Genomic DNA, 54956 nt, shown 5'->3' with positions numbered 1-54956 from the left:
GCGCGCGCATCCGGCGTTGTCGGTGCACCTGTTCGACAGCCGCGCCAACGGCGCGCCGACCGACGCGTCGCCGGGCCGCGTGAGCGTCGACGCGCTGACGCGCGTGTTGCCGTTCGGCAGCTACGACTTCTATCTGTGCGGGCCGGCGGCGTTCATGAAATCGCTGTACGACGGTTTGCGCGCGCTCGACGTGCCCGACGAGCGCATCCGCTTCGAGACATTCGGGCCGTCGAGCATTCGGCGCACGGCGTCGCGTGGCGGCGAGAAGAACGACGACAGAGACGACGCGAAAGCCGACAGGCAGGCTGGCGAACACGCGGCGACCGTCGTGTTCAGCCGGTCGGAGCGCACGGTCGAATGGACGCCGCGCGACGGCACGCTGCTCGAACTCGCGGAGGCGCACGGCGTGCCGGCGGATTCGAATTGCCGATCGGGCGCATGCGGCACGTGCGCGGTGCGCGTGCTCGGCGGACGGGTTCGCTACGGCGGTGCGGTCGACGCGGAGGTCGCGCCGGGCATGGCGCTCGTCTGCATGGCGACGCCGGATTGCATCGGCGATGCGCAAAGCGGGCCACCCCGCGTGACGCTGGATCTGTAGCGCGACGGACCGGGGCGGCGAAGCTGCCGCCTCGTTGCTTCATCGCTTCGCTGTATCGTCACTCGTCACTCGCGCGAGCCGCAGGCTGCGTGCCCCGCACCGCACACGCCTACCTCACCAAAATCCCGCCGACAACCGAAATCGCGCGCCGCACGCGCGAGCGCACATCTTTCGTTCCCCGATCGATTCGACCCCTGGCGTTCGCCGCCCGCGCACGTTATGTTCTCGTCCGATGAATAAACGGGCTCGCGCGTCCGGTCGAGACGGCCGGCGAGCCGGACCGGTCGCGCCGGCGACGGCGGCGTTCCATCCCATCTCCGAGGTACGTTCGTGGACATCTTGCGCAGCTTGTGTGGCATCGTGGTATTGCTCGGCGTCGGTTATGCGCTGTCGATCAACCGGCGGGCGATCAGCGCCCGCACCGTCGTCGCGGCGCTCGCGACGCAACTCGCGATCGGCTCGCTCGTGCTGTTCGTGCCCGTCGGCCGCGACGCGCTCGCGGCGACCGCGCACGCGGTCAACAGCGTGCTGGAGATGGGGCAGCACGGCGTCGCGTTCCTGTTCGGCGGCCTCGTCGGCGACAAGATGTTCGCGCTCTTCGGCGACGGCGGCTTCGCGTTCGCGCTGCGCGTGCTGCCGATGATCGTGTTCGTCACGTCGCTGATCGCGGTGCTGTACTACGTCGGCGTGATGAAGTGGCTGATCAGGATCGTCGGCACCGCGATGGCGAAGCTGCTCGGCGTGAGCCGCATCGAGGCGTGCTCGGCCGTCGCGACGATCTTCCTCGGCCAGAGCGAGATGCCCGCGTTCGTGAAGCCGTTCATCCGGCGGATGAGCGCAACCGAGGTGTTCGCGGTGATGTCGAGCGGCATGGCGTCGGTCGCGGGCTCGGTGCTCGCCGGCTACGCGGGGCTCGGCGTGAAGATGGAGTATCTGCTCGCCGCGTCGTTCATGGCGATTCCGGGCGGCCTGCTGTTCGGCAAGATGCTGTGCCCGACGACGGAGCCTTCGCGCGTCGTCGTCGATTCGCTCGAGTTCGACGAGAAGCGCGCGGCGAACGTGATCGAGGCGGCCGCGTCCGGCGCGGGCGTCGGGATGCGCATCGCGGTGAACGTCGGTACCATGCTGATCGCGTTCATCGGCCTGATCGCGCTGTTGAACGCGATGGTCGGGCTCGTCGCCGGCTGGCTCGGCTTTGCCGGCGTCACGCTGCAATCGCTGCTCGGCACGCTGTTTGCGCCGCTCGCGTGGCTGATCGGCGTGCCGTGGCAGGATGCGTCGGTGGCCGGCAGCTTCATCGGCCAGAAGCTGATCCTGAACGAGTTCGTCGCGTACGGCGCGCTGTCGCCCTATCTGAAGGACGCCGCGCAGGTCGTCGCGGCCGGGTTGCCGGTGCTCGCGCCGAAGACGATCGCGATCGTGTCGTTCGCGCTCTGCGGCTTCGCGAATTTCTCGTCGATCGCGATCCTGACGGGCGGCTTCACCGCGGTCGAGCCCGGCATGCGCTCCGACGTCGCGCGCTACGGCCTGCGCGCGCTCGCGGCCGCGACGCTGTCGAACCTGATGAGCGCGACGATCGCCGGGCTGTTCCTGTCCCTTTCCTGAACGAGGTGCCCGCATGGAGCTTTCGTTGAATCGCAATCAATTGACCGAAGCGGCGCTGAAGGCGCTGCACCTGATCGACCTCACGTCGCTGAACGACGACGACACCGACGACAGCATCGCCGCGCTCGCCGCGTCGGCCGACACGCCGGTCGGCACGCCCGCCGCGCTGTGCGTGTACCCGCGCTTCGTCGGCGCGGCGCATGCGGCGCTCGCGCGGCACGGGCTCGTGCTGCCGGTGGCGACCGTCGCGAACTTCCCGCACGGCGCGGCCGATCCGGACGCGGCCGCGCGCGAGACGGCCGATGCGCTCGCGCGCGGCGCGGACGAGATCGACGTCGTGTTTCCGTATCGCGCGCTCATCGACGGCGACGAGCGGGTCGGGCGCGAGCTCGTCGCGCAATGCCGCGCGGCGGCGGGCGGCCAGTGCCTGAAGGTGATCCTCGAGACGGGCGAGCTGCGCGACGCGGCGGCGATCCGCCGCGCGAGCGAGATCGCGATCGAGGAGGGCGCGGATTTTCTGAAGACGTCGACGGGCAAGGTCGCGGTGAACGCGACGCTCGACGCGGCGGCCGTGATGCTCGCGACGATCCGCGTCGCGGGGCGCATGGTCGGCTTCAAGGCGGCGGGCGGCGTGCGCACCGCGCAGGATGCGGCGCAGTACCTGTCGCTCGCTGAGCGCGAGCTCGGCTCCGGCTATCTGACGAGCGCGACGTTCCGCTTCGGCGCGTCGGGGCTGCTCGGGAATCTGCTCGAGACGCTCGGGCACCGGGCGGGCGCGACGCGCGGCAGCGCGTATTGAGTGAGGCGCGGGCGCTGCGCGTTGCAAAAGGGCGGCGTCAGTCGAAGCGGGCGCGTCGCGTTCGATTGCGATCGGCGCGCCGTTCGATGGCGACCAGGCCGAGGCTCGGGGGCGCGCTCGCGCGAGCGAGTTCGTCGAGCGCCCGAAGCCAGCGGCGGCCGGGCAGCGCGTTCAGGACCGCGCGCCATTCGATAGCCGGCGCGAGCAGCCGAAACCGCCGGCGCACCCGCCGCGATGCGCGGGCCGCCAGGCGAGCGAGCGGGCGGGCGCGGACGGCTGATGGATCGGGACGCATCCGGACTTCCGTCAATGAACCGGCGCATAGCCGAGCCTCTCGACGCCGTACGCTTCGATCCAGTCGTCGCGATCGTCGAATCCCATCGTCTTCGCGAGGTAGTCGGCCATGTCTTCCGGCGTCGGCGTGACCGACGAATCGTAGTAACCCAGCGGGGCTTCGGCTTTCGGCATCAAGATGGCGTAGAGCATGTCGACCTCCGTGTCTTTAGTCAACTTAACGGCCGCAACCCGCGCCGCCTTGACAGGGAAAATCCCGGGTTAGAGTGATATGCCGAATTTCGATCGAGATCGGAAAACGGAAAGCAATGAATCAGGCGGGAGAGAGGGAATGCGCGGCTCTTCAGGTTTTCGCGTGCCGCGTGCGCGCCCGTGTTAGCGTTTCTCCTCACGGGATTTCACCCGGCCGCGCGGCTTCGGCGACGGATCGGCCGCCGGCGCGCGCAGTGGGCGGCTTCGTCGTTTCGAATGCGCCCGAATGCCATTCAATTGTGTCGCTGATAATCAAAGGCTTGGGCAAACCATGACTTTTCTGCCGCAGGAATTCATCCGCAAGGTGCGCGACCGCGAGCCGCTCGATGCGGCCGACGTCGTGCGTTTCGTGCGCGGCGTGACGACAGGCGACGTGACCGAAGGCCAGATCGCCGCGTTCGCGATGGCCGTCCATTTCAACGAGCTGCCGCTGTCCGCGCGGATCGCGCTGACGCTCGCGCAGCGCGATTCGGGCGACGTGCTCGACTGGCGCGGCGAGCGCCTGAACGGCCCGGTCGTCGACAAGCATTCGACGGGCGGCGTCGGCGACTTGACGTCGCTCCTGATCGGGCCGATGGTCGCCGCGTGCGGCGGCTACGTGCCGATGATCTCGGGGCGCGGCCTTGGCCACACGGGCGGCACGCTCGACAAGCTCGAGGCGATTCCCGGCTACGACGTCGCGCCGTCCGTCGGTACATTGCGCCGCGTCGTGCGCGACGCGGGCATCGCGATCGTTGGCCAGACCGCGCAGCTCGCGCCCGCCGACAAGCGGATCTACGCGGTGCGCGACGTGACGGCGACCGTCGAATCGATCTCGCTGATCACCGCGTCGATCCTGTCGAAGAAGCTCGCGGCGGGCGTCGGCGCGCTCGCGATGGACGTGAAGGTCGGCTCCGGCGCGTTCATGCCGACGGCGGAGAAATCGGCCGAGCTCGCGCGCAGCATCGTCGACGTCGGCAACGGCGCCGGAATGAAGACGGCCGCGACGCTCACCGACATGAACCAGGCGCTCGCGCCGTGCGCGGGCAATGCGATCGAGGTGCGCTGCGCGATCGATTTCCTGACGGGCGCGGCGCGCCCAGCGCGGCTCGAAGCGGTCGGTTTCGCGCTCGCGGAGCAGATGCTGACGATGGGCGGGCTCGCCGCGGACGCGGGCGACGCGCGCCGCCGGTTGCGCGCCGCGCTCGAATCGGGCACGGCTGCCGAGCGGTTCGCGCGGATGGTCGCGGCGCTCGGCGGGCCCGCCGATCTGATCGAGCGGCCGGAGCGGCATCTGCCGCGCGCGGCGGTTGCCGTGCCGGTGGCCGCCGCGCGTGCCGGCTGGATCGAGCGGATCGACGCGCGCGCGCTCGGCCTCGCGGTCGTCGGCTTGGGCGGCGGGCGCGCGAAGATCGGCGACGCGCTCGATCATTCGGTCGGGCTGTCCGCGCTCGCGGAGCTGGGTGAGCGCGTCGAGGCGGGCCAGCCGCTCGCGACCGTTCACGCGCGCGACGCCGACGCGGCCGCGCAGGCCGCCGAAGCGGTGCGCCGCGCGTATCGGATCGGGGCTGAACCGCCGGCGCAGACGCGCGCCATCTATGCGGTGATCGAATGATCGATCATGTGGCGGGCATCGGCGCATCGGCGCATCGAACCGGCCGAGGCATGGCGGATATCGGATATGTCGCGGCGCGCGGCGCCGCGCAAGCAACATGCAACGTCGCCCACCGCGGCGCAAAAACGAAATCGCCGGACATCGAATCATCGAACAAGGGAACACGACATGACTCACCACGCACTGATCGAAGCGGCGAAGGCCGCGCGCGAAAAGGCCTACGCGCCGTATTCGAACTTCAAGGTCGGCGCGGCGCTCGCGACGAACGACGGCAAGATCTTCCACGGCTGCAATGTCGAGAACGCGTCGTATGGGCTGTGCAATTGCGCGGAGCGCACCGCATTGTTCTCGGCACTCGCGGCGGGCTACCGGCCGGGCGAGTTCGCGGCGATCGCGGTCGTCGGCGAGACGGACGGCCCGATCGCGCCGTGCGGCGCGTGCCGGCAGGTGATGATCGAGCTCGGCACGCCGACGCTCGAAGTCGTGCTGGCGAACATGTCGGGCGACGCGCGCGTGACGAGCGCGGGCGACCTGCTGCCGGATGCGTTCTATCTGAAGTGACGCGGCGCCGCGCGTGCGCGATTCGCCGCGCCGCGCCATGCTTCGCGTGCTTTCCGCGTTATTCGTCTGTCATTTTCCCTTCATTGACGCGCGTCAAGGTCCGCGCCGCGCAATGCGCGATGCTGGTTTGCGTGCGCCGCCGCGCGCGTTCTGCCGCCGGCGGCCGTTTATCGAAACCGGTCGGCGAGGAGACGACGATGAAATCCGATGCTGCGCTCAGGCAAGATGTCGAACAGGAACTGTATTGGGATCCGTCGCTGGATGCGCGGCAGATCGACGTGTCGGTGCACGATCGCATCGTGACGCTGCGCGGCTTCGTGCCGAGCTGGGCGCAGAAGTACGCGGCGCAGAAGGCCGCGCAGCGCGTCGCCGGCGCGCGGGCGCTCGTGCTCGAGCTGAAGGTGCTGCCGAGCGAATCGCCGCGCGACGACGAAGTGCTCGCCGCCGCGATCGTGTCGGCGCTCGCGTGGCAGGAAGGGCTGGCCGGGCAGGAGATCCGCGTCGACGTCGACGAGGGGTGCGTCACGCTCACGGGCGAAGTCGAGTTCGGCTATCAGCGGCAGGCGGCCGAGACGGTCGTGAGCCGGATGCGCGGCGTGATCGGCGTCGTCAACCGGATCGCCGTGCGCTCGCAGGACGCGGGCGCGACCGTGCGCGAGCGCGTCGCGGATGCACTCGCGCGGCGCGCGCAGCGCGAGGCCGCGCATATCGAAGTCGACGAGCGCGACGGCATCGTCACGCTGACGGGCACCGTCGATTCGCTGATCGAGCGGCGCGCGGCCTGCGGCGCGGCGTGGTCGGTGAAGGGCGTGCGCGAGGTCATCGATCAACTGACCGTCGCGTAGGCGCGGGCGGCGATGCGCGCGGCGCACGGCGCGCGTGGCGTCCGGCACCGACCGGCGGCAAGCGGCCGTCGGCCCGCGTCCAGGCCGATGGTTCGACGCCGGATCGACCGCACGACGCCTTGCAGCGTGCGACCCCGCGCCGCCGCACCGGCCATCATCCCGTTCGCTTTTCGTTGCGACGCCCTTTTTTTCGACCGCCACGATGCCCGAAATCGTCACCGTCACGCCGAATCCCGCCATCGACGTCGCGACGTCCGTCGAGCGCGTCACCGATACCCGCAAGCTGCGCTGCGGCCCCGCGCGGCGCGATCCGGGCGGCGGCGGGATCAACGTCGCGCGCGTGCTGACGCGCCTCGGCGCCGATTGCTCGGCGGTCTATCTGGCGGGCGGCGAGACCGGCCTCGCGCTGCACGGCCTGCTCGCCGACGAGTGCGTGCGCGCGAGCTGCGTCGACATCGCCGGCGAGACGCGCGAAAACTTTTCGGTGCACGAAACGTCGACGGGGCGCGAATTCCGCTTCGTGCTGCCGGGGCCCGCGCTCGCGCCCGACGAATGGCCGCGCTGCGTCGACGCGCTCGCGCGGCTCGCCGATGCGTCGCGCTATCTGGTGATGAGCGGCAGCCTGCCGCCCGGGATGCCGGACGATTGCTACGGCCGGCTCGCGCGGCTCGCGAACGCGCGCGGCGTGCGCGCGGTCGTCGACACGTCGGGGCCGGCGCTCGCGGCCGCGCTTGAGGCGGGCGTCTATCTGGTGAAGCCGAGCCTCGGCGAGTTGCGCGCGCTGACCGGGCTGCCGCTCGAAGACGACGACGCGCGCCTCGCGGCCGCGCGCGCGATCGTCGGCAGCCGGCGCGCGCAGATCGTCGCGCTGACGCTCGGCGACGCAGGCGCGCTCGTCGTGTCGCGCGACGAAGCGGTGCGGCTGCCGGGCGTGAAGGTCGCGGTGCGCAGCGCGATCGGCGCGGGCGACAGCTTCGTCGCGGGGCTCGTCGATGCGCTCAATCGAGGCGCGAGCGTCGCCGATGCGTCGCGCTACGCGCTCGCCGCCGCGTCGGCGTCGCTGCTGAGCGTGGGCACCGCGCTGTGCGCGAAGGACGACGTCGAGCGGATCTATCGCGAACTGCCGGGGATGGTCGACGCGTGATGCGCGATGCATGAGTCGGCCGGCGATCCAGCCGCCCTCATTGGCTTCTTCGCACGCGCAAGTCCTCGCCGGCACGCACGAAGCGCATGCCGACGAGGCTCGCGCCGCCGCTACCGTCCGGCGCTCCCGGGCGCGCGGGCATGCAGAACCGAGGCCGCATCCCGCGCGATCACCTGCTCCTCGTCGGTCGGCACGACGAGCACCGCGACGCGGCTCCCGTCGCGGCTGACGATCTCCGCATTGCGCGCGTTGGCGCCTGCATCGAGCTCGACGCCGAGCCAGCGCAGCCGCTCGCACACCGCGGCGCGCGTCTGCGGCTGATGCTCGCCGATGCCCGCGGTGAACACGAGCGCGTCGAGGCCGCCGAGCGTCGCCGCGAGCCGCGCCGCCTCGCCCGCGATCCGGAACGCGAACAGCTCGAGCGCGTCGCGCGCGCCGGCCGACGGATCGGCGAGCAGCACGCGCGCGTCGCCGCTCACGCCGGACACGCCGAGCAGGCCCGAGCGGTGATACAGCATCTGCTCGACGTCGTCGACCGTCTGGCCGAGCGTCTTCTGCAGGTGCAGCACGACGCCCGCGTCGAGCGCGCCGCAGCGCGTCGCCATCGGAATGCCGTCGAGCGTCGAGAAGCCCATGCTGGTGTCGCGGCTCACGCCCGCGTCGAGCGCGCACAGGCTCGCGCCGCTGCCGAGATGCGCGGCGACGATCTTGCCGCGCGCGATTGACGGATGCCGCTCGCGCAGCCGCCCGGCGACGTACCGGTACGACAGCCCATGAAAACCGTAGCGCTTGACGCCTTCGTCGAACAGCGCGCGCGGCAGCGCGAAGCGCCGCACGAGATCGGACTGCGTGCGGTGGAACGCGGTGTCGAACGACGCGACCTGCGGCAGGTGCGGCCGCAGATGGCGCAGCGCGCGAATCAGCCGCACGCTCTGCGGCTGATGCAGCGGCGCGAGCGGCACGAGCGCCGCGATCGCGGCGAGCGTCCGGTCGTCGATGCGCACCGGCCCGTCGAACGCGTCGCCGCCGTGCACGACGCGATGGCCGACCGACACCAGCTCGTGCACCGACAGATGCGCGTCGATCCAGTTGAGCGCCTCGTCGAGCACGCCGTGCAGATCGTCGGTGACGGGCGCGGCGAGCGGCACCGTGTGCGCGTCGCCGCCGTTCGAGTATTCGAACTGGAGCGGCGCGCGGTTGAAGTCGATCTTGCCGCGCCCGAGCGGCGCGGGTTCGCCGTTCGCGACGCTGTAGAGGCCGATCTTCAGCGTCGACGAGCCGGCATTGAACGTGAGCAGCAGCGGCTCGCTCATGACGCGAGCGCGCCGGCGCGCGTCCTTTCGGCGACGAGCTTCGCGAGCGCGGCGGACGCAATCCGCACGCGCAGGCTGTCCGCGCGGCTCGTCAGGATGATCGGCAGCCGCGCGCCGAGCACGAGGCCCGCGGCGTCGGCGCCCGCGAAGTACATCAGTTGCTTCGCGAGCATGTTGCCCGCTTCGAGATCCGGCACGAGCAGGATGTCGGCGTCGCCGGCGACGGGCGACGCGATGCCCTTCGACGTGGCGGCGACCGCGCTCACCGCATTGTCGAACGCGAGCGGCCCGTCGACGACCGCGCCCGCGATCTGGCCGCGTGCGGCCATCACGGTGAGCGCGGCCGCGTCGAGCGTGGACGGCATTTTCGGGTTGACGGTCTCGACCGCCGCGAGCACCGCGACGCGCGGCCGCTCGACGCCGAGCACGTGCAGCAGATCGACCGCGTTCTGGCAGATGTCGCGTTTTTGCTCGAGCGTCGGCGCGATGTTGATCGCCGCATCGGTGATGACGAGCGGCTTCGGATACGCGGGCACGTCCATCGCATACACGTGGCTGATGCGCCGCTCGGTGCGCAGCAGCGACGCCGGGCCGACGACCGCCGCGAGCAGCTCGTCGGTGTGCAGGCTGCCCTTCATCAGCGCGGCGACCTTGCCCGCGCCGCCCATCTCGACCGCGCGCGCGGCGGCCGCGTGGCTGTGCTCGACCGGCTCGATCGGCACGCCCGCGAGACTCACGCCGGCCGCCTCGGCGACCGCGCGGATCTTCGCTTCCGGGCCGATCAGGATCGGCTCGATCAGGTTCGCGTCGCGCGCGTCGATCGCCGCGCGGATCGCATCCGGCGAGCATGGATGGACGACCGCCGTGCGCAGCGGCGGCTGCTCGCGCGCGTCGCGCACGAATGTCTCGTAGCGGTCGTGGCGGCGCACCGCGACATCGGGCCCCGGCACGCGTTCCCACTTGATCGGCGTATCGGGCGCGATCACGGTGGCGGTGCCGCGCAGCACGACCTGGCCTTCCTGGTTCGTGCAGCGCGTGTCGAGCAGCACGATCCGCTTTTCCGCGCGCTTTTCCGTGACGGTCACGGTTGCCGTGATCGTGTCGCCCGGCGCGACCGGATGACGGAACTCGAGCGTTTGGTCGAGATAGATCGTGCCCGGCCCCGGCAGCTTCGTGCCGAGCACCGCGGACACGAGCGCGCCCGTCCACATCCCATGAACGACGATGTGGCCGAACAGGTCGTGCGCGGCGAACGTCGCGTCGAGGTGCGCGGGGTTCACGTCGCCGGACATCGCGGCGAACAGGTCGATGTCGTCGCGCGACGCGATGCGCACGAGCGATGCGCTGTCGCCGATCGCGAGCGAGTCGAACGGGCGGTTCTGAAGGATTTCGCGATCCACGCGGCACTCCTTATTTCTGGAACACGTAGGTGCCCGGCGCGTCGCCGAGCGCGTGCGCGCCCGATTTGCCGAGCGTCGGCGGCGCGACGCGCTGCGCGCTTGAATGCCGGGCGAGCCACGCGTGCCACGCGGGCCACCACGAGCCTTCGAAATCGGTCGCGCCGGCGAGCCATTCGTCGGGCGAGACGCTCGGCGCGTCGGCGGCCGTCACCTTCATCCGGTAATGGCGCTTCGGATGGCCGGGCTCGCTGACGATGCCCGCGTTGTGGCGGCCCGCCGTCAGCACGAACGTCACGTCGCTGCCGCTCAGGTAGTGGATCTTGTAGACGGAGCGCCACGGCGCGATGTGGTCGTGCTCGGTGCCGACGACGAAGAACGGCGCGCGGACGTTGTGCACCGACACCGTCTGCCCGTCGATCACGTAGCGGTTCGTCGCGAGGTCGTTGTCGAGGAACAGGTGGCGCAGATACTCGGAGTGCATCCGGTACGGCATCCGCGTCGAATCGGCGTTCCACGCCATCAGGTCGATCATCGGGGTGCGCTCGCCGAGCAGATAGTCGTGGATCACGCGCGACCAGATCAGATCGTTCGACATCAGCAACTGAAACGATCCCGCCATCTGGTGCGCGCCGAGAAACCCGCGCTCCCACATCATGCTTTCGAGGAAGTGGATCTCGCTGTCGTCGATGAACAACTGCAGCTCGCCGGGCTCGGTGAAATCCGTCTGCGCGGCGAGCAGCGTGACCGATGCGAGGCGCTCGTCGCCCGCGTTCGCCATCGCGGCCGCCGCGATCGAGAGCAGCGTGCCGCCCAGGCAGTAGCCGGTCGCGTGGATCTTCGCTCCGGGCACGATCTCGCCGATCGTGTCGAGCGCGTCCATCACGCCGAGCTTGCGGTAGTCGTCGAGGCTCAGGTCGCGATCGCTCGCGTCGACGTTGCGCCATGAGATGCAGAACACCGTGTGCCCCTCGCCGACCAGGTAGCGGATGAGCGAGTTGTGCGCCGACAGATCGAGGATGTAGTACTTCATGATCCACGCGGGCGCGATCAGCACGGGCTCCGCGTAGACGTCGGCCGTCGTCGGGCCGTACTGCAGCAGCTCGATCAGGTGGTTGCGGAACACGACGCGCCCGGGTGTGATCGCGAGGTTCTTGCCGACCGCGAAGCGCTCGGCGCCCGCGGGCGGCTGTTTCGTCAGCAGGCGGCGCACGTCGTCCAGATAGTTCCGCACGCCCTGCGCGAGGTTCGCGCCGCCCGTGAGCGCGGTGCGCTGCGCGATTTCCGGGTTCGTCGCGACGTAGTTCGCCGGCGCGAACATGTCGAGCATCTGCCGCGCGGAGAATGCGACGACGTCCTCGTGATGCGGCGACACGCCGGGCACGTCGTGGGTCGCCGCGCGCCACCATTGCTCGGCGAGCAGGAACGACTGGTGCCAGAAGCGGTACGGCTCGAGCTGCCACGCGCTCGCGCGGAAGCGCCGGTCGCCCGGCGACGGCTGCGCGGGCGGCGCGGGCGTGTGTCCGGCGGCCGCTTCGAACAGGTATTCGGCGAGCAGCGCCGCGTGCTTCACCGCGAGCGTCGCGAGCTCCGTGCGCTTGCCGGGCGCGGCCGCGAGGTGGATCAGCCAGTCCGACAGCGCGAGCTGCAACGATGCGGGCGACAGGCCCGACGTCAGCTTCGCGAGCGACGCCTCCTTCGCGAGATCGAAGATGCGATAAGGGTTTTCAGGCTCGCCGGACGCGGGCGGGTGGGCGGGCAGCGGCGCGGCGGGCGCGCCGGATGCGGGGGTGTGGCGTGTGTCCATCGGGCTTCCTTAGGCTGGCGCTGCGCGGGCGACGGCATGACGAAGCACGGCAGCCGATGCGGCCGGCCTTGCGCGAAGCCGCTGCGCGGGCGTTGCCGCCCGCCGCGCGCCTCGATCGCACGCGTCGACGATCACTGACACGGCCACTGTAGCCACGCATAGATCTGCGGAATCTGATTTGAATCAACGATCGACGCCGGGCGCCGCGCGAATCGCGTCGTCGCCGCGTGCGTGCGCGTCGATTGTTTCGTATGGCGAGACGCGTCGTTTCATCTGGCGATTTTCCGTTTCTTGACCGAGATCAGCCGGCAGGCGGCGCGCGCCGTTATGGTGAAGCCATCGACGAACCAGCCAGACGGGAGCGACGGTGGCGGATCTGCATGCGACGAACGGCACGGCTGCGACGCACGCGAAGCGCGACGCAAGCGACGCAAGCGCCGGGCGCGTCGTCGCGGTGCGCGGCGCGGTCGTCGACGTCGCGTTCGACGGCGGCGTGCTGCCCGCGCTGAACGAAGCGCTCGCGATCCCGATCGACGGCGCCGCGCCGATCCTCGCCGAGGTGCATGCCCACCTGAGCGACGCGGCGGTGCGCGCGCTAGCGCTCGGCCCGACGGGCGGGCTGCGGCGCGGCGCCGCCGCGCGCGCGACGGGCGGGCCGATTCGCGTGCCCGTCGGCGACGCGGTGCTCGGCCGCCTGCTGAGCGTCACGGGCGAGCCCGGCGACGACGGCGCGGCGCTCGCGGCGGACGTCGCGCGGCGGCCGATCCATCGCGGCGCGCCGCCGCTCGCCGAGCAGAAGAGCGCGACCGCGCTGTTCGCGACCGGCATCAAGGTGATCGATCTGCTCGCGCCGCTCGCGCAGGGCGGCAAGGCGGCGATGCTCGGCGGCGCGGGCGTCGGCAAGACGGTGCTCGTGATGGAGCTGATTCACGCGATGGTCGAGCGCTATCGCGGGATCTCGGTGTTCGCGGGCATCGGCGAGCGCTCGCGCGAAGGGCACGAGATGCTGCTCGACATGCGCGGCTCCGGCGTGCTGGGCCGCACGGTGCTCGTCTACGGGCAGATGAACGAGCCGCCCGGCGCGCGCTGGCGCGTGCCGCTCACCGCGCTCGCGATCGCCGAGTATTTTCGCGACGAGCGCGCGCAGAACGTACTGCTTCTGATGGACAACGTGTTTCGCTTCGTGCAGGCGGGCGCCGAGGTGTCGGGCCTGCTCGGGCGGCTGCCGTCGCGGGTCGGCTATCAGCCGACGCTCGCGAGCGAGGTCGCGGCGCTGCAGGAGCGGATCGCATCGGTCGAAGGCGCGGCGGTGACGGCGATCGAGGCCGTCTACGTGCCCGCCGACGATTTCACCGATCCCGCCGTCACCGCGATCGCCGCGCACGTCGACAGCATGGTCGTGCTGTCGCGCGCGATGGCGGCCGAAGGGATGTATCCGGCGATCGACCCGGTCGCGTCGTCGTCGATTCTGCTCGATCCGCTCGTCGTCGGCGACGGGCACGTCGAGGTTGCGATCGAGGTGCGCCGCGTGATCGAGCATTACCGCGAATTGCAGGACGTGATCGCGCTGCTCGGCATCGACGAGCTCGGCGCGGACGACAGGCGGATCGTCGGCCGCGCGCGGCGGCTGCAGCGCTTCCTGACGCAGCCGTTCGCGGTGACCGAGGCGTTCACGGGGCAGGCGGGCGCGTCGGTCGAGATCGCCGACACGATCGCCGGCTGCCGCGCGATCCTGCGCGGCGATTGCGATGACTGGCGCGAGAGCTCGCTGTACATGGTCGGCACGCTCGACGACGCGCGGCGCAAGGAAGCGGCGGCGCGCGAGGCGGATGCGCGGCGCGATGCGGCGGCCGGCTCCGCGTCCGGCGCGGCGCCCGGCTCCGCCGCGCCGCAAGGAGCGCCCGATGGCCGCTGAGCTGCGCGTGACGATCGCGACGCCGGCGCGCGTGTGCGTCGACGATCTGCCGATCGTGTCGCTGCGCGCCGAGGACGCGAGCGGCGCGTTCGGCATCCGCGCGGGCCACGTCGATTTCGTCACGCTGCTGCGCGCGTCGGTCGTGCGCTGGCGCACCGCCGACGACGCGACGCATTACGCCGCGCTCGACGGCGGCGTGCTGCGCGTGACGCGCGGCGCGCGCATCGAGATCGCGTGCCGCGACGCGGTGCTCGGCGAGTCGCTTGCGGAGCTCGAAGCGGTCGTGCGCGGGGTGCGCGCGACGCAGCTCGACGCGAAGCGCCGCGCGCGCGTCGACGAAACGCGGCTGCACGCGCAGGCGGTGCGGCGGCTGCTCACGTATCTGCGGCCCGAGCATGCGAAGGACGGCATGCACGCGCCGATGAAGCCGGAGACGCTCGAATGACGAAGCGTCGGCAGTTCGAGGCGAAGCGCGATGACGCGGCGCGCGGCGACGCACGGCGCGCCCGGTCGCCCGAATCGCCCGAATCGCCCGAATCGCCCGAATCGCCCGCCGCGCGCGATGGCGGGATGCCCGCCGCGGCGCGGTCCGCCGAAGCCGCGTCGAAGCCTGCCGCCGATCGCGTCGAGCTGGCGGCGCGCACGGCCGCGACGCGCGCGGCGCGCGGCGCGCGCGATCCGGAGCCGTCGCTCGGCCGGCGGCTCGCGCAGATCGGCGTGCTCGGCTGGACGATCGTCGCGCCGACGCTCGCCGCGCTCGCGCTCGGCCGCTGGCTCGACCGGACGTTCGCGTCGCGGGTGTTCTTTTCCGCGCCGCTCCTGATGCTCGGCGCGGCGCTCGGCTTCTGGCTCGCGTGGCGCTGGATGAAAGCTCAACAACACGGAGATCGCGATGATTGACATGTGGGAAACCGCGCGCGCGTCGTTCGACGGCATCGCCGTCGCGATCGGGCTCGCGCTCGGGTTCGCCGCCGGCGCGTGCCATTTCGCGTCGCTCGGCTGGAACAGCCGGCTGTTCGTCGCGGGCCGCGCCGGCGCGGCGCTCGCGCTGCAGCTCGTGCGGATCGCGCTCGCGGTGGCGGTGCTCGTCGTGCTCGCGCGCGCGGGTCTCGCGATGCTCGTCGCGGGCTCGGCGGGCTTCTTCGCCGCGCGCGCGCTCGCGGTCCGCCGCGCGGCCGCGCTGACGGGAGCGCGGCGATGAACGCGTCGCCGCTGTCGACCGTGCCGATGTTCTCGATCGGCCCCGTCGGCATCTCGGAACCCGTGCTCGCGACGTGGGCGATCATGGCCATGCTCGTCGCGCTCGCGCTCGCCGCGCGCAGGCGGCTGAGCGTCGACGCGCCGTCGCGGCTGCAAAGCGTGCTCGAATTGTTCGTCGCGACGATCGACGCGCAGATCGCCGACACGATGCAGACGCCGCCCGCGCGCTATCGCGCGCTGATCGGCACGATCTTCGTGCTCGTGTTCTGCGCGAACAGCGCGTCGCTCGTGCCGGGCGTCGAGCCGCCGACCGCGCATCTCGAGACCGATGCCGCGCTCGCGCTCGTCGTGTTCGCGGCGACGCTCTATTACGGCGTGCGCGCGCGCGGCGTGCGCGGCTATCTCGCGACGTTCGCGGAGCCGACGTGGGTGATGATTCCGCTGAACGTCGTCGAGCAACTGACGCGCACGTTCTCGCTGATCGTGCGTCTGTTCGGCAACGTGATGAGCGGCGTGTTCGTGATCGGCATCGTGCTGTCGCTCGCCGGCCTGTTCGTGCCGATTCCGCTGATGGCGCTCGATCTGCTGACGGGCACGGTGCAGGCGTACATCTTCATGGTGCTGTCGATGGTGTTCATCGGCGCGGCCGTATCCGGTGACGAAACTTCCGCGCCGCGGCGCGGGCAGGAGAACGCATGAACAATCTCATCGAAGTGGTCAGCATCGCGGCGGCCGCGCTCGCCGTGTCGTTCGGCGCGATCGGTCCCGCGCTCGCGGAAGGGCGCGCGGTCGGCGCGGCGATGGACGCGATCGCGCGCCAGCCGGACGCGTCCGGCACCGTGTCGCGCACGCTGTTCGTCGGGCTCGCGATGATCGAGACGATGGCGATCTACTGCCTCGTCGTCGCGCTGCTGCTGCTGTTCGCGAATCCGTTCGTCAAGTGACGCGGAGGCGGCGATGCGAATCGACTGGTCCACGCTCGCGCTGCAGGCGGTCAACGTCGTCGTGCTCGTGTGGCTGCTGTCGCGCTTCCTGTTTCGCCCCGTGAGCGAGATCATCGCGAAGCGCCAGGCCGCCGCGCGCAAGCTGATCGACGATGCGGCGCACGAGCGCGACGCCGCGCGCGCCGAGCGCGAACGGGTGTGCGGCGAGCGCGCGTCGCTCGCCGCGGCGCGCGACGATGCGCTGAAGGACGCGCTCGCGCAGGCCGCCGCCGAGCGCGAGCGCCTGATCGACGCCGCGCGCGCCGATGCGCAGGCGCTGCGTGACGCGGCGCGCGCGCAGGCGGACGCCGACGCCGCTCAGCGCGCGAAGGCGCTCGACGCGCGCGCGACGCGCCTCGCGATCGACATCGCCGCGAAGCTGCTCGCGCGGCTGCCGGACAGCGCGCGCGTCGCGGGCTTCGTCGACGGCGTCGCGGCGTCGCTCGCGAAGCTGCCGGCCGACGTGCGCGCGGCGCTCGCCGCCGACGACGCGCAGGTGAGGCTCGTCGCGCCGCGCGCGCTGACCGCGCAGGAGGCGGCCGCGTGCCGCGCGGCGTTCGCGGCGAGCGTCGGCCGGCCGCTCGAGCCCGACGTGCGCGTCGATCCCGCGCTGATCGCGGGGCTCGAGCTCGAATCGAAATATGCGAACGTGCGCAACAGCCTGCGCCAGGATCTCGCGACCATCGAGGCGGCACTGCTGAACGACGATGACGCAAACGCCTGAAGCAACCAATGCCTCAACCAATGCCGCAACCAATGCCGCAACCGATGCCGGCTGGCTCGCGCGCCGCCGCGTCGCGCTCGAGCGCGTCGCGCTCGCACCCGTCGCGCAGGCGCTCGGGCGGGTCGAGCGCGTCGCGGACGGGATCGCGTTCGTGTCCGGCCTCGAAGACGCGATGCTCAACGAAGTGCTGCGCTTCGACGGCGGCGTCACCGGCTTCGCGCACACGCTCGACGAGGATCTGATCAGCGTCGTGCTGCTCGATCCGGACGCGAGCGTTCAGGCGCAAGCGGCGGTCACGCGCACGGGCGCGGTGCTCGAGGTGCCGGTCGGGCCGCAACTGCTCGGGCGCATCGTCGATCCGCTCGGCCGCCCGCTCGACGACGGCGCGCCGCTCGGCACGGCAGGCACGCTGCCGATCGAGCGCCCCGCGCCCGCGATCATCGAGCGCGACCTCGTCAGCGAGCCGCTCGACACTGGCGTGCTGATCGCCGACGCGCTCTTCACGATCGGGCGCGGCCAGCGCGAGCTGATCATCGGCGATCGCGCGACCGGCAAGACCTCGCTCGCGATCGACGCAATTGTCAACCAGCGGCATTCGGACGTGATCTGCGTGTACGTCGCGATCGGCCAGCGCGCGAGCGCGGTGCGGCGCGTGATCGACGCGGTGCGCCGCTACGGCGCGCCCGAGCGCTGCATCTTCGTCGTCGCGCCGGCCGCGTGCGCGCCGGGGCTGCAATGGATCGCGCCGTTCGCGGGGTTCTCGATCGCCGAATATTTCCGGGACCGCGGGCAGCACGCGCTCGTCGTCGTCGACGATCTGACGAAGCACGCGGCGACGCATCGCGAGCTCGCGCTGCTCACGCGCGAGCTGCCCGGCCGCGAGGCGTATCCGGGCGACATCTTCTATGTGCACGCGCGCCTGCTCGAACGCGCGGCGAAACTCTGCGCGAAGCTCGGCGGCGGGTCGCTGTCCGCGCTGCCGATCGCGGAGACCGACGCGGGCAACCTCGCCGCGTACATTCCGACGAACCTGATCTCGATCACCGACGGGCAGATCGTGCTCGATTCGGCGCTGTTCGCCGCGAACCAGCGGCCGGCCGTCGACGTCGGGCTGAGCGTGAGCCGCGTCGGCGGCAAGGCGCAGCATCCGGCGCTGCGCGCGGCATCGGGCCGCCTGCGGCTCGATTACGCGCAGTTTCTCGAGCTGGAGGCGTTCACGCGTTTCGGCGGGCTCACCGATGCGCGGCTGCGCGCGCAGATCACGCGCGGCGAGCGGATTCGCGCGTTGATCACGCAGCCGCGCTTTCGCGCGCTGCGCACGCTCGACGAAGTCGTGCTGCTGAAGGCGCTCGCGGCGGGCGCGCTCGATGCGATGTCGCCGGATCTCGTCGCGCCGCTGCGCGAGAGGCTGCCGTCGTGGCTCGATGCAAGGATCGCGGCGCTCACGCCGGCGGGCGCGCCGCCGTGCAACTGGCTCGCGGACGACGCGGCGCTTTCGGCGCTCGCGGAATCGGTCGGCGAGCTGATCGAGCGGATCGTCGCGGATGCCGCGCATCGCGCGACGGCGGGTGCGCCGGCGGAAGACGCGGCGGGCGACATGGGCGGCGGCGCGCTCGACGGTGCGCCGGAGAGCGGCCGCGCGGCACGCATCGAGCCGGCGCCGCCGGGCGGCGCCGAAACCGGCGCGCGACGCAAGCGATGAGCGACAAGCTCGCCGCAATCGAAGCGCGCACTGACACCGCGCGCCAACTGCAGACCGTGATCGGCGCGATGCAGGGCGTTGCCGCCGCGCGCGCGCACGAGGCGCAGCAGCGCTTGCCGGGCATCCGCGCGTCGGCGGCGACGGTCGGCGCGGCGATCGGCGACGCGCTCGCGGCCGGTGCGCCGTCGCGCGAAGCAGCCGCGAGCCAGTCGCGCGGCGGCGCGCCGCGCGCGCGGCTCGTCGTCGTGCTGTGCAGCGAGCAGGGCTTCGTCGGCGCATACAACGCGCAGTTGATCGACTACGCGATGAGGCCGGGCGCGGACGCGGCGCGCGAATACATGATGGTCGGCTCGCGCGGCGCGATGCTGGCCGACGCGGGCGGCGTGCCGCTCGTCTGGCGCACGCCGATGGCGGCGCACGCGGACGACGTCGTGCATCTCGCGAACCGCATCACCGATGCGCTGTACGCGCATCTCGCGAAGCGCGGCGCGCAGCCGGTGTCGATCGTCCATGCGATGCCGGGCGGCGCGCAGCGGCTCGACGTGAGCGAGCGCCGGCTGTTGCCGTTCGACTACGCGCGCTTCGACACCGCGCCGCGCGCGCAGCCGCCGCTCGTGCACCTGCCGCCCGCTGCACTGCTCGCGGAGCTTGCGCAGGCCTACGTGTTCGTCGAGCTGTGCGAGGCGGCGATGCTCGCGTTCGCCGCGGAAAACGAGGCGCGCACGCGCGCGATGATCGCCGCGCGCGAATCGGTCGGGCGCGCGCTCGGCGAGCTGTTGCAGGCGTACCGGATCGCGCGGCAGGACGAGATCACGGCGGACATCGTCGAGCTGGCGGCGAGCGCGCTGTGAAACCGGGCGCGATTGACGCACGTCAACGACGTGCGCCATGCGTGATCGATACTCGATCGGGCATCGAACCAACCAGGAGCGACTGATGGCGCAACACATGAAGGCCGCGGTGGTGCACGCATTCGGCGAACCGCTGCGCATCGAGGAAGTCCCCGTGCCGACGCCTGGCCCGGGCCAGATTCTCGTGAACATCAAGGCGTCGGGCGTGTGCCATACCGATCTGCACGCGGCCGACGGCGACTGGCCCGTCAAGCCGGCGCTGCCGTTCATTCCGGGGCACGAGGGCGTCGGCTTCGTCGCGGCGGTGGGCGATGGCGTCAAGCACGTGAAGGAGGGCGACCGCGTCGGCGTGCCGTGGCTCTACACCGCGTGCGGCCATTGCGAGTATTGCCAGACCGGCTGGGAAACGCTGTGCCATGAGCAGCAGAACACCGGCTATTCGGTGAACGGCAGCTACGCGGAATACGTGCTCGCCGATCCGAACTACGTCGGCCATTTGCCGGGCAACGTGGCGTTCGACGAGATCGCGCCGATCCTGTGCGCGGGCGTGACCGTCTACAAGGGCATTCGCATGACCGACACGCGCCCCGGCCAGTGGATCGCGATCTCGGGGATCGGCGGGCTCGGGCACGTCGCGGTCCAGTACGCGAAGGCGATGGGGCTGCATGTCGTCGCGGTCGACGTCGCGCCGGAGAAGCTCGCGCTCGCGCGCAAGCTGGGCGCGGCGTTCGTCGTCGACGCGTCGCAGGACGATCCCGCGGCCGTGATCCAGAAGGAGCTCGGCGGCGTGCACGGCGTGCTCGTGACGGCCGTGTCGCGCAGTGCGTTCGCGCAGGCGCTCGGCATGGTGCGGCGCGGCGGGACCGTGTCGCTGAACGGGCTGCCGCCAGGGGATTTCCCGCTGCCGATTTTCTCGACGGTGCTCAACGGGATCACGGTGCGCGGCTCGATCGTCGGCACGCGGCGCGATCTTCAGGAGTCGCTCGACTTCGCGGCCGAAGGGCTCGTGCGCGCGCATATCCATCGCGACAGGCTCGACAACATCAATCGCGTGTTCACGGCGCTGCGCGAGGGGAAGGTCGACGGGCGGATCGTGTTGACCGGGGAGTGAGGCGAAGGGCGCGGGCGGGTGCGGATCACCCGCGCTCGCCCGAGATTCGGCAACGGCTGACGCAAGAACGGCATCAAGGAAACGCGGGAATGGTCGGATCGGTCCCTTCCAGATGCGCGTCCGGATGATGCAGCTTGACGAGCGCCTCGATTTCTTCCACCCGGTCGCGGTGCACGTCGATCATCATCAGCAATTCGCCTTTGTCGACTGCGTCCTCGAAGTGTTTCAGCCGGGTATTCGGCACGCTGACGCCGATCATCGTGCCGACCCACGCGCCGAAGCCCGCGCCGGCGATCGCGAACGCGACCACCGCGCCGCCCGCGATCGTGAGGCCGGCGGGCGGAAACGCGATCGCGGCCAATCCGGCGAGCGCGCCGGTGACGCCGCCCGCCGCGGTGCCGCGGGCGAGCGCGGGCAGCAGATCGCTGCTTTGCGCGATCGACGCTTCGGGCAGATTATCCAGCGGAATCTGATCGTTCGCGACGACGTGGATGCGCCGCCATTCGATGCGCTTGACGAGCAGCTCGTCGACGATCATCCGCGCCGTGTCCGCGTCGGGCAGCAGGAAATAGATCCGTCTCATGATGACCTCTGTCAGGGGACGCCCGGGCGTAGGTTGCCGGGTCCCATGACTTCGATGGTGTCTCGTCCGGCAGGCCGCGTGCGGGATAGGCGCGTTGTTCGAGGCCTATATGACGAAGTCTAGGCGAGATGCGGTCTTCGACAAGGATTACATTGCGCGATTGCCGGGCGCGCCGGGCTGCCGGAACGTGGGGTTTCAGGCGACGCAACCCGCTCCCCGCATTGAATACGATGACGGCGCGGAGTCCGTTCCCATGCGCGCAGCGAAACAGATATTCGTACCTGACACCTTCGTATTGCGCCGGGAGACACGTCCCGCCTCAACGTTCAGCCGCCCGCTGAAGCGCGGCCGTTCCGTCCGGCGACGCCGGCTCTGCGCGAGGCGTCGAGTCGAGGACGCCAAGCCGCGCGGCATCGCCTCGATTCCGGTGACTTCCTGTTCGGGCGCTGATGGTCACGCGCAAGACGCCGACAGCGTGCGGGTGCGGCCCGGGATCTTCGCTGCGTTCTCCCGGTATGTCGCAATGACCTATTTCAGGCCATCTGCCCGATCGTCTTCCGAAACCGCTTCAACGACAGCAGGAACAGCACCGTCCCGATCACCGCCAGGATCAGGAATTGCCGCCAGACCGTCTCGATGCCCGCGCCGCGATAAAGAATCGCCTGCCCGATCTCGACGAAGTGCGTCGTCGGCGCGGCGAGCATGATGTTCTGCACCGCGAACGGCATGCTCTCGCGCGGCGTCAGGCTGCCCGACAGCAGTTGCAGCGGCAGCAGCACCAGCACGAGCAGCATCCCGAACTGCGGCATGCTGCGCACGAGCGTCGCGAGAAAGATGCCCATCGACGTCGTCGCGAACAGGTGAATCGCCATCCCCGCAACGAAGAGCGCGACCGACCCCTCGATCGGCACGTGCAGCGCGCCGCGCACGACGAACGCGAGCGAGAACGCTGCCGCGCACGCGACGACGAGCCCCATCGACCACACCTTCGCCATCATGATCTCGCCCGGCGTCACCGGCATCACGAGCAGGTGCTCGATCGTTCCGTGCTCGCGCTCGCGTATCAGCGCCGCGCCCGTGAGCACCATCGACAGCAGCGTCACGTTGTTGATCACTTCCATCAGCGAGCCGAACCACGTCTGATCGAGATTCGGGTTGAAGCGCATGTGCATCGCGATGTCGACGGGCGGCGCCGCGTTCGTTCGGTAGCGGCGCGCGAAATCGTCGATTTCGCCGCTCACGATCTGCTGCACGTAGCCGTTGCCCGTGAACGCCTGGCTCATTCGCGTCGCGTCGACGTTCAACTGGATCTGCGCGGGCCGGCCCGCGAGCACGTCGCGCTGGAAGTTCGGCGGGATGTCGAGCGCGAACGTGAAGTCGCCCGCATCCATTCCGCGGTCCGCTTGCGCGAGCGTCACCATCTTCGGCAGCGCGAACTGCGGCGGGAAGAACGCCGATGCGATCCGCGCGGACAGCGGCGACGCGTCCTCGTCGACGATCGCGATCGGCGCCATGTGCAGCGTGTCGGGCCGCGCGGTCGCGGCCGAGTAGATCGACGCGGTGAACGTGTAGGCGATCAGCACGAGCAGGATCGGGTCGCGCACGAGGCTCCACAATTCCTTCACGCCGAGACGGTAGACGATCGCGAGGCGCCGCATGATCAGCGTTCCTGTTTTTTCAAGAGCAGGATGGTCGCGCCGAGGATCACCGGCACCGAGGCGGCGAGCGGCCAGAACTGCGAGTGGAGATCCTGCAGCGACAGCGCCTTGTTGAACACGCCGCGGCTGATCGACAGCATGTAGGTGGCCGGATAGACGAGGCCGATGAAGCGGCCGGTGCCTTCGAGCGACGACAGCGGCGTGAGCAGCCCCGCGAACTGCACGGTGGGGATCATCGTGCCGATGATCGTCATCACGATCGCGGCGACCTGGCTGCGCGTGAACGTCGACGCGAGCAGGCCGATGCCGGTCGCGACGACGTTGAAGATCAGCACGGCGAGCAGCAGCGTCATGAAGCTGCCCTTGACGGGCACGTCGAACGCGATCCGCGCGAGCATCGTCATCAACAGGAAGTTCAGCATCGCGAGCACGACGTACGGCACCTGCTTGCCGATCAGGAATTCGGTGCGCGTGACAGGCGTCACGTACAGGTTCAGGATCGAGCCGAGCTCGCGCTCGCGGACGACGGCGAGCGCCGTCAGCATCGCGGGCAGCATCAGCAGCAGCAGCGGCATCACGGCGGGGATCATCGCCGGCAGGCTTTTCACGTCCGGGTTGTAGCGGTAGCGCGTGACGACCTCCGCGCGCGGCGCGAGCGTCACGCCGAGGCGGTGCTGCGCCTTGTCGGCGAGCCACATCGTATGCATGCCGATCGCGTAGCCGCGGATCGTCTCCGCGCGCTGCGGCATCGCGCCGTCGATCCACATCGCGACCTGCGCGGGCGCGCCGCGCTCGACGTCGCGCGCGAAGTTCGGCGGAATCTCGATCGCGAGCGACAGCTCGCCGTCGCGCATCCGGCGGTCGAGCTCCGCGTAGTCGGCGATCGGCGGCCGCTCGACGAAATAGCGCGAGCCGGACAGGTTCAGCGCGTAGTCGTGGCTCAGTTCGGTCTGGTCGCGGTCGAGCACCGCGTAGGTCAGGTCCTCGACGTCGAGGCTGATGCCGATGCCGATCACGCACATCAGCACGAGCGAGCCGATCAGCGCGAGCGTCGCGCGAACCGGATCGCGGCGCAGTTCGAGCATCTCGCGCCACATGTAGCTGAGCGTGCGCTGCGCGCTGAATGCGCGATGGGGCGGCTCGGCCGGGGCGGAGCTCGATCGCGGCACGGCAGCGAGCGGCGCGTGGGCGGCCGGCGCGTTCGGTTCGGGATGCGAAGCGGTGGCGGCTTCGGTGACGGATTCACCGCCGGCTTCGCTGCCGGCTTCGGCCCGCGCCGCAGGTGCGTCGCCTGCACGAGCCGCGACATCGGCCGCGGGATGCGCGCGTGCGGCGTCATCGGCATCGGCATCGACATCGGCATCGACTGTCGCGTTGCGGCCGGCGGGGGCGCCGCCCGCCGCGCGATCGGCCGCGCCGGCACCCGCGCCCGCGCCGCCGTCCGCATCCTGCGCCGACGCATCGACGAGATACCCGATGAACGCGTCCTCGAGCGTCGCCGCGCCGCGCGCGCGCACGAGCTCCGCCGGCGAATCGCTCGCGAGCACGCGGCCCGCGTGCATCAGCGAGATCCGGTCGCAGCGCTGCGCCTCGTTCATGAAGTGGGTCGAGATGAAGATCGTCACCAGATCGCGGCGCGCGAGGTCGATCATCAGTTGCCAGAAGCTGTCGCGCGCGACGGGATCGACGCCCGACGTCGGCTCGTCGAGGATCAGCAGCTCCGGCTTGTGCACCATCGCGACCGCGAGTGACAGCCGCTGCCGCATCCCGAGCGGCAGGCTGTCCGGCAGCATGCCGTAGATGTCGGCGAGGCCGAAGCGGCGCGCCATCTCGTCGACGCGCGCGTCGATCTCGGCGGCCGGCACGCCGAACAGGCGCGCGTGCAGCACGAGGTTCTGCCGCACCGTCAGCTCGCTGTACAGCGAGAATGCCTGCGACATGTAGCCGACGCGCCGGCGCGTGTTGATGTCCTTCGGATCGACTTCCTTGCCGAACAGTTGCGCGGTGCCTTCGGTCGCGGGCAGCAGGCCCGTGAGCATCTTCATCGTCGTCGACTTCCCGCAGCCGTTCGAGCCGAGAAAGCCGAAGATCTCGCCGCGCCGTATCCGGAAGCTCACGTGATCGACCGCGGTGAAATCGCCGAAGCGCATCGTCAGGCCGCGCGCCTCGATCGCGGTGCCCGCCCGCGCGTCGGCGCGCAGCGGCTCGATCTTCACCGGCTTGTGGCCGCGCCGCTCGTTTTCGGGCAGCAGTGCGATGAACGCCGCTTCGAGCGAATCGCAGCCGGTGCGCGCGAGCAGCTCGGCGGGCGCGCCCGTCGCGAGCACGCGGCCCGCGTCCATCGCGATCAGCCAGTCGAAGCGTTGCGCCTCGTCCATGTACGCGGTCGCGACGATCACGCTCATCGCCGGCCGCTCCGAGCGAATGCGCGCGATCAGATCCCAGAACTGCGCGCGCGCGAGCGGATCGACGCCGGTCGTCGGCTCGTCGAGGATCAGCAGGTCGGGATCATGGATCAGCGCGCAGCATAAGCCGAGCTTCTGCTTCATCCCGCCCGAGAGCTTGCCCGCCGGCCGCGACAGGAACGGAAAGAGGCCGGTGCTCTGCGTGAGCGCGTCGATCCGGCGGCGGCGCTCGCCGGCGTCGTGGCCGAACAGGCGCGCGAAGAACTGCAGGTTCTCCTCGACGGAGAGCGTCGGATACAGGTTCTTGCCGAGCCCCTGCGGCATGTACGCGATGCGCCGGCACACGCGCTCGCGATGGCGGCGCGAACGCATGTCGCCGCCGAGCGCGTCGACGCCGCCCGTCTGCAGCGCGCGCGCGCCGGACGCGAGCGCGAGCAGGCTCGACTTGCCGACGCCGTCCGGGCCGATCAGCCCAGTCGTGAGGCCGGCCGGGACGTCGAGCGTGATCCGGTCGAGCGCGACGGTCTTGCCGTAGCGCAGGCTCACGTCCGAGAAGCGAACGACGCTCGACGCGTTCACTGCGGGACCTTGACCATCAGTTGCGCGGGCCACGGCTTGCCCTGATCGACGCGCACCCACGCGACGCCGGGCAGCCCCGTCTTCACGAGCTTCAGGTGCTTTTGCAGCAGCTCGCGATCGATCCGCGCCTTCACGCGGAACATGAGCTTCTGCCGCTCGTTCGCGGTCTCGACGGTCTTCGGCGTGAACTGCGCGGTGCTCGACACGAACGACACGGTCGCGGGAATCACGTAGTTCGGCGCGGCGTCGAGGATGATGCGCGCGTCGGCGCCGAGCGCGACCTTGCCGACGACCGTCTCCGGCAGGAAGAACGTCATGTAGACATCCGAAAGATCGACGAGATTGAGCACCTTGCCGCCCGCCGGCAGCACCTCGCCCGGTTGCGCGACGCGGTACTGGACGCGGCCGTCGCGCGGCGACGCGAGCTGGCTGTCGTCGATGTCGGCCTGCACGCGCGCGACCGTCGCGTCGGCCGCCGTCACAGCCGAGTGCGCGGCGACGAGTTGCGCCTCGGTCGCCTCGATCGCGGCCTGCGCGGCGGCGACCTGCGCGGCCGCCGCGGATACGGCCGCCTGCGCGCTGCGCGCGCGCGCGCGATCGTCGTCGAGCTCCTGCATCGATGATGCGCCTTCGCGCGACAGCGTTTCCGAACGCGCGAGCCGGCGCTGGGCGGCGTCGAGTTCGCTGTCGCGCAGCACGACCATCGCCTGCGCGGCCGCCTTGTCGCTCTTTCGCTGCGCGACCTGCGATTGAACGCCGGCCGCGGTGTTCAGCGCGCGCTGCCGCTGCGCGTTCGCTTCGTCGTACTGCGCGCGCAGCACCTGGATCTGCATGTTCGCGAGCGGCTGGCCGGCCTTCACGAAATCGCCTTCGTCGACGAGGATCGCGTCGATGCGGCCGGGCAGCTTCGTCGCGACGTCGATCTCGGTGGCCTCGATGCGGCCGTTGCCGCTCGCGAAGCCGTCGCCCGGGCCCTGGTGGCGCAGCAGCGTCCAGCCGTAGTAACCGCCGAGCGCGACCACGACGACGGCTGCTGCGGCGGCGATCTGCTTCCTGGTGACTTGGATCATGACAACGGACCTTGTTTCGCTGGGGGTTCGGAGGAGGGGCGCGGCGCGGCGCCGTCGCGCGCGGGCTCGTCGAGACGGCCGCCGAGCGCCGCGTACAGCGCGACGCGGCTCGCCAGCAGCGCGCGGCGTGTCTGCACGAGCTGCTGCTGCGCATTCAGCAGGTCGCGCTGCGCGTCGAGCACTTCGAGAAAGCGCGCGGCGCCGCTGTCGTAGCGCAGCTTCGCGAGCCGCGCGCGCTCGGATTGCGTCGCGAGCGTCTCCTGCGCGATGCGCACCTGATCGGCGAGCCAGTGGCGCGCGGCTAGCGCGTCGGCGACGTCGCGAAACGCCGCCTGGACCGTCTTCTCGTATTGCGCGAGCGCTTCATCGCGGCGCGCGTTCGCAAGCTTCAGGTTGCCGATGTTGCGGCCCGCATCGAAGATCGGCACCGACAGGTTCGGAATGAAGTTCCAAGCGGTCGTGCCGGACGCGAACAGGTTGTGCAGCTCGGTGCTGCCGGTGCCGATCGAGCCTGTCAGCGCGATGCGCGGGAAGAACGCGGCGCGCGCGGCGCCGATGTTCGCGTGCGCGGCGCGCAACTGATACTCGGCCGCGACGATGTCGGGCCGGTTCGCGAGCAGCTCGGACGGCAGGCCGGGCGCGAGATCGGGCGCGATGCTCGCGTCGTCGAGCGAAGCGGGCGTAGGCGCGGCCGCGCTCGTGCCGACGAGCAGGTCGAGCGCGTGCTGCTGCACGTCGCGCGCCTGCTGGAGCTGCGAGCCGAGCGTTTGCGCCTGCTGCAGCAGGATTTCCGATTGCGTCAGATCGAGCTTCGAAATCGCGCCTTCCTCGTAGCGCCGGCGGAAGATCCGCAGCGAGTCGCGGCGGCTCGCGATCGTCTCGTTCGTGAGCGCAAGGCGCTCGCCGTATGCGCACAGCGCCAGATACGCGTCGGCGACCTGGCCGATCAGGCTCACCGTCACCGCGCGGCGCGACGCGTCGCTCGCGAGGAACGTGTCGAGCGCGGCCGCCTTCAGGCTGCGCACGCGGCCCCAGAAGTCGATCTCCCATTGCACTTCGCTGAGCGACGCCGAATACAGCTCGCCGATGATCGGGCTCGGCAGCAGCAGGCCGCCCGGCTCGCGAAAGCGCAGGTACGCGGCGTTCGCGGCGATCGTCGGGAACTGGTCCGCGCGGCGGATGCCGTACGTCGCGCGCGCCTCCTCGACGCGCTGCACGGCGATCCGCAGATCGCGGTTGTTCGCGAGCGCGGTTTCGATCAGCGCCTGCAAGCGCGGGTCGACGAAATACGCGCGCCAGTCGAGCTGGCCGAGCGCGCGCGCATCGGCGCCTGCCGGGTCGCCCGGATAGGCCGGGTAGGAAGCGGGCACGGGCGGCGGCTTGCGCGCGTAGTCGGGCGCGAGCGAGAGGCAACCCGACACGGCCGCGCACAGCGCGAGCGCGGCGGCGTGCCGCGGCGCGCGGCGCGCGATGCCGGGCCGCCGCTGATGCCGTTCGTCGTGACGCGCATCGTTGCGCATGGTCATATCCTCGGTGGTCGATGAAGCCGACGGTGCTTCGTGGAAGCCGCGCGCTCCCGAAAATGCTCACCGTCGCGCGGCGCTCTCGTGCCCCCTTTATATCCGACGATTACCGTGTCCTGTCTTGATCTGAGTCAGTGAGATACCGACTGGTCAGTTTTTAAGATGTCGGCATGCACGGTGCAGGTGCGTCCGGTTCGCGGGCGTCGCGCATCGCGAAACGAACGGCACAACGAACGGCCGCCTGTCGGGCGGCGAAGCGGCGGCAAACCATGCGAAACCGGAACGGCAACGAGCGGGCGGCTGCGGCGCGACACGAGGCGCCGGCCCGGCCGCCGCGCTGCCGCCTGCCCGCCGATATCCGCATCAACCAGATCCTCGACGCGGCGCTCGCCGAGTTCTCGGCGAGCGGCTTCGCGGGCGCGCGGATCGATGACATCGCCGCACGCGCGGGGATGTCGAAGGGCGGCGTCTACACGCACTTCGGCAGCAAGGACGAGATCTTCGAGGCGCTGCTCGAGCGCGCGCTGATGCCGCCGCTGCCGGGCGCATCGAACGCGGCGCGCGCCGCTCGTGCGTCCGCCGCGCCCGTGCCCGCATTCGAATCGCTCGCGGCAATCGTCGATCTGCTCGCCGGCGATCTCTACACGTGGTCGACGAGCGAGCCGGTGATCGCGATGCTGCGTCTGCTGATCGCCGAAAGCCGGCGCGCGCCGCACGCGGTCGAGCGTTGGCGCAAGCACATCGAGCATGCGTTCGCGACGGCGGTCGGCCGGCTCGTGCGGCAGGGCGTCGATGCGGGCGAGTTGCGCGACGGCATCGCCGCGCGCACGCCGCTGCTGCTCGTCGCGCCCCTCACGCAAGCCTGTCTGCGGCGGGCGCTGCGCGCCGCGCCCCCGTCCCGGCGCGAGGTTGCCGCGTCGCGCCGCGACTACGCGCGCTTCATCGAGGAGCTGCTGACCCGGTGAAATGCGGGAATCCGCGCGCCGCACGGCGGAACGTTGACGGAAGTCAACTTTTCATACGCAGAACGCCGGATCATGAACCCATGTTTTCGGCAGCCCGAACGGTTCGTTGCAACGGCAAGGGATTCCGGTGCGCGAAGCGGCTTTCCGACGCGCGCGAATGCGCCGGATCGCCGGCCGCCGGATCGCCGGCCGCCGAAACGACATCGACTTGAATCAGGAGGTTGGTATGTATCAGCAGATCATGGTGGCGCTCGACGGCAGCGACATCTCGAAGCGCGCCCTGGCCGAGGCGATCAAGATCGCGAAGGCGACGGGCGGGCGCGTCCATGCGGTGTACGTCGTCGACAAGTCGGTGGTGTTCAGCTACGCGGGCCATTTCGATCCGAACGCGCTTCTCGAAGGTTTCCGCGACGACGGCCGCAAGGCGCTCGTCGAAGCGGAAAAAGAGATGGAAACCGCGCAGGTGCCGGGCGATGCCGAGCTGTTCGAGACGGCCGGCATCGGCGAGGAAGTCGCGCAGGCGCTCGAGCGCTGCGCGAAGCAGCACGGCGCCGATCTCGTCGTGCTGGGCACGCACGGCCGCCGCGGCGTGCGGCGCGTCGTGCTCGGCAGCGTCGCCGAGCGTTTCCTGCGCGCGTCGCACTGCCCGGTGCTGCTCGTGCGCGGCGAGGAAGCCGAGCATCAAGTGCAGGTATGAGCGCGCCGTGCGCGCCCCGGATACAAGGAGAACGACATGATGCATTCTGACCGCAAGGCAATCGCCTCGACCGTCGCCGTGTTCGCTTCGCAAGCCGGCCTGATCGGCGCGGTGCGCGGGCTGCTCGTCGCCGACGGCTCGGCTCCGTATTTCGTGCTGTTCGCGATCGCGGCGGGCATGCTCGGTTTCGTCGACCTGTATTGCCGGCCGATCTTCGCCCCCGCGTTCGCGCGGCAGCGCGTCGCATTCGCCGACCGTCGCCGGGGGGGCACGCGCGACGCATCGTGAACGGGATCCTGAGGCTCGCGTTCAAGCTGCTCGTCAACGACAGCGCGAAGTTCACCGCACTGATCGTCGGGATCACGTTCGCCGTGTTCCTGATGGTCGAGATGACGTCGCTGTTCGCAGGGATCCTGAACAAATCGTCGTCGACCGTCATCAACGTCGGCGCGAAGGTGTGGGTGATGGACCCCGGCGTGCAGACGATCGCGAGCAGCATCGGCATGCCGGCCTACGTGCTCGATGCGGTGCGCAGCGTCGACGGCGTCAAGTACGCGGTGCCGATCTATTCGGGCGGCGCGCTCGTGAAGCTTGCCGACGGCACCTATCAGGCCGTCACGGTGATCGGCCTCGACGACGCGAGCCTGCTCGGCCGGCCGACGATGAAGGCGGGCCGCATCGAGGACATCTACGCGGAAAACGGCTTCATCGCGATCGACGACGCCGAGTTCCCGAAGCTGAAGAACCCGAAGCTCGGCACGACGTTCGAGCTGAACGACAACCGCGGCGTGATCGTGGGCATCGCGAAGGTCGCGAGCAGCGGCCTGTTCGGCACGCCGACGCTCTACACGACCTACGCGCGCGCGACGCGCTACATCCCGTCGACGCGCTACACGACGTCGTACATCCTCGTCGAGCCGAAGTCGGACCGCGACGTCGCGCGCATCAAGCGGGAAGTCGCCGCGCTCGGCTATCGCGCGTACACGAAAGAAGAATTCATGAAGCGCATCTCGGACTTCTACAAGTACGAGACGGGCGTCGGCACGAACATCCTGCTGATGACGGCGATCAGCTTCATCGTCGGGCTGTCGATCTCGGGCCAGACGTTCTATACGTTCATCATCGAGAACCTCGAAAAATTCGGCGCGCTGAAGGCGATCGGCGCGAAGAACCGCGAGCTCGTCGCGATGATCCTGTTCCAGGCGACGTTCACCGCGCTCACGGGCTATGGCCTCGGCGTCGGCCTCTGCACCGCGCTCATCAGCTTCGCGCGGCTGCGCCTGCCGAGCTACGCGGCGCTCATCACGTACGGCAATCTCGCGCTCGCGTTCGGCATGGTCGTCGTGATCGCGGGGCTGTCGAGCTATCTCGGCGTACGCCGCGTGCTGCGGATCGAGCCGTTCGACATTTTCAGGGGATGACGATGACGGGGCTGGCGATCGACGCGCGCGGGCTCACCAAGTGGTTCGGTGAGGGCGACGCGCGCACGCGCGCGCTCGCCGACGTGTCGGTGCAGGCGCGTTTCGGCGAGATGCTGCTGATCGTCGGGCCGTCGGGCAGCGGCAAGACGACGCTGCTCAGCGTGATGTCCGGCATCCTGCGGCCGGACGCGGGCAGCGTGATCGTCGACGGCGTCGATCTGTGGGCGCAGGACAACGACGCGATCGCCGAATTCCGGCTCAACCGGATCGGCTTCGTGTTTCAGGACTACCATCTGTTTCCGCGCCTGACGACGGCCGAGAACGTCGCGATTCCGCTGATCCTCAAGCGCCGCGACTGGAATCGCGCGCTCGCCGACGCACACGAATATCTCGACGTCGTCGGCCTGAGGAACCGCGCGTCGCTGCCGCCCGTGAAGCTGTCGGGCGGCGAGCAGCAGCGCGTCGCGATCGCGCGCGCGATCGTGAGCCAGCCGGACATCCTGATTCTCGACGAGCCGACGGCGTCGCTCGACGGCGACACGGGCCGCACGATCATCGATTTCGTCAAGCACAAGGTGCTCAGCGACAAGCGCTGCATCGTCATCGTCACGCACGACAGCCGCATCTTCGACTACGCGGACCGCATCCTGCGAATGGAGGACGGCAAGCTCACCGCGATCGAGAACGGGAGCGGCCTGTGAAGCGGCGTATCGTCTTCGTCGCCGCGATCGTCGGGTTTCTCGCGAGCGTCGCCGCCGCGTGGGTCTACAGCATCCAGGAGCCGCCGCAGCCGCCCGTGTTCAAGCCCGCGTCGAACCCGTATCCGCGCGGCGTCTACGCGACGGGCATCGTCGAGAGCGATCAGACCTCCGGCGCGAACGTGAACCTGTATCCGGACGTCACGGGCCCCGTCACGCGGATCTTCGTGCACGAGGGCGATGCGGTGAAGGCGGGCGACGCGCTCCTCGCGCTCGACGATTCCGTGCAGAAGGCGACCGCCGCGCAACTCGCCGCGCAGGCGGACGCCGCGCAGGCGATGCTCGACGAGCTGAAGGCGCAGCCGCGCCGCGAGACGCTCGACGTCGCCGCCGCGCAGGTGGAGGCGGCCGCCGCGAGCCTGAAGACCGCGCAGGATCAGTACGACAAGCAGCAGCGCGCGTTCGCGATCGATCCGAAGGCCGTGAGCCGCGACGCGCTCGACAACGCATCGAACGGCGTGAAGGTCGCGCGTGCGAACCTCGCTGTCGTCACGCGCCAGTACCGGCTCACGCGCGCGGGCGCGTGGGCCTACGACGTTCGCAACCAGGAGAAGCAGACCGCCGCGCTGCGCAAGGCGGCGGACGCGTCGGCCGCGCTGCTCGCGCGCTACACGCTGCGCGCGCCGGCGGACGGCGTCGTGCTCGCGATGAATGCGGCGCTCGGCTCGTATCTGTCGCCGCAGGGCATGTACGACACGTACACACAGGGCACGACGCCCGCGATCGTGCTCGGCTCGCCCGCGAGCCGCCTGCAGGTGCGCTGCTACGTCGACGAAATCCTGATCAGCCGGCTGCCGGCGGGCAAGGTGCCGCACGCGCACATGTCGGTGCGCGGCACGACGACCGAGGCGGATCTCGCGTTCGTGCGCGTGCAGCCGTACGTGACGCCGAAGATCCAGTTGTCCGACCAGCGGACCGAGCGCGTCGACGTGCGCGTCCTGCCCGTGATCTTCCGCGTCGTGCCGCGCAAGGACCTGCGGTTGTTTCCCGGGCAGATCGTCGATGTGTACATTGCGTCCGACTAGTCGCGCGCACCGGGGCCGGCTGCGCGGCGCTGCGCTCGCGCTCGGCTGCGCGGCGCTCGTCGCCGGCTGCGCGGTGGGGCCCGACTTCGTCCGGCCCGCGCGGCCGTCCGTCGCGGGCTACGTGCCGGACGACGCCGCGCGCACGCGCTTCGCGGCGAGCGGCGCGACGCAGACGCTCGCGCCCGACGCGCCGTTTCCCGATGCGTGGTGGCGGCTGTTCGGCTCGCGCAAGATCGACGCGGCCGTCGACGACGCGTTCGCCGGCAGCCCGACGCTCGCGCGCGCGCAGGCGACGCTCGCGCGCAGCGAGCACGAGCTGATCGCGGGCGCGGGCGTGTTCTATCCGCAAGCTGACGCGCAGGCGGGCGCGTCGCGGCAGCGCTACGTGCCGTTGCGCACGGGCGCGAATCTGCCCGCGTCGATCTTCAATCTGTTCACGTTGTCGACGACGGTCAGCTATGCGCTCGACATCTGGGGCGGCGAGCGGCGCAACGTCGAAGGGCTCGCCGCGCAGGCCGACGCGCAGCGCCATGCGCTTGCGGCCGCGCGCCTGACGCTCGCCGCGAACGTCGTCAACACGATGATCGCGCGCGCCGCGTATGCGGACGAGATTGCGGTCACGCGCGAGCTGATCGCGCTGACGGACGAGCAGATCCGCCTCACGCGCGCGCAGGTGAACGCGGGCGCGAGCGCATACTCGGCCGTGCTTTCGCTCGAGGCGGCGCGCGCGTCGCTCGACGCGTCGCTGCCCGCGCTCGAGCAGAAGACCGGCGAGGCCGACGACCTGCTCGCCACGCTCGCGGGCCGCTATCCGGCCGAGCGCGCGCCGCCTGAGCTGTCGCTCGCCGAAATCGCATTGCCGGCGGAGCTGCCGCAGACGGTGCCGTCCGAGCTCGTGCGCCGCCGGCCCGACATCCTGCAGGCCGAGGCGGCGCTGCATGCGGCGAGCGCGAACATCGGCGTCGCGACCGCGGCGCTGTTTCCGGGCGTCACGCTGTCCGCATCGGGCGGCTTCGACGCCACGCGCGCGTCCGCGCTGTTCGGCGCGGCGGGCAAGACGTGGAGCGTGGGCGCGTCGATCACCGCGCCGCTCTTTCATGGCGGCGCGCTCTGGTATCAGCGCAAGGCCGCGATCGACGCGTTCGACGAATCGAGCGCCGCGTATCGGCAAACTGTGCTGAGCGCGTTCGCGCAGGTTGCCGACACGTTGCGCGCGCTCGATCACGACGCGGCGGCGCTCGACGCGCAGTCGCGCGCGACGGACGCGGCGCGCGAAGCGTTGCGGCTCGTGACGATCGAATTCGAGACGGGCGCGGCCGGCTATCTTCAGGTGCTGGTGGCCGATCAGCAATACCGGCAGGCGCGGCTCGCGTGGGTGCAGGCGAGCGCGCAGCGGCTGCAGGACACGGTCGCGCTGTATGCGGCGCTCGGCGGCGGGTGGGGCGATTCGCGGCAACGGTGACGTTCCCGCGCGCTGCGCGGGTCAGCGGGTCAGCGCCGCGCCGGTTTTCGCGAGCAGCCGCCGCAGCACGGCCGGCTTGCATTCCTCGACCATCAGGAAACGCGGCAGCGTGAGCATCGGCGTGTCGCGCCGGATCTTGCTCGGCTCGAGCGTGAAGCCCGCGACGTAGCCTGCCTCGCGCGCGGCCGCGCCGAGTTCGCCGTCGAACGCGCCGAACGGCCAGGCGAGCAGATCGACTGTGTTGCCGATCTCGCGCTCGATGCGCGCGCGGGCCTGTTCGAACTGCGCGCGCGTCGCATCGCGAAACGCCGCGGACGACCGGTGCGCGGCGTTCAGATCGGGATGCCACCACGCATGCGACTGCACGTCGAACCAGCCGGTCTTGTGCAGCACACGCAGTTGATGCCACGTGAGCGAGCCGGGCGATTCGTCGACCGCGGACGGATAGACGAACAGCGTGATCGGCACTCGCTCGCGCAGCGCGATCGTGCGCACCCAATCGAAGATCGACGCATGCCCCTCGTCGACCGTCAGCGCGACCGCCTTCGGCGGCAGCACGACGGGTTCGCCGCGCATCCAGCCGACGATGTCGCGCAACGGAACGATCCGGTAGCCGAGCCGGCGCAGGTACGCGAGCTGCGCTCCGAACGTCGCGGTGCCCACCGTCATCGGATCGGCGCCGGAGTCGTTCGAGAAGCGGTGATAGACGAGCACGGCGACGTCGGCCGGCGGCGCGTCGGCGGGCGCGCTGCTCGACGCATCGGCAGCGACGATCCGCGAGACGGGCCGCAAGCCGGGGCCGAAAACGGCCGTGCGCCAGGTGAACCGGGAACGAGATGGCATGGTGATGTTCGTCGCTGGGTTGTCGGGGCCGGCGTCGCGCCGGCGGCATGCAGGCTGCGATCGGAGGCCGGACGCGAGCGTTCTTCGCAGCGCGCCGAATGGCGCTGTCGGCGCATCGGCAGATGCTGCCAAGCGGCGCTGGACGAACGGACTTTCGAGCCTCGAGAGCAGCATGCGAAGCATTTGCGTACCAGCATGCGCCGCGCATGCCTGCGTGCGTTGAGCCAGGTCAACGCAGTCGCACCAATGCAGGGCGCCACTATAGGCGGATGCCGGCGATGTGACCGGTGGCTGCACGCAGGATTCTTGATGTACGTCAAATCCGCGCCCGTTTGCGTGTTGCATGTCGTCGATGCGGATTGCCAGGGCGGCGATGCGCCGTTCGCGCGGGTCCGCTTCGCTTGCTTCGCGGGCGGAGCGCATTCCGGATATCGACAGCGCCATTGCCGGAGCCGAACGTTTGCCGCAAGTCGATTTTTATTCGACGCGCGCAACAAGAAATGGCGAGAATAAATCGAAATGGAATCCTGAGCATTTCTCGTCGCTCGATGACCTCGACGCATTTCCGATCGGCTTGTTTGCCGCCGGATCGATTCGGCCACATGATTCCGGCGCACTGCAGTGCTTCGTGTGCGATCGGCACTTCAATCGGCGCTGCGACCCGCACCTGCTCGTCGCGCTCGCGCGATTCGCCGCCCGACACACGGCAGGATTCCTGACGGAACATCGCATGACGCATCCCTCAACCGGCGGCGCGACCGACGCCGTCCGCCACTGCCCCGTGCCGATGATTCCGCTGCGGCTGAATCTCAATTCGCAGTTCTATTCGCCGTATCCGCTGTACGTCGTCGGCCTGCAGGCCGCGAGCATGGTCAAATGTCCCGGCGTCGCGTTCGATCCGGTCGAGATCTTCGATGCGGTCCGGCACGCGCCGCGCAGCGTCCACCGCATCGCGTGGGCGCTGCCGCTGCGCGCTGGCGCGCGCGAGGGCGCGCGCGTCGTGATGGACAAGTCGCTCGACAGCGTGCACTACGCCGAAGCCCTGATCGCGCGCCATCCGCAGCGCGTGCTGACGATCCGCTACGAAGACTTCCTGTCGGATCAGGCGCACACGCTGCAGCGCGTATGCGCGTTCTTCGGCATCGAATTCCTGCCGCGGATGCCCGACATCGCGAATTCGTCCGAGGCGCGGCGCATCTCGCGCATGTCCGCGCTGTGGGCGTCGAACTGCTCGACGTATCCGACTGACGAATGCCGCGGGAACGCCGCGCGTGCGCGCCCGTCGACGATCGATCTTCGATCCTCCGCACATGCGGCTCGCGAAGCGCCGGTCCGTACTTGACGTGCATCAGGAAATCCGTGGCGCGCGTATGCAAAGCTGTCCTGAAGCGGCGGATGCGCGCCGCGTTTTCAGGGGGAGCGAGCGATGAAAACGGACAGGCAGATCAAGCAGGAAGTCGAGGACGAACTGACGGGCGACCCGATGATCGACGTCGCGCATTTCAGCGTCGACGTCGCCGGGCACATCGTCACGCTGACCGGCCATCCGTCGAGCTACGCGGAAAAGCTCGCGGCCGAGATGGCGGCGAACCGGGTCGCGGGCGTGCGGGCGGTCGTCATCGACGTGCAGGTGCGGTTGCCCGGCGACGACGTGCGCACCGACGAGGCGATCGCCGACGCCGTGCGGTCGATGCTGCACTGGACCGTCGGGCTGCACGACGCGGCCGTGCAGGTGCAGGTCGAATCGGGCTGGGTGACGTTGTCGGGCAAGGTTGACTGGTCGTATCAGAGCCATGTCGCGGTTCGCGCGATTTCGCAGATGCGCGGCGTGACGGGCGTGACGAACCAGATCGAAGTCCTCGGCGACGTGAGCGCCGACGAGATCGCGGGCGGCATCCGGCGTGCGATGCAACGCCATGCGGAGCGCGAGGCGAATCATATCGACGTGGCGGTCAAGGACGGCACCGTCACGCTGTCGGGCAAGGTCGGCTCGTATGCGGAACGCGCGGTCGCGCGCGGCGCCGCCTGGTCGACGCGCGGCGTGCGGGCGGTGGTCGACGATCTGGTCGTCGAGTGACGGTTGGAAAAGACGCTCGCGAGCCGTCGAGAGGAGATGGTGTTGCGTGGCTCGCGAGACGAAAACGAATGAAGACGTGCGTGCGGACGGCGGCGCGAAGCGCACGCGCGCCCGCTTCGGCTAGCGGCAGCCGGATGCGTAGCGGCGCGACGCGGAATTGGTGCGGCGGCTGCGCGCGCGGGCGGCGACGGCGCGCGACGTGCGCGTGCTGCGGCACCGCGAGCAGCGGGCCGGGGTTTCGCAGGCGAGCATGTCAGTGGTCTGCGTCGAGTAGCGAATGTTCGAGCGCGGTCACGAAACGCATCAGCGACGCGACGGAGCCGGCGACGCTCTGATAGCGTTCGCGGCCGATCTGGCCGTCGAGCGTGACGAGCATGCCGGCTTCGCGCGCGAGCGCGAGGAGCGCGTCGGCCCGATCGGCGCGTGCCGCCGGCTGCGCGGCGCGATCCGCTTCGGGGGCGGGCGTCGCTTCGGCGCGGCCATAAGCGAGGTAGCCCGATTCCGTATAGACGTCCTGGTATGACATGGCGGCCTCCTGATTCCCGTGGCGCGATCCTCGTTGCATGCGTCGCGCAATGCGTGTCTGCAATGACAGTATCGGGCGGCGCGAGCTCGGTTCCAAGCAGCGCGCACCGAGCTTGCCGTAGGAAATGCGGCGGGCTTATCGGCGTTTTCCTACAGATCGGATGCGCGCGTTCGCCAATGTAGGAAAGCCCCTTACGGGAGAACCCGGAAAGAGCGCGACGACGAGCGCGGAATGCGCGCGAGGGCGCTGCGGGGCTACTCGGGGTGATGCTGGCCGCCGATCGCGGCCCAGATCTCGTCGGCGGTTTCGCAGAACCGGAACAGTTCCACGTCGCGCGGATCGATCATCCCTTCGTCGACGAGAAACCCGAAATCGACCGCCGAGCGCCAGAACGCGCAGCCCACCAGCACGACGGGCAGCGACGCGATCTTGCGGGTTTGCAACAGCGTCAGCACTTCGAACAATTCGTCGCAGGTGCCGTAGCCGCCGGGGAAGAACACGGCGGCCTTCGCGCGCTCTAGCAGGTGCAGCTTGCGGATCGCGAAGTAGTGGAAGCGAAAGCACAGCTCGGGCGTCACGTAGGGATTCGGATGCTGCTCGCGCGGCAGCGCGATGTTGAGCCCGACGCTCGGCGCGCCCGCTTCGTGCGCGCCGCGATTGGCCGCCTCCATGATGCCCGGGCCGCCGCCCGTGATGATCGTGAGGCGCCGCGGATGCGGCGAGGGGCCGGTCTCGCCGACGAGCCGGCCGAGATCGCGCGCGACGCCGTAGTAATGGCTGCGCTCGAGCAGCCGCACCGCGACGCTGACCGCATGGCGCCGCTCGGGATCGTTCGGACGCTCGGCGAGCCCGCGCTGCGCGTCGGCGAGCCTCGCGCGCGCGACGGCGGGCGACACGATCCGCGTGCTGCCGTAGACGACGACCGTATCGCAGATGCCGAAGCGCTGCAGCGTTTCCTCGGTCTTCCAGTAATCGAGCTGCAAGCGCACGCCGCACATTTCGGGGCGTTGCAGGAACGCGAGATCCTCGTCGGCCTGCCGGTACGTCGGGCTCGATACGAGCCGCTCGACGGCGGCCGACAGCGGTGCGCGGTTCTTCGGCGCGATGCGCGCGCGACGCGGCGTCGCGCGCTTTCTGGCGACAGGCGCGGAGGCGGGCGTGGCGGCTTGCGCGCGGCGGCGCTTGACGCGTGGCGGAGGCGGTCGGTTCATCGCGCTGTCCGGATACGGAAGGTCGGGACGATGACCACGTTAAGCCGGATCGTTGCGCGCCGCTTGATCGCGGTCAACGTCGGCCGACAAAGCCGGGGCGACGATGCGCGGCTGTCCCGCGCCGCCGCGAAGTCGGCGCGCGCCTGCGTTGCAGCAGAGCGGCGCGCCCGGTATCGGACTCACGCTTGACGCATATCAAGCGACATCCGTCGGGGAGCCGGAAGATGCTAGTCAGGCGCCCCGAAGATGGACGCAATGCTTATCGCTCCGGCACGTCATCCCGCTTTGCCGCATGAGCGCCAGGGGAGAAAGGGCAATGGGAATTGGAATGCAGATCGCTTATTTCGGCTTCGCCGGATCGGCGCAGCTCGAAGCCGAGGCGAGCATCCAATTGATCCGACTGGAGCGATTCGGTGCGCGCCTCGCGGGCTGTCACCTCGCGATCGAGGCGCTCGGCGCCGGCACCGCGCACACGACGTACGACGTCCGTCTCGATCTGATCACGCGCGACTACGAATTGAAGCCGATTCCGCACATGACGGGCGCCGATCCGCTCGACGCGATCCAGCGGGCATTCGACGCAGCGGAACGCGAGCTTGCCGCGGCGTTCGCGTGATGGCCCGGCGACCTGACGCCCGGCAGCGGCCGCGCGGCGAAGCGGGCGGCGCGAATCCGACGGCGGATCGCGTGTTGCCGGCGATCCGATGATCCCGCTGCCCGGCGAATTGCCGAAACGATCGCCGGCCGGAATCGCGATTCCGTGACTCGACGAGCCAGCGCACCGGCGCGGCGGCGCCGTCCGCTCAGGACGTCTCTCGCCCCGTGAACAGTTCGTGCTCGGCGGGCGCGCCGGCTTCGTCGACGCACTGCACATGCCATTCGCCGACGACTGGCGCGCGATGCGCGTGCGGGTGCGGATACCAGCGCGCCGCGCCCGTCTCGCCCTCGAACGGGCCCTGCTTCGCGCCAAGGTCGAGACCTTCGAGCACGCACAGCGAATGCGCGTCGTCGGCGCCCGTCATGCGCGTCGCGCCGTCGCGGCAGACGATGTTGCCCCACGCAGGCAGTTCGACGCCCGCATGGCCTTCGCGCGACCACCTGCGCTTCGCCGTGTCGATCCACAGGATCGCGTAGGCGGCCGGATCGGTGGACGCGAACGTATCGAGATGAACGGTGATGCGCACGGTTCGCTCCTTGTCGAACGCGCGGCGATGCCGCGCTACTGACTCATGACCCATTGAATCAACGTATGCGCGTCTTCCTCCGACAGCGGGCCGTCGCGCTCGGGGGCGGTCGGCATCGGCGTATCGCCCCAGTGCGCGCGCCCGCCGCGGCGCAGCTTCTGCTCGAGCATCGCGGCGGCGTTCGGCACGTCGCGATAGCGTTCCGCGATCTGATGAAACGACGGCGCGAGAAACGGCATGTTCGGCGCGTGGCAGAACATGCAATGCTGCTGGTCGACGAGCGCGGTCGGCTCGCGCACCTGCGCGTCGGCGCCGCTCACCGCGCCGACGCAGACCGCGCTCAGCGTGCACGCCAGCGCAATATTCTGCAGACTGTTCGTCATGGCGTGCGCCTCGCTCGGGAGATCCGATTCCAGTCTAAGCAGCGGCGGGGAGCGGCGATTGACGCAGGTCAATGCAGTTCGGGTGAAATCGTCGCGGGCGGGCGCAGGCGCGACCCGGCGACGCTTGACGCAAGTCAAGCCGCGCCCGCGCCGCGGGGGTTCAATCGATGACGATGGGCCTACGCTGGAACCGTCGGATTCGATGACGGACAGGGAACACGCATCATGCGCCAGGACATGCTTTTCGATTCGCTGCTCGCCGCCGCGCGGCGTCGTTCGATCACGGAGGGAGAGCTGATGCACATGCTCGATGACGAAATCGCGCGCCTCGCGGACGGCGCGCGCGTTCACGACTATCTGCGCGTGATCGCGATCAGGCGCGTGCGCGAACGGATCGCGTCGCCCGCGCGCGCGGCGGACGACGCGCATGCGCGTCGTCCGGGAGCGCGTTGATGCGCGCGATGGTGTTCGACGGCGGCGCGCCGCGGCTGCGCGAAACCGAGCTGCCGGACCCTGTGCCGGCGGCGGGACAATTGTTGATCGACGTGCATGCGTGCGGCGTGTGCCGCACCGATCTGCACGTCGTCGACGGCGATCTGCGCGATCCGAAGCGGCCGGTGATTCCGGGGCACGAGATCGTCGGCACGGTCGCCACGCTCGGCGCGGGCGCGAAGGGCTTCGCGATCGGCGAGCGCGTCGGCGTGCCGTGGCTCGGCCGCACATGCGGCCACTGCGCGTATTGCGCGAGCGGCCGCGAGAACCTGTGCGATGCACCGGGCTTCACCGGCTACACGATCGACGGCGGCTACGCGCAGCGCACGGTCGCCGACGCGCGCTTCTGCGTGCACGTGCCGAGCCGCTACGACGATATCCATGCGGCGCCGCTGCTGTGCGCGGGCCTCATCGGCTACCGGACGCTGAAGATGGCGGGCTCCGCGCGGCGCATCGGCCTGTACGGCTTCGGCGCGGCCGCGCACCTCGTCGCGCAGGTCGCGCGCTTTCAGGGGCGCACCGTCTACGCGTTTACGCGCCCGGGCGACGCCGCCGCGCAGCAGCTCGCGCGCCGGCTCGGCGCCGCATGGGCGGGCGGCAGCGACGAAGCCGCGCCCGAGCGGCTCGACGCGGCGCTGATCTTCGCATCGGTCGGCGCGCTCGTGCCGGCCGCGCTCGCGGCGGTCGTAAAGGGCGGCATCGTCGTGTGCGGCGGGATTCACATGTCGGACATTCCGTCATTTTCGTACGACTTGTTGTGGGGCGAGCGGCGGATCGTGTCGGTCGCGAACCTGACGCGCGACGACGCGGCGGAATTCATGCGGATTGCGAACGACGTGCAGCTCGACGTGGAGGCGACGCCGTATCCGCTCGCGCAGGCGAACCAGGCGCTCGACGATCTGCGCGCCGGACGTCTGACGGGGGCGGCGGTGCTGACGATGCGCTGAGGCAGGGCGGCGCGCAACGCACCGCGTCAGCCGCCCGGAACGGACGCGCCTGCGGCGTGCGGGCGCGGCTGCGCGTCGAGATGCGGACATGCCGGCATGCCGAAACGTCGGCGCGTCCGCTCGGCGCCGCGCCGCCGCGCGCGATGCGTCACACGCGCGCGAGCCCCTGCGGATCGGTGATGCGGATCTGCTTGCCGCGCGGCGCGATCAGCTTGTCGCGCTGGAACTTCGACAGCATCCGGCTGACCGTCTCGAGCTTCATCCCGAGATAGCAGCCGATTTCCTCGCGCGTCATCCGCAGGTTGAACTCCGACGCGGAATAGCCGCGTTTCTGGAAACGCTCGGAGATGTTGAGCAGGAACGCGGCGACGCGCTGCTCGGCCGTCATCGTGCCGAGCAGCATCATCAGGCTCGATTCGCGGACGATTTCGCCGCTCATCAACTGATGCACGTGGTGCTGCATCGGCTTCACTTCGCGGCACACGGCCTCGAGCTGCGCGAACGGGATGATGCAGACGGTGCTGTCCTCGAGCGCGATCGCGTCGCTGTTGTGGCGGCCGCTGCACACGCCGTCGAGGCCGAGCGTCTCGCCGACGATCTGAAAGCCCGTCACCTGCTCGCGGCCGTCGCGGTGCATGACGACCGTCTTGAACGAGCCGGTGCGCACCGCATAGATGCTCTGGAACGTGTCGTGCGTGCGAAACAGTGCGTCGCCGCGCTTGACGTGGCGCGTCGTGCACACCATCGCGTCGAGCCTGGCCAATTCGCTCGGCGTGAGGCAGGCCGGCATGCACACGTTGCGTATCGCGCAGGTCGAGCAGCGGGTCGCCGGCAGCTTCGGCGCGTCGTCGGCCATGACGGGGTGCGGCAGGAACACCGGCCGCTGCGGCTCGGTGCAGGGCGCGGCTTCATTGACAGAGGCGGTTGGCATAATCGACTCCTTTCATGCGCGACGCCCGACTGGCACGATCAGGCGTGGCGTACACGTGGCGCGGCACGCGGTGCCGCTCTGCGCGACGGCGTCGACGAAGCGATCGACGCGCGCCGCGCGGCGTGCCGGACGGCGACTGCAAGCTGCCGGGGTGGTCGCCCGGGGCCAGGCTCGCACGTCGTCGTGCGCAATCCGCCATTTCGTTGCGATTGCCGAACCGGCCGACGCAAGCTGCCCGCTAAGAGCATAGACGACGAAACGCGGGTCGGAGCGATCCTCCACGGACTGCCCCTGTGATTGCCAGTATGGAACGCGGATTGCTGCATCGAAATTGGCAAACATTGAACTTGGCGTAAGCATCAGCGTAGCGCTGTAGGTCGTTTCCTACAGCATTGGCACGGAGTGTTGCTGTTTGTTCGTTTGACTCAGGTCAACGGATCGCGTGAGTGCGCGCTTACAGTAAAACGCGATAGCTTTGAGGGGTTTCACCTCGCGTCGCGGCGGCGGGCGAAGGCATGTCGCCGCACACGCGAATCGGCGCGCGCGTTCGCCGCGCGCCGCGAGTAACACATTTCTCAACCCATGCCCGGATGGCGACCGCGCGACCCCGTTTGCGGGGCGCGCGGCGTCGATGCCGCACCGGGCACCTCATCGGGAGGCCGTGATGGAAGCAAAACGCGTGGCGTTCGTGACGGGCGGTATGGGCGGATTGGGTGCGGCAATCAGCCGGAGGCTGCACGACGCCGGCATGGCTGTGGCGGTGTCGCATTCGGAGCACAACGATCATGTGTCGACGTGGCTGATGCACGAGCGCGATGCCGGACGCGATTTCAAGGCGTATGCGGTCGACGTCGCGGATTTCGAATCGTGCGAGCGGTGCGCGGAGAAGGTGCTCGCGGATTTCGGCAAGATCGACGTGCTGATCAACAATGCGGGGATCACGCGCGATGCGACGTTCGTGAAGATGACGAAGGGCGACTGGGACGCGGTGATGCGAACCGATCTCGACGCGATGTTCAATGTGACGAAACAGTTCATTGCGGGCATGGTCGAGCGGCGCTTCGGACGTATCGTCAACATCGGTTCGGTGAACGGCTCGCGCGGCGCATTCGGTCAGGCGAACTACGCATCGGCGAAGGCGGGCATTCACGGCTTCACGAAGACGCTCGCGCTCGAAACGGCGAAGCGCGGGATCACGGTCAACACGGTGTCGCCCGGCTATCTCGCGACCGCGATGGTCGAAGCGGTGCCGCAGGACGTGCTCGAAGCGAAGATCCTGCCGCAGATCCCGGTCGGCCGGCTCGGCCAGCCCGATGAAGTGGCCGCGTTCATCGCGTTCCTGTGCTCGGACGACGCGGCGTTCATCACCGGCGCCGATCTCGCGATCAACGGCGGGATGCACATGTCCTGACCAGAGTGCGCCGACGCCGTTCGCACGGCTTCGGCGCACTTCGGCGGTCGAGCGGTGCGCTTCGGCCGGACACGATGCGCGTGCGGCGGCCGGCGTCGCGCTGCCTTGTCGTGCGGCGCTTGCATCACATGACGAAAACGGCGCATGCCGCAATGTCCAGCCGATTCAGGCGATGCGTTCGGCGCAGCGAAGCCGCCGGACATCGGCGCATGCCCGGCGCTTCGCGCCTCTCGCCGGAATCATTTCGTGTGAGCAGGCCCATCCTCGAGCTCGACCGATTCGAGATACGACGGCACCTCGCAGCGCCAATGCAGGGTTTCCTCGATCCGCCGCCGCAGCGCGTCGGCCGCCGCGGGCTCGCCGTGCGTGACGAACGTGCGCGCGGGGGCGCTCGATTGCGCGCCGAGCCATCCGAGGATCTCGCCGTAGTCCGCGTGCGCGGACAGCGACGAGATCATCTCGACCTGCGCGCGCACGCGCACGTATTCGCCGTGAATCTTCAGCGTCGGCTCGTGCGCGGCGAGCGCCGCGCCGCGCGTGCCCGCCGCCTGATAGCCGACGAGCAGGATTGTGTTGCGGCTGTCGGGCGCGTAGCGCTCGAGATGGTGCAGCACGCGGCCGCCCGTCGCCATGCCGCTGCCCGCGATGATGACCATCGGCCCGTTGTGATCGGCGATCGCCTTCGATTGCTCGACCGTGCGCACCATCACCGCCGCTTGGCCGATCGCGTCCGCGTCGGACATCGTGAGCCGGTGATCGGAGAGCCGCCGCCGGTAGAGCTCGGTGACGCTCGTCGCCATCGGGCTGTCGAGAAAGACGGGTACGTGCGGCATCCTCCCCGTCTTCTTCAGTTGCGCGATGTAGTGGAGAATCTCCTGCGCGCGCCCGACCGTGAAGCACGGCATCACGACCACGCCGCCGCGCGCGAACGTCTTCGCGAATACGTCGGCGAGCTCGGTCTCGGGGTCGCTCGCGTCGTGCAGCCGGTCGCCGTACGTCGATTCGACGACGAGATAGTCCGCGTGAACGGGCGGCACGGGCGCGCGCATGATCGGATCGTGCGCGCGGCCGAGGTCGCCGGAGAACGCGAGCAGCGTGTGCCGCCAGCAGACGACGACGCTCGCCGCGCCGAGAATGTGGCCGGCGGGCAGCAGGCGGAAGTGCAGGCCGCCCGCGAGCGCCGTCGGCGCGTCGAAATCGCGCGGCGCGAGGCGCTCGAGCGCGCGCTGCGCGTCGTCGGCCGTATAGAGCGGCAACGCCGGATGGTGTTTCGAGTAGCCGTGACGATTCGCGAAATCGGCTTCTTCCTCGAGGAGCCGCGCGCTGTCCATCAGCATGATTTCGCTGAGCGCCGCGGTGCCGTGCGTGCAATAGACCGGCCCGCGGAAGCCCTCGCGCACGAGCACGGGCAGATAGCCGCTGTGATCGAGATGCGCGTGCGTGAGCACGACGGCGGCAATCGAGCCGGCGGGCACGGGCAGCGGGCTCCAGTTGCGCAGCCGCAGCTTCTTCGTGCCCTGGAACAGCCCGCAGTCGATCAGGACGCGTGTTCCGGCGTGCTCGAGCAGGTACTTCGAGCCCGTGACGGTTTCCGTCGCGCCGAGAAACGTCAGTTTCATGAGACCCCCTGAAAAGCGTGTGATGTCCGATGAGCCCATTGCACTACACGCGACGGGCTCATTGCTGACGTGGATCAACCTGCGAGGCGGAGCTTCCCGGGCGCGAGGCAACAAGGGGGAGAACCGGCAAAGGGGGGAACCGGCGAAGACACCGGCGCGCCGTTTGAAGGCCGCGCTCGGGCGTCGCCGCGTGCCGCGTGCGCCGGACGCTTGCGCGGGCGAGTAGGGGAAACTCCGCAGCGAAGAATGTGTTTTTTGCGCGAAGTCGTTCTTGCGCAGAGTTTGAACGTCTCCTATGATGACATCAATCAATGTAACGTTGATTGATGGTTTGATGTGATGGCGACCGCGCCCCTATTCCCAAATCGGCTCATCGGGGCGTTGCATCGAGTCGCACCGACGTCCCCTGACGGGACCAATGGAGACAAACACCGTGAATGCAATTGTTCGTCGCGATATCCGCTTCGCCCTGCCGCCCGGCCGCATCTGCGACTGGCACGCCGCCGGCGTGGGCGTGACGCACCTGTTCAACGCGCTGTCGCTGCTGTTCCCGGCGGGCGAGCGCTTCTTCATGGATTCGGTGCGCAACTATCGCGACCGGGTCGAGGAGCCTGGCCTGAAGCGCGACATCGCCGGCTTCATCGGCCAGGAAGCGATGCATACGCGCGAGCACGTCGAATTCAACGATCTGCTGCAGTCGGCGGGCCTGCCCGCGCACAAGCTCGACAAGCGCCTGTGGATGGTGCTCGGCTGGTTCAAGAAAGCGCTGCCGCACTCGATGCAGCTCGCGATCACGATGGCGCTCGAGCACTACACCGCGATGTTCACGGGCCTCGTGCTCGCGAACCGCATCACGTTGAGCGAAGTCGACGGCTATCGCCAGATGTGGATGTGGCACTCGATGGAGGAAACCGAGCACAAGGCGGTTGCATACGACGTGTGGCGCACCGTGATGAAGCCGAGCCTCGCGAGCTACCTGCTGCGCACGGGCGCGATGCTGCTCGTCACGGTCGTGTTCTGGGCGACGCTGTTCGACTTCAACACGCGCCTGTTGATCTCGCATCGCCGCCGCATCGGCAAGGGGCTCGGCATCGGCAAGCTGGTCAAGTATCTGTGGGGCCCGAAGAACGGCATCTTCGCGCTGATCGCGCGCGAATGGATCGACTACTTCCGCCCGGGCTTCCATCCGTGGGATCACGACAACAGCGCGCATCTGGAGCGCCTCGACGATCTGATCGCCGAGATCGACGCGAGCAATGCGCGTCAGGCGGCGAAGGCCGCGCCCCGCCGGGTGCCGCTGCATCCGGTGCCGCGGGCGGTGTAACGCAGGACAAGCAGGCAAATCAGGGAGAAGAGAAGGGCCGCTACGAGCGGCCCTTCCATTTTTTTCGGGGCGCCGCTGTGCCGGGGGAGCATGCTCGGCCGCCGTTCGTGTTCGTGCTTATCGCGTCGTCTCGCGGCGTTTTCGTGTTGCGAACCATTGCGCGCCGCAGCGAAGATCGGCCGATTTCGCATTCTTCATATTTTTCGATGCCGCGCTGCATCGGACGAGCGCCGGCCCACGATGCGCGCGGCGAGCCCCGAGCCGCCGTGCTCGGTGCGCAACCCATTGATCGGCAAAGCGTTTTTCCCGCGTCGATCTTGCGCGTCGCAGCACGTCATGTTGCAGGCGAGCTCTGATGAATCGGGTAGAATCCGCGCTGCGCAAAAAATGCGTGCGGCGCGGCGCGCCCGGTCGGCACCGGGCGGCGCGCCGCGGATCGTCCCGGGGACGCGCCGAATCCGGCGTCCTGCCCGGCGCGGCGTCGAACCGTCGCCCGCCGCTTTTGCCAGCCCGTTATGTCACCACACCCGAATTCCGACAGCTCAACCGCACAATCGAATCCTCCTCGGCTGCGCCGCAGCCTGAAAGCCCGCCACCTGACGATGATCGCGATCGGCGGCTCGATCGGCACGGGCCTGTTCGTCGCGTCCGGCGCGTCCATCTCGCAGGCGGGCCCCGGCGGCGCGATGCTCGCCTATCTGTTGATCGGCCTGATGGTTTACTGCCTGATGATGAGTCTCGGCGAGATGGCCGCGTTCATGCCGGTGTCGGGCTCGTTCGCGACGTACGGCGCGAAATACGTCGAGGAAGGCTTCGGCTTCGCGCTCGGCTGGAACTACTGGTACAACTGGGCGGTGACGATCGCGGTCGAGCTCGTCGCCGCGCAGCTCGTCATGCATTACTGGTTTCCGGACGTGCCGGGCGTCTGGTGGAGCGCCGCGTTCCTCGGCGTGATGTTCCTCCTCAACGTGCTGACCGTGCGCGGCTTCGGCGAAGCCGAATACTGGTTCGCGCTCATCAAGGTCGTGACCGTGCTCGCGTTCATCGGCGTTGGCCTGCTGATGATCTTCGGCATCCTGAAGGGCGGCCCGAGCAACGGCTGGAGCAACTTCACGATCGGCGACGCACCGTTCGCGGGCGGCCTGCCCGCGATGATGGGCGTCGCGATGATCGCCGGCTTCTCGTTCCAGGGCACCGAGCTGATCGGCGTGGCCGCCGGCGAATCGGAAAACCCGCGCACGACGATCCCGCGTGCGGTGCGTCAGGTGTTCTGGCGAATTCTGCTGTTCTACGTGCTCGCGATCTTCGTGATCGGCGTGCTGATTCCGTACACCGATCCGAACCTGCTGAAGAGCGACGTGACGGACGTCGGCGTGAGCCCGTTCACGCTCGTGTTCCGCCACGCGGGCCTCGCGCTCGCCGCCGGCGTGATGAACGCGGTGATCCTGACCGCCGTGCTGTCGGCGGGCAACTCGGGGATGTATGCGTCGACGCGGATGCTCTACAACCTCGCGACCGAGGGCCGCGCGCCGAAACTGTTCGCGAAGCTCTCGGCGGGCGGCGTGCCGCGCAACGCGCTGTATGCGACGACTGCCGTCGGCGCGCTGTGCTTCCTGTCGTCGCTGTACGGAGACAAGACGGTGTATCTGTGGCTGCTGAACACGTCGGGGATGACGGGCTTCATCGCGTGGCTCGGCATCGCGCTCAGCCACTACCGTTTCCGCAAGGGCTACGTGCGCCAGGGCTTCTCGGTCGGCCAACTGCCGTATCAGTCGAGCCTGTATCCGTACGGCCCGATCTTCGCGTTCGCCCTGTGCATCGTGATCGCGCTCGGCCAGGACTATCAGGCGTTCCTCGCGAACAGGATCGACTGGGTCGGCGTGCTCGCGACCTACGTCGGCATTCCGCTCTTCCTCGTCGTGTGGCTCGGCTATCGGCTCGTTCACAAGACGCGCTGGGTCCGCTACGAAGACATGGACATCGCGTCATGGGTGGCCGAGCACGAGCGCGCGGCGGCGCATGACGCGCGCGAAGCGGCGGCCATTCGCGTGCCGTCGAGTCCCGAGGCGGCGTCGTAACGCATCGCGTCCCGCAGCGCTCGTTCGTTTCGCTGCAAATTCGACAGGCGGCCGGCCCGGCATCGGGCGCGGCCGCTTTTTTATTTGAGTTGCCCGTCGTTTTTTCTTCTTGGCGCGTCGCGCCGCGTCGCGCCGCGCTGTGCGGCGCGCCCGCTTACGGCGCGGCGAACACGTCGGTGCGGTTCGCCGTGTTGCCCGAGTTCGTCTGCACGAAGAACGGCAGGAACGACGTGCCGCGCGTGTCGAGCCCCGCGTAATCGCCGATGAAGAAGCCTTCGGCGACAGGCGCGGTCCGCATGTCGAACGGGCCGGCGATCCGGCGCTCGGTGCCGAACGTGCGGCCGCCGTCGGCCGACAGCGTGCGCCAGTAGTTGGTCGGCAGCGTAGTCGTGTTGCCGGCCTGCAGATCGCGGAAGTCGTAATACGTGACCGCGACGACGCCCGCCGAATTCACCCGCACCGACGGATTGAACGCGGGCCGCCCGCTCGGCGTGTTCACGCGGATCGGCGCGCTCCACGTCGCGCCGCCGTCGGACGACGTCGACAGCGCGATCTCGTCGTACAGGCCGCCGTTGAAGCGCGAGTCCTGCCAGACGACGTACAGTTGGCCCGTCGCGGGATCGATCGCGGGCTCGGGGATGATGTCGCCCGTGCGAACCGGTTCGTTCGTATTCGGATCGGTGACGGACACCGTCTGCAGGCCGGACACGATTTGCGGCTTCGTCCAGGTCGCGCCGTCGTCGGTCGACTTGATGAACGCGACCTTGCCCGCGGCCGCGCTGAACGGCGGCTGGATCAGGTCGAAGAAATCGTATAGCGCGCCGCTGCGCGGATCGACGACGATCTGATTGCCGATCGTCTGCTGCCGCGACGGCACGTCGACGATCACGGCCGGCGCGCTCCACGTCTTGCCGCCGTCGGCCGTCTTCGAGAAGAACGTCGGCCCGCGATACGCGGCCGTGTGCAGGTTCGCGTGCGGATTGCCGGTCGGCTGCTCGAGCCGGTCCCACACCGCGTATGCGGTGCCCGCCTTCTTCGGATTCGCCGTCACCGATTCCTTGTCGTTGAAGAACTGCGTGGTCGGCTCGTTGTCGGCGATGAGCAGCGTCGGCGCGCTCCAGGTCTGGCCGCCGTCCGTCGAGACCGATGCCGCGACCGAGTTGCTGTTGTTCGACTGGTTGAACGAGATCGACACCGAGTACGCGGTGCCGTCGGGCCCGATCGACACCCACGGATCGGACGCGCGTTCGTATGCGAGGCCGCCCGCGCACGCGCTGAACGGCAGGTTCGTCCGTTTCCATGTGAGGCCGCCGTCGAACGAATAGCCGGCGACGAGGCCGTGCGCGCCGCCGTTCGACCAGCGGTCCTGCTGCCACGCGCCGATCACGTTGGACGGGTTCGCGGGATTCACCGCAACCCACGGCTCGACTTCCGCGTTCACATAGTTGGTGCCGGGGCCGCCGATCGTGCAACTGGCGAACGGACTCGGACCGGAGACGAGCACGGGCGCGCCGTGCGCGGCCGCGGCCATCGCAAGGGCCGCCGCGGCGGAGATTCCGGTGACAAACGAGACAGGCAAGGCAATGCGTCGCATGGACAACTCTCCTCGGTGAGCGGCGGCGGCGACTGCCGAACCAAAGCGGCGCGAGCGCGCGAGACGTCGCGTTCGTCGTCACGGGCCGCCCCCTTGGTCGGCGCGATCGAATGAGGTCGTCGACGCGCGCGGGGTGCCGCGCTCGCTTTCGCTTCGCCGTTATCGACTGTCGCCATCCGCCATCGCTGGGTTCCGCCAGCGCATCGGTACGACTCTCTCGTTTCTTGTTGCTGCCGTCATGCGGCGGTGCGCGACGGTCGGCCGCGCGCGCCGCGAAGTCACGGCGACGAATGCCTCGAAGTGGATTGCAATGTAGGCAACTTCGCGCGTGGCGACAGGAACTTTTTTGTAACAGAGCGTAGCGTCGGAAAGAGACGGAATTGGCTTAAGGATGCTGAAAGAATCGGGCGGAAGATTTGCCGATCGCGCGGGCTTTTCGTGCGCAAGGCGCGTAAGCGAAATGCCAATCGTTCTTCGTTTGGCTGGTGTTTCGAATGCGGCGGTGCATCGATGTTCCGGGCGGAGCACGCGTGTACGTCATCGAATCGTCGTTCGTTCGCGCTCGATTCGGATGCCGATGTATTGGGCGCGGCGCGCGTGACGCATGGCGAGCGCCGCGCGCGCGAACGCGGCGCTCGCCGCGTCAGTCAGGCGTGGCGATTCGCGCGCGCGTTGCGCCATCGCGCGAGCGGGCGCGTCGCGAACCAGTGCGTCGCGAGCACGAACGCGACGCCGATCAGGCCGCCGGCCAGTACGTTGACGACGCGCTCGGCGGCGATCGCCGCCGACTGCTGTGCGATCCACGATGCGCACGCGATGCACGCGCAGCGTGCGCTGAAGCCGGTCGCGTAATGGCGGAACGCGACGAGCGTGAGAACCGATGCGAGCGTCGCGAGCGTGTAGACGAGCGCGCCGTGCGGCAGTGCGTAGCCGGCCGCGAGACCGAGCGGCACGCCGACGAGTGCGCCGAGGCCGCGATCGCGCAGCTTCAGGCGCGCGGTGGCTGCATCGCCGGTGACGACGCTCGCGGCAGACCAGATCGCCCATTGCCCATTGTCGATGTGCAGCCATTCGACGAGCAGCGCGGCGACAGCCGCCGCGAGCGCGACCGCGACGATTGCCTGCGCCGCATCGCTCCATGCGGCGGGCCGGCCGAGATCGCGTGCGTCGCGCCAGCGCGCGAGCGCGTGCAGGCGCTGCGCCGCGGGCGCGCCGCGCAGCGCCTGCACGCAAGACAGCGCGACGGGCGGCAGCATCGCCGCGCACAGGTAGGGGACGAGCCGCGGCGCGCAATGCTGCGCGGCCGCGGCCTCGCAGGTCAGATACAGCGACGGGATGAAGACGAAGTTGCCGAGCGAGCGCAGCCGCGCGCCGAAGCGCGACAGCGCGACGGCCGCGGCCGCGAGCGCCGCGCAGCCGCCGACGAATGCCGGCCACGCGCTCAGTGCGTGCGACAGCGACAGGAAGCCGGCGATGATCGCCGCGCCTTGCGCGAGCGCGCCGAGCGGCGCAATGCCGACGCGCTCGACGGCGATCGCGATCGACACCGTCGCGATCGATGCGAGCAGCCAGCGCGCATCGTCCGTCGCGCCGTACAGCGCGATCGTCGGTGCGCAAACGATGAGCGTGCGGCCGAGCGTCGGCAAGTCGAATGCGTGGCCGATCCGGGCGGCGAGCGCGGCGCGGATCGCGCGGATCATGCGGGCCTCGCGCGAGCCGCGCTCACAGCGCCGCGAGATCGCCGACCGTGACGATCCGCGCGATGCCGCGCAGCGCGTCGATCGAGCGCTGATGCTCGTCTTCCGTCGCGGCCGCGCACGCGTCTTCCAGCACGAGCACTTCGTAGTCGCGATCGTGCGCGTCGCGAGCGGCGGCCTGCACGGCCCACGTCGTGCTGACGCCCGCGACGATCACGCGTTCGATCCGGCGCGCGCGCAACGCGGCTTCGAGGCGCGTTGCGTAGAACGCGCTCACGCGAGGCTTGACGACGACGAGCTGCACGGCGTCGGCGTCGAGATCCGGATGAAACGCCGTGCCGGGACCGCTCAGGTCCAGCGCGCCGAATTCCTTCGCGCGGCCGAACATCGGCGAATGCGCGGGCAAGTCCGCATAGCCCGGCTCGAAGCCGACCTTGACGCCGATCCGCAGCCAGTCCTTCTGCTTCGCGGCCGCGAGCGCGCGGTTGAAGCGGCCGACGACGTCGCGCTGCGCGGCGTGCGCTGCGCTGCGGGCGATCTTGCCGGTGGGGTGCATGATGTCGACGATGTAGTCGAGTCCGATCAAGGCAGTGTTCATCGTGAGCTCCTGGGTGAGGGGGCGGGCGGCGCGGCGCTGGCCGCTTCGTCGAATTGCGCGAGGCGCTCGAGCAGCGGGCCGGCGGCGGCGAGCACCTCGCGTTCGTCGGCGCAAAGGCATGCGTGCATCGCGCGAACGAGCCATTCCTCGCGCTTCGCGCGGTTGCCGTACAGCATTTGCTTGCCGCTCGCGCTCAGCGATACGCGGCTCTTGCGGCCGTCGGCGGGATCCGCGTGGCGCCGGATCAGGCCGCCGCTTTCGAGCTCGCGCAGCAGCGCGGCGAGATTCGACGAGCGCATCCGCTCGGCCGACGCGAGCTCGGACGGCGTGGGCTCGCCGCCGAGGCGATCGATCGCGCCGAGGACGACCAGTTGCGAGAACTGCACGGGATCGGCCTGCGCTTCGCGACGCAAACGCCGGGTGAGCGCGGTGACTTGGCCGCGCAGGCGGGAGGCTTGCTGGAGGTGCAGGGCGGTGATCATGTTGGCTACTTTAATATAGCTATATTTTTATAGCAATATGGAGCGGATTGGAGTGGATGGGATGTCGCGACGCAGGACGCGGCGCAATGCCGATGGCGGGCGCGGCCATCGAGGAGCAGGCGCTGCTGACAGGGATGACGTTGATCGGATCGGTCGTGACGCTCGGCGCGTGGGCCGGCCGCAATCCAGTCCTTTGGCCGTGCTGAACGCCGCCGCTCACGTCGCGCGGTTGCGTCGTCGCGATCCCGATTACCGGCTTCCCGAGCCCGCGCGCGACGCTCAGCCCTGATCGCCGCCGCCGACGGGCAGCACCGAGCCGGTGATGTACGACGCCTCATCCGATGCGAGAAACAGGATCGCGGCGACCTGCTCGTCGATCGTGCCGTAGCGATGCATCAGGCTCGACGACAGCGTCTGGTCGACGATCGCGCGATACCAGCGCGCATCGTCGCCGCCCGGCGGTTCCGTGTTGCGCGGCACCTTGCGCGGCGGCGCGTCGGTGCCGCCCGCGGCGACCGCGTTCACGCGAATGCCGTGCGCCGCGTGCTCGAACGCGAGGCTCGCGGTCAACGCGTTGACGCCGCCTTTCGCGGCCGCGTACGGCACGCGATGAACGCTGCGCGTCGCGATCGACGACACGTTGACGATCGCGCCGCCGCCGCGCGCGATCATGCCGGGCAGCACTGCGCGGCAACACCACAGCGTCGGGAACAGCGAG

54 protein-coding genes and 4 pseudogenes (2 of these 58 running past the window's edge) are annotated in these 54956 nt (G+C 69.7%); 33 read left to right on the top strand and 25 right to left on the bottom strand.

Features of this window, described 5'->3' with window-relative positions; translation table 11 throughout:
* From WT16_RS22375 to deoC, 3 genes are all read left to right on the top strand, one after another.
* Positions 1 to 598: the 3' portion of a pyridoxamine 5'-phosphate oxidase family protein gene (locus WT16_RS22375; RefSeq protein ID WP_063534237.1), read on the top strand. Its footprint begins 1640 nt before the window's first position; the window shows 598 of its 2238 coding nt (coding positions 1641–2238); its start codon lies beyond the left edge, outside the window; the stop codon is at positions 596 to 598.
* A 330-nt stretch (positions 599 to 928) separates the two neighbouring features.
* The gene (locus WT16_RS22370) at positions 929 to 2203 is read left to right on the top strand and encodes a NupC/NupG family nucleoside CNT transporter (protein WP_063534236.1); all 1275 of its coding nucleotides are present in this window, start codon (positions 929 to 931) and stop codon (positions 2201 to 2203) included.
* 13 nt (positions 2204 to 2216) lie between these two features.
* Positions 2217 to 3002: a deoxyribose-phosphate aldolase gene (gene deoC / locus WT16_RS22365; RefSeq protein ID WP_015602944.1), complete on the top strand. Its 786-nt coding sequence runs from the start codon at positions 2217 to 2219 to the stop codon at positions 3000 to 3002.
* A gap of 37 nt (positions 3003 to 3039) precedes the next feature.
* On the opposite strand, the gene WT16_RS22360 is transcribed toward deoC, so the two are convergent.
* Together WT16_RS22360 and WT16_RS22355 are read right to left on the bottom strand one after the other, a co-directional pair.
* On the bottom strand, positions 3040 to 3297 hold the full coding sequence (locus WT16_RS22360) for a hypothetical protein (RefSeq protein WP_041862018.1): 258 nt from the start codon (positions 3295 to 3297) through the stop codon (positions 3040 to 3042).
* 11 nt (positions 3298 to 3308) lie between these two features.
* Positions 3309 to 3488, bottom strand: coding sequence for a hypothetical protein (locus WT16_RS22355; RefSeq protein WP_009915853.1), 180 nt, complete (start codon positions 3486 to 3488; stop codon positions 3309 to 3311).
* 331 nt (positions 3489 to 3819) lie between these two features.
* On the opposite strand from WT16_RS22355, the gene deoA reads away from it, so the two are divergent.
* The 4 genes from deoA to WT16_RS22335 all read left to right on the top strand — a co-directional run bounded on the left by deoA (position 3820) and on the right by WT16_RS22335 (position 7692).
* Entirely contained in the window at positions 3820 to 5142 is a 1323-nt protein-coding gene (deoA, locus tag WT16_RS22350) for a thymidine phosphorylase (protein WP_063534235.1), read from the top strand.
* 6 nt (positions 5143 to 5148) lie between these two features.
* Positions 5149 to 5703, top strand: a complete 555-nt coding sequence (locus WT16_RS22345) for a cytidine deaminase (RefSeq protein WP_348982117.1) — start codon at positions 5149 to 5151, stop codon at positions 5701 to 5703.
* Positions 5704 to 5900: 197 nt separating this feature from the next.
* Positions 5901 to 6548: a BON domain-containing protein gene (locus WT16_RS22340; protein ID WP_015602649.1), complete on the top strand. Its 648-nt coding sequence runs from the start codon at positions 5901 to 5903 to the stop codon at positions 6546 to 6548.
* A 202-nt stretch (positions 6549 to 6750) separates the two neighbouring features.
* Positions 6751 to 7692, top strand: a complete 942-nt coding sequence (locus tag WT16_RS22335; protein ID WP_063534234.1) for a 1-phosphofructokinase family hexose kinase — start codon at positions 6751 to 6753, stop codon at positions 7690 to 7692.
* Between the two features lie 110 nt (positions 7693 to 7802).
* Here WT16_RS22335 and WT16_RS22330 read toward each other — a convergent pair whose 3' ends face one another.
* The 4 genes and pseudogenes from WT16_RS22330 to WT16_RS35685 all read right to left on the bottom strand — a co-directional run bounded on the left by WT16_RS22330 (position 7803) and on the right by WT16_RS35685 (position 12605).
* On the bottom strand, positions 7803 to 9005 hold the full coding sequence (locus WT16_RS22330; RefSeq protein ID WP_015603334.1) for an acetate/propionate family kinase: 1203 nt from the start codon (positions 9003 to 9005) through the stop codon (positions 7803 to 7805).
* Positions 9002 to 10405 carry a bifunctional enoyl-CoA hydratase/phosphate acetyltransferase gene (locus tag WT16_RS22325; protein ID WP_015602480.1) on the bottom strand — a complete coding sequence of 468 codons (1404 nt, stop codon included), beginning with the start codon at positions 10403 to 10405 and terminating at the stop codon, positions 9002 to 9004. Before WT16_RS22325 ends, WT16_RS22330 begins: the two co-directional genes overlap by 4 nt.
* A gap of 10 nt (positions 10406 to 10415) precedes the next feature.
* Complete coding sequence (locus WT16_RS22320) at positions 10416 to 12209, bottom strand: alpha/beta fold hydrolase (RefSeq protein WP_063534233.1); 1794 nt, start codon at positions 12207 to 12209, stop codon at positions 10416 to 10418.
* Between the two features lie 131 nt (positions 12210 to 12340).
* A pseudogene (locus WT16_RS35685) lies at positions 12341 to 12605 on the bottom strand (hypothetical protein).
* On the opposite strand from WT16_RS35685, the gene atpD reads away from it, so the two are divergent.
* The 10 genes from atpD to adhP all read left to right on the top strand — a co-directional run bounded on the left by atpD (position 12577) and on the right by adhP (position 20695).
* Positions 12577 to 14124 carry a F0F1 ATP synthase subunit beta gene (gene atpD, locus WT16_RS22315; protein ID WP_063534232.1) on the top strand — a complete coding sequence of 516 codons (1548 nt, stop codon included), beginning with the start codon at positions 12577 to 12579 and terminating at the stop codon, positions 14122 to 14124. The pseudogene WT16_RS35685 and the gene atpD overlap by 29 nt on opposite strands.
* Positions 14114 to 14569: a F0F1 ATP synthase subunit epsilon gene (locus WT16_RS22310; RefSeq protein WP_015602658.1), complete on the top strand. Its 456-nt coding sequence runs from the start codon at positions 14114 to 14116 to the stop codon at positions 14567 to 14569. The genes atpD and WT16_RS22310 overlap by 11 nt, the downstream gene beginning before the upstream one ends.
* The gene (locus WT16_RS22305) at positions 14566 to 15024 is read left to right on the top strand and encodes an AtpZ/AtpI family protein (RefSeq protein WP_063534231.1); all 459 of its coding nucleotides are present in this window, start codon (positions 14566 to 14568) and stop codon (positions 15022 to 15024) included. The genes WT16_RS22310 and WT16_RS22305 overlap by 4 nt, the downstream gene beginning before the upstream one ends.
* Entirely contained in the window at positions 15017 to 15325 is a 309-nt protein-coding gene (locus tag WT16_RS22300) for an ATP synthase subunit I (RefSeq protein ID WP_009915839.1), read from the top strand. The genes WT16_RS22305 and WT16_RS22300 overlap by 8 nt, the downstream gene beginning before the upstream one ends.
* Positions 15322 to 16023, top strand: coding sequence for a F0F1 ATP synthase subunit A (locus WT16_RS22295; RefSeq protein ID WP_063534230.1), 702 nt, complete (start codon positions 15322 to 15324; stop codon positions 16021 to 16023). Before WT16_RS22300 ends, WT16_RS22295 begins: the two co-directional genes overlap by 4 nt.
* Positions 16020 to 16268: a F0F1 ATP synthase subunit C gene (locus WT16_RS22290; RefSeq protein WP_004187193.1), complete on the top strand. Its 249-nt coding sequence runs from the start codon at positions 16020 to 16022 to the stop codon at positions 16266 to 16268. The genes WT16_RS22295 and WT16_RS22290 overlap by 4 nt, the downstream gene beginning before the upstream one ends.
* Positions 16269 to 16281: 13 nt before the next feature.
* Positions 16282 to 17031 (top strand): F0F1 ATP synthase subunit delta, encoded by a 750-nt coding sequence (locus WT16_RS22285; RefSeq protein ID WP_063534229.1) that lies wholly within the window; start codon positions 16282 to 16284, stop codon positions 17029 to 17031.
* Positions 17015 to 18733, top strand: coding sequence for a F0F1 ATP synthase subunit alpha (locus WT16_RS22280; protein ID WP_063534228.1), 1719 nt, complete (start codon positions 17015 to 17017; stop codon positions 18731 to 18733). The genes WT16_RS22285 and WT16_RS22280 overlap by 17 nt, the downstream gene beginning before the upstream one ends.
* Positions 18730 to 19584 (top strand): FoF1 ATP synthase subunit gamma, encoded by an 855-nt coding sequence (locus tag WT16_RS22275; RefSeq protein WP_006028063.1) that lies wholly within the window; start codon positions 18730 to 18732, stop codon positions 19582 to 19584. The genes WT16_RS22280 and WT16_RS22275 overlap by 4 nt, the downstream gene beginning before the upstream one ends.
* An 85-nt stretch (positions 19585 to 19669) precedes the next feature.
* Positions 19670 to 20695, top strand: coding sequence for an alcohol dehydrogenase AdhP (gene adhP / locus WT16_RS22270; RefSeq protein WP_063534227.1), 1026 nt, complete (start codon positions 19670 to 19672; stop codon positions 20693 to 20695).
* A gap of 73 nt (positions 20696 to 20768) precedes the next feature.
* On the opposite strand, the gene WT16_RS22265 is transcribed toward adhP, so the two are convergent.
* The 5 genes from WT16_RS22265 to WT16_RS22245 form a co-directional block, all read right to left on the bottom strand.
* Positions 20769 to 21278 (bottom strand): hypothetical protein, encoded by a 510-nt coding sequence (locus WT16_RS22265; RefSeq protein WP_015602514.1) that lies wholly within the window; start codon positions 21276 to 21278, stop codon positions 20769 to 20771.
* Between the two features lie 533 nt (positions 21279 to 21811).
* A complete protein-coding gene (locus WT16_RS22260) occupies positions 21812 to 22936 on the bottom strand; it encodes an ABC transporter permease (protein ID WP_059930730.1) in 1125 nt (374 codons plus the stop codon).
* Positions 22937 to 22938: 2 nt separating this feature from the next.
* Complete coding sequence (gene rbbA / locus WT16_RS22255) at positions 22939 to 25920, bottom strand: ribosome-associated ATPase/putative transporter RbbA (protein WP_063534226.1); 2982 nt, start codon at positions 25918 to 25920, stop codon at positions 22939 to 22941.
* Positions 25917 to 26990, bottom strand: coding sequence for an HlyD family efflux transporter periplasmic adaptor subunit (locus WT16_RS22250; RefSeq protein WP_006028058.1), 1074 nt, complete (start codon positions 26988 to 26990; stop codon positions 25917 to 25919). The genes rbbA and WT16_RS22250 overlap by 4 nt, the downstream gene beginning before the upstream one ends.
* Positions 26987 to 28516, bottom strand: coding sequence for an efflux transporter outer membrane subunit (locus tag WT16_RS22245; RefSeq protein WP_063534225.1), 1530 nt, complete (start codon positions 28514 to 28516; stop codon positions 26987 to 26989). The genes WT16_RS22250 and WT16_RS22245 overlap by 4 nt, the downstream gene beginning before the upstream one ends.
* Before the next feature lie 266 nt (positions 28517 to 28782).
* Here WT16_RS22245 and WT16_RS22240 point away from each other — a divergent pair, with 266 nt between their 5' ends.
* The 7 genes from WT16_RS22240 to WT16_RS22210 all read left to right on the top strand — a co-directional run bounded on the left by WT16_RS22240 (position 28783) and on the right by WT16_RS22210 (position 34841).
* On the top strand, positions 28783 to 29478 hold the full coding sequence (locus WT16_RS22240; RefSeq protein WP_015603377.1) for a TetR/AcrR family transcriptional regulator: 696 nt from the start codon (positions 28783 to 28785) through the stop codon (positions 29476 to 29478).
* 226 nt (positions 29479 to 29704) lie between these two features.
* Positions 29705 to 30175 (top strand): universal stress protein, encoded by a 471-nt coding sequence (locus tag WT16_RS22235; RefSeq protein ID WP_009915825.1) that lies wholly within the window; start codon positions 29705 to 29707, stop codon positions 30173 to 30175.
* Between the two features lie 36 nt (positions 30176 to 30211).
* Positions 30212 to 30463, top strand: coding sequence for a DUF2964 family protein (locus WT16_RS22230; RefSeq protein WP_009915824.1), 252 nt, complete (start codon positions 30212 to 30214; stop codon positions 30461 to 30463).
* Entirely contained in the window at positions 30460 to 31596 is a 1137-nt protein-coding gene (locus WT16_RS22225; protein WP_015603443.1) for an ABC transporter permease, read from the top strand. The genes WT16_RS22230 and WT16_RS22225 overlap by 4 nt, the downstream gene beginning before the upstream one ends.
* Positions 31593 to 32297, top strand: coding sequence for an ABC transporter ATP-binding protein (locus WT16_RS22220; protein ID WP_006028052.1), 705 nt, complete (start codon positions 31593 to 31595; stop codon positions 32295 to 32297). The genes WT16_RS22225 and WT16_RS22220 overlap by 4 nt, the downstream gene beginning before the upstream one ends.
* On the top strand, positions 32294 to 33379 hold the full coding sequence (locus tag WT16_RS22215; RefSeq protein ID WP_015603696.1) for a biotin/lipoyl-binding protein: 1086 nt from the start codon (positions 32294 to 32296) through the stop codon (positions 33377 to 33379). The genes WT16_RS22220 and WT16_RS22215 overlap by 4 nt, the downstream gene beginning before the upstream one ends.
* Complete coding sequence (locus WT16_RS22210; RefSeq protein ID WP_063534224.1) at positions 33357 to 34841, top strand: efflux transporter outer membrane subunit; 1485 nt, start codon at positions 33357 to 33359, stop codon at positions 34839 to 34841. The genes WT16_RS22215 and WT16_RS22210 overlap by 23 nt, the downstream gene beginning before the upstream one ends.
* Positions 34842 to 34862: 21 nt before the next feature.
* On the opposite strand, the gene WT16_RS22205 is transcribed toward WT16_RS22210, so the two are convergent.
* Entirely contained in the window at positions 34863 to 35684 is an 822-nt protein-coding gene (locus tag WT16_RS22205) for a polysaccharide deacetylase family protein (protein ID WP_063534936.1), read from the bottom strand.
* A 316-nt stretch (positions 35685 to 36000) separates the two neighbouring features.
* On the bottom strand, positions 36001 to 36411 hold the full coding sequence (locus tag WT16_RS33895; RefSeq protein WP_156521480.1) for a hypothetical protein: 411 nt from the start codon (positions 36409 to 36411) through the stop codon (positions 36001 to 36003).
* Between the two features lie 60 nt (positions 36412 to 36471).
* On the opposite strand from WT16_RS33895, the pseudogene WT16_RS22200 reads away from it, so the two are divergent.
* Together WT16_RS22200 and WT16_RS22195 are read left to right on the top strand one after the other, a co-directional pair.
* Positions 36472 to 36915: pseudogene (locus tag WT16_RS22200) on the top strand (sulfotransferase); the annotation flags it as partial.
* A gap of 195 nt (positions 36916 to 37110) precedes the next feature.
* A complete protein-coding gene (locus tag WT16_RS22195) occupies positions 37111 to 37761 on the top strand; it encodes a BON domain-containing protein (RefSeq protein WP_006028047.1) in 651 nt (216 codons plus the stop codon).
* Between the two features lie 253 nt (positions 37762 to 38014).
* Here WT16_RS22195 and WT16_RS22190 read toward each other — a convergent pair whose 3' ends face one another.
* Both WT16_RS22190 and WT16_RS22185 read right to left on the bottom strand, forming a co-directional pair.
* The gene (locus WT16_RS22190) at positions 38015 to 38287 is read right to left on the bottom strand and encodes a hypothetical protein (protein WP_006028046.1); all 273 of its coding nucleotides are present in this window, start codon (positions 38285 to 38287) and stop codon (positions 38015 to 38017) included.
* Positions 38288 to 38541: 254 nt separating this feature from the next.
* Positions 38542 to 39498 carry a TIGR00730 family Rossman fold protein gene (locus WT16_RS22185; RefSeq protein WP_063534223.1) on the bottom strand — a complete coding sequence of 319 codons (957 nt, stop codon included), beginning with the start codon at positions 39496 to 39498 and terminating at the stop codon, positions 38542 to 38544.
* A 328-nt stretch (positions 39499 to 39826) separates the two neighbouring features.
* Here WT16_RS22185 and WT16_RS22180 point away from each other — a divergent pair, with 328 nt between their 5' ends.
* Complete coding sequence (locus tag WT16_RS22180) at positions 39827 to 40114, top strand: hypothetical protein (RefSeq protein WP_006028044.1); 288 nt, start codon at positions 39827 to 39829, stop codon at positions 40112 to 40114.
* Between the two features lie 187 nt (positions 40115 to 40301).
* Here WT16_RS22180 and WT16_RS22175 read toward each other — a convergent pair whose 3' ends face one another.
* Both WT16_RS22175 and WT16_RS22170 read right to left on the bottom strand, forming a co-directional pair.
* Positions 40302 to 40736, bottom strand: coding sequence for a DUF3564 domain-containing protein (locus WT16_RS22175; protein WP_063534222.1), 435 nt, complete (start codon positions 40734 to 40736; stop codon positions 40302 to 40304).
* Positions 40718 to 41065 carry a c-type cytochrome gene (locus WT16_RS22170; protein ID WP_063534221.1) on the bottom strand — a complete coding sequence of 116 codons (348 nt, stop codon included), beginning with the start codon at positions 41063 to 41065 and terminating at the stop codon, positions 40718 to 40720. Before WT16_RS22170 ends, WT16_RS22175 begins: the two co-directional genes overlap by 19 nt.
* 225 nt (positions 41066 to 41290) lie before the next feature.
* On the opposite strand from WT16_RS22170, the gene WT16_RS22165 reads away from it, so the two are divergent.
* Together WT16_RS22165 and WT16_RS22160 are read left to right on the top strand one after the other, a co-directional pair.
* A complete protein-coding gene (locus WT16_RS22165; protein WP_015603168.1) occupies positions 41291 to 41518 on the top strand; it encodes a DUF3562 domain-containing protein in 228 nt (75 codons plus the stop codon).
* Positions 41518 to 42504 (top strand): zinc-dependent alcohol dehydrogenase family protein, encoded by a 987-nt coding sequence (locus tag WT16_RS22160; RefSeq protein ID WP_063534220.1) that lies wholly within the window; start codon positions 41518 to 41520, stop codon positions 42502 to 42504. Before WT16_RS22165 ends, WT16_RS22160 begins: the two co-directional genes overlap by 1 nt.
* Before the next feature lie 148 nt (positions 42505 to 42652).
* Here the strand turns inward: WT16_RS22160 and WT16_RS22155 are convergent, their stop codons facing one another.
* Positions 42653 to 43435, bottom strand: coding sequence for a helix-turn-helix domain-containing protein (locus tag WT16_RS22155; RefSeq protein WP_015603434.1), 783 nt, complete (start codon positions 43433 to 43435; stop codon positions 42653 to 42655).
* A gap of 664 nt (positions 43436 to 44099) precedes the next feature.
* Between WT16_RS22155 and WT16_RS22150 the strand changes: the two genes are divergently transcribed.
* Positions 44100 to 44846, top strand: coding sequence for a beta-ketoacyl-ACP reductase (locus WT16_RS22150; RefSeq protein WP_006028038.1), 747 nt, complete (start codon positions 44100 to 44102; stop codon positions 44844 to 44846).
* Positions 44847 to 45085: 239 nt separating this feature from the next.
* Here the strand turns inward: WT16_RS22150 and WT16_RS22145 are convergent, their stop codons facing one another.
* Complete coding sequence (locus WT16_RS22145; protein WP_006028037.1) at positions 45086 to 46465, bottom strand: MBL fold metallo-hydrolase; 1380 nt, start codon at positions 46463 to 46465, stop codon at positions 45086 to 45088.
* A gap of 433 nt (positions 46466 to 46898) precedes the next feature.
* Here WT16_RS22145 and WT16_RS22140 point away from each other — a divergent pair, with 433 nt between their 5' ends.
* Entirely contained in the window at positions 46899 to 47789 is an 891-nt protein-coding gene (locus WT16_RS22140; RefSeq protein WP_082875069.1) for a metal-dependent hydrolase, read from the top strand.
* Positions 47790 to 47906: 117 nt separating this feature from the next.
* Here WT16_RS22140 and WT16_RS35105 read toward each other — a convergent pair.
* Positions 47907 to 48127: pseudogene (locus tag WT16_RS35105) on the bottom strand (hypothetical protein).
* A gap of 177 nt (positions 48128 to 48304) precedes the next feature.
* On the opposite strand from WT16_RS35105, the gene WT16_RS22135 reads away from it, so the two are divergent.
* Positions 48305 to 49867 carry an amino acid permease gene (locus tag WT16_RS22135; RefSeq protein ID WP_041862022.1) on the top strand — a complete coding sequence of 521 codons (1563 nt, stop codon included), beginning with the start codon at positions 48305 to 48307 and terminating at the stop codon, positions 49865 to 49867.
* Positions 49868 to 50021: 154 nt separating this feature from the next.
* Here WT16_RS22135 and WT16_RS22130 read toward each other — a convergent pair whose 3' ends face one another.
* The 4 genes from WT16_RS22130 to WT16_RS22115 all read right to left on the bottom strand — a co-directional run bounded on the left by WT16_RS22130 (position 50022) and on the right by WT16_RS22115 (position 54238).
* Positions 50022 to 51461, bottom strand: a complete 1440-nt coding sequence (locus WT16_RS22130; RefSeq protein WP_063534218.1) for a sialidase family protein — start codon at positions 51459 to 51461, stop codon at positions 50022 to 50024.
* A gap of 647 nt (positions 51462 to 52108) precedes the next feature.
* On the bottom strand, positions 52109 to 53161 hold the full coding sequence (locus WT16_RS22125) for an FUSC family protein (protein WP_063534217.1): 1053 nt from the start codon (positions 53159 to 53161) through the stop codon (positions 52109 to 52111).
* A 22-nt stretch (positions 53162 to 53183) separates the two neighbouring features.
* Complete coding sequence (locus WT16_RS22120; protein WP_009915799.1) at positions 53184 to 53756, bottom strand: isochorismatase family cysteine hydrolase; 573 nt, start codon at positions 53754 to 53756, stop codon at positions 53184 to 53186.
* Positions 53753 to 54238: a MarR family transcriptional regulator gene (locus WT16_RS22115; RefSeq protein WP_009915797.1), complete on the bottom strand. Its 486-nt coding sequence runs from the start codon at positions 54236 to 54238 to the stop codon at positions 53753 to 53755. The genes WT16_RS22120 and WT16_RS22115 overlap by 4 nt, the downstream gene beginning before the upstream one ends.
* Before the next feature lie 92 nt (positions 54239 to 54330).
* Here WT16_RS22115 and WT16_RS34555 point away from each other — a divergent pair.
* Positions 54331 to 54455, top strand: a pseudogene (locus WT16_RS34555) (alpha/beta hydrolase); the annotation flags it as partial.
* Positions 54456 to 54517: 62 nt separating this feature from the next.
* On the opposite strand, the gene WT16_RS22110 reads toward WT16_RS34555, so the two are convergent.
* Positions 54518 to 54956, bottom strand: the 3' portion of a protein-coding gene (locus WT16_RS22110; RefSeq protein WP_006028030.1) for a 1,6-dihydroxycyclohexa-2,4-diene-1-carboxylate dehydrogenase. It continues 356 nt past the right edge of the window; the window shows 439 of its 795 coding nt (coding positions 357–795); its start codon lies beyond the right edge, outside the window; its stop codon occupies positions 54518 to 54520.

It is taken from the genome of Burkholderia sp. MSMB1589WGS, assembly GCF_001636105.1.
GTDB classification, from domain to species: Bacteria; Pseudomonadota; Gammaproteobacteria; order Burkholderiales; family Burkholderiaceae; genus Burkholderia; species Burkholderia humptydooensis.
This window is presented reverse-complemented; position numbering and strand designations above follow the sequence as displayed.

What these genes read in the sequence shown, in the direction of transcription:
- WT16_RS22330 (WP_015603334.1), bottom strand. Translation starts at nt 9,005, where the DNA reads ATGAGCGAGCCGCTGCTGCTCACGTTCAATGCCGGCTCGTCGACGCTG.
- WT16_RS33895 (WP_156521480.1), bottom strand. Translation starts at nt 36,411, where the DNA reads ATGTTCCGTCAGGAATCCTGCCGTGTGTCGGGCGGCGAATCGCGCGAG.
- WT16_RS22345 (WP_348982117.1), top strand. Translation starts at nt 5,149, where the DNA reads ATGTGGCGGGCATCGGCGCATCGGCGCATCGAACCGGCCGAGGCATGG.
- WT16_RS22220 (WP_006028052.1), top strand. Translation starts at nt 31,593, where the DNA reads ATGACGATGACGGGGCTGGCGATCGACGCGCGCGGGCTCACCAAGTGG.
- WT16_RS22145 (WP_006028037.1), bottom strand. Translation starts at nt 46,465, where the DNA reads ATGAAACTGACGTTTCTCGGCGCGACGGAAACCGTCACGGGCTCGAAG.
- WT16_RS22355 (WP_009915853.1), bottom strand. Translation starts at nt 3,488, where the DNA reads ATGCTCTACGCCATCTTGATGCCGAAAGCCGAAGCCCCGCTGGGTTAC.
- WT16_RS22265 (WP_015602514.1), bottom strand. Translation starts at nt 21,278, where the DNA reads ATGAGACGGATCTATTTCCTGCTGCCCGACGCGGACACGGCGCGGATG.
- WT16_RS22295 (WP_063534230.1), top strand. Translation starts at nt 15,322, where the DNA reads ATGAACGCGTCGCCGCTGTCGACCGTGCCGATGTTCTCGATCGGCCCC.
- WT16_RS22130 (WP_063534218.1), bottom strand. Translation starts at nt 51,461, where the DNA reads ATGCGACGCATTGCCTTGCCTGTCTCGTTTGTCACCGGAATCTCCGCC.
- WT16_RS22150 (WP_006028038.1), top strand. Translation starts at nt 44,100, where the DNA reads ATGGAAGCAAAACGCGTGGCGTTCGTGACGGGCGGTATGGGCGGATTG.
- WT16_RS22135 (WP_041862022.1), top strand. Translation starts at nt 48,305, where the DNA reads ATGTCACCACACCCGAATTCCGACAGCTCAACCGCACAATCGAATCCT.
- WT16_RS22300 (WP_009915839.1), top strand. Translation starts at nt 15,017, where the DNA reads ATGATTGACATGTGGGAAACCGCGCGCGCGTCGTTCGACGGCATCGCC.
- WT16_RS22160 (WP_063534220.1), top strand. Translation starts at nt 41,518, where the DNA reads ATGCGCGCGATGGTGTTCGACGGCGGCGCGCCGCGGCTGCGCGAAACC.
- WT16_RS22245 (WP_063534225.1), bottom strand. Translation starts at nt 28,516, where the DNA reads ATGACCATGCGCAACGATGCGCGTCACGACGAACGGCATCAGCGGCGG.
- WT16_RS22310 (WP_015602658.1), top strand. Translation starts at nt 14,114, where the DNA reads ATGGCCGCTGAGCTGCGCGTGACGATCGCGACGCCGGCGCGCGTGTGC.
- WT16_RS22170 (WP_063534221.1), bottom strand. Translation starts at nt 41,065, where the DNA reads ATGACGAACAGTCTGCAGAATATTGCGCTGGCGTGCACGCTGAGCGCG.
- WT16_RS22290 (WP_004187193.1), top strand. Translation starts at nt 16,020, where the DNA reads ATGAACAATCTCATCGAAGTGGTCAGCATCGCGGCGGCCGCGCTCGCC.
- WT16_RS22180 (WP_006028044.1), top strand. Translation starts at nt 39,827, where the DNA reads ATGCAGATCGCTTATTTCGGCTTCGCCGGATCGGCGCAGCTCGAAGCC.
- WT16_RS22175 (WP_063534222.1), bottom strand. Translation starts at nt 40,736, where the DNA reads ATGGGTCATGAGTCAGTAGCGCGGCATCGCCGCGCGTTCGACAAGGAG.
- WT16_RS22205 (WP_063534936.1), bottom strand. Translation starts at nt 35,684, where the DNA reads ATGCCATCTCGTTCCCGGTTCACCTGGCGCACGGCCGTTTTCGGCCCC.
- WT16_RS22185 (WP_063534223.1), bottom strand. Translation starts at nt 39,498, where the DNA reads ATGAACCGACCGCCTCCGCCACGCGTCAAGCGCCGCCGCGCGCAAGCC.
- WT16_RS22275 (WP_006028063.1), top strand. Translation starts at nt 18,730, where the DNA reads ATGAGCGACAAGCTCGCCGCAATCGAAGCGCGCACTGACACCGCGCGC.
- WT16_RS22240 (WP_015603377.1), top strand. Translation starts at nt 28,783, where the DNA reads ATGCGAAACCGGAACGGCAACGAGCGGGCGGCTGCGGCGCGACACGAG.
- WT16_RS22115 (WP_009915797.1), bottom strand. Translation starts at nt 54,238, where the DNA reads ATGATCACCGCCCTGCACCTCCAGCAAGCCTCCCGCCTGCGCGGCCAA.
- WT16_RS22280 (WP_063534228.1), top strand. Translation starts at nt 17,015, where the DNA reads ATGACGCAAACGCCTGAAGCAACCAATGCCTCAACCAATGCCGCAACC.
- WT16_RS22260 (WP_059930730.1), bottom strand. Translation starts at nt 22,936, where the DNA reads ATGCGGCGCCTCGCGATCGTCTACCGTCTCGGCGTGAAGGAATTGTGG.
- WT16_RS22190 (WP_006028046.1), bottom strand. Translation starts at nt 38,287, where the DNA reads ATGTCATACCAGGACGTCTATACGGAATCGGGCTACCTCGCTTATGGC.
- WT16_RS22320 (WP_063534233.1), bottom strand. Translation starts at nt 12,209, where the DNA reads ATGGACACACGCCACACCCCCGCATCCGGCGCGCCCGCCGCGCCGCTG.
- WT16_RS22230 (WP_009915824.1), top strand. Translation starts at nt 30,212, where the DNA reads ATGATGCATTCTGACCGCAAGGCAATCGCCTCGACCGTCGCCGTGTTC.
- WT16_RS22360 (WP_041862018.1), bottom strand. Translation starts at nt 3,297, where the DNA reads ATGCGTCCCGATCCATCAGCCGTCCGCGCCCGCCCGCTCGCTCGCCTG.
- WT16_RS22235 (WP_009915825.1), top strand. Translation starts at nt 29,705, where the DNA reads ATGTATCAGCAGATCATGGTGGCGCTCGACGGCAGCGACATCTCGAAG.
- WT16_RS22210 (WP_063534224.1), top strand. Translation starts at nt 33,357, where the DNA reads ATGTGTACATTGCGTCCGACTAGTCGCGCGCACCGGGGCCGGCTGCGC.
- WT16_RS22165 (WP_015603168.1), top strand. Translation starts at nt 41,291, where the DNA reads ATGCGCCAGGACATGCTTTTCGATTCGCTGCTCGCCGCCGCGCGGCGT.
- deoC (WP_015602944.1), top strand. Translation starts at nt 2,217, where the DNA reads ATGGAGCTTTCGTTGAATCGCAATCAATTGACCGAAGCGGCGCTGAAG.
- WT16_RS22340 (WP_015602649.1), top strand. Translation starts at nt 5,901, where the DNA reads ATGAAATCCGATGCTGCGCTCAGGCAAGATGTCGAACAGGAACTGTAT.
- adhP (WP_063534227.1), top strand. Translation starts at nt 19,670, where the DNA reads ATGGCGCAACACATGAAGGCCGCGGTGGTGCACGCATTCGGCGAACCG.
- WT16_RS22285 (WP_063534229.1), top strand. Translation starts at nt 16,282, where the DNA reads ATGCGAATCGACTGGTCCACGCTCGCGCTGCAGGCGGTCAACGTCGTC.
- WT16_RS22335 (WP_063534234.1), top strand. Translation starts at nt 6,751, where the DNA reads ATGCCCGAAATCGTCACCGTCACGCCGAATCCCGCCATCGACGTCGCG.
- WT16_RS22155 (WP_015603434.1), bottom strand. Translation starts at nt 43,435, where the DNA reads ATGCCAACCGCCTCTGTCAATGAAGCCGCGCCCTGCACCGAGCCGCAG.
- WT16_RS22125 (WP_063534217.1), bottom strand. Translation starts at nt 53,161, where the DNA reads ATGATCCGCGCGATCCGCGCCGCGCTCGCCGCCCGGATCGGCCACGCA.
- WT16_RS22305 (WP_063534231.1), top strand. Translation starts at nt 14,566, where the DNA reads ATGACGAAGCGTCGGCAGTTCGAGGCGAAGCGCGATGACGCGGCGCGC.
- WT16_RS22195 (WP_006028047.1), top strand. Translation starts at nt 37,111, where the DNA reads ATGAAAACGGACAGGCAGATCAAGCAGGAAGTCGAGGACGAACTGACG.
- WT16_RS22120 (WP_009915799.1), bottom strand. Translation starts at nt 53,756, where the DNA reads ATGAACACTGCCTTGATCGGACTCGACTACATCGTCGACATCATGCAC.
- WT16_RS22250 (WP_006028058.1), bottom strand. Translation starts at nt 26,990, where the DNA reads ATGATCCAAGTCACCAGGAAGCAGATCGCCGCCGCAGCAGCCGTCGTC.
- deoA (WP_063534235.1), top strand. Translation starts at nt 3,820, where the DNA reads ATGACTTTTCTGCCGCAGGAATTCATCCGCAAGGTGCGCGACCGCGAG.